We start from the raw sequence: 57,671 nt of genomic DNA on the forward strand, positions 1-57,671 counted from the left end.
GCAGGGTTAACTAATCTTTCAAGTCTTCTTTCTGAAATATTAGCTAATTCTGAAATACCTATTTTTAGGTAGTCAAATATTTGAGCCATTGGTTCTCCGTGGAAGTTTCCACCTGAGATAACTCTATCTTCTTCTACTAATATAATAGGGTTGTCTGTTACAGCATTCATTTCAAGTTCAACTTTTTCTTTTACATAACTCATATTGTCATGACATGCTCCATGAACTTGAGGTGCACATCTAAGTGAGTATGCGTCTTGAACTCTAATTTCGCCTTGTCTTGTAGTCATTTCGCTACCTTCAAGGATTTTTAGAACAAATTCAGCAGTCTTAATTTGACCATTTTGTCTTCTAATGATATGAGTCATAGGCTCAAAAGCATCTGTAATACCATTAAGTGCTTCCATGGTTAAACCAAGGGAAATATTGGCAGTTTTATACAGGTTGATTGCATCGTAAAGTGCATGTGCTCCAACTGAAGTCATAACCTGAGTACCATTTATAAGAGCAAGGCCTTCTTTGGAAGTAAGATGGATAGGTTCCATTCCTGCTGCTTTAAGAGCGTCTAATCCACTCATTCTCTCACCTTTATAAATTGCCTCACCTTCACCCAGCATTACTAGAACCATGTGTGCCAATGGAGCTAAGTCTCCACTTGAACCGAGAGATCCTTTTTCAGGTATAATTGGATGTATGCCATTGTTCAACATATTAATCAGCTGCTGAATGGTTGACATCCTGATTCCGGAATACCCTCTTGATAGTGCATTAATACGTAGAAGCATAACTCCTCTTACTACGTCTTCAGGTAGTGGATTACCTACACCACATGCATGGCTTACTATTAGATTTGTCTGAAGATCTACAGCATCATCTTTAGAGATAATGACCTTGCTAAACTCTCCAAAACCTGTAGTAATTCCATACTCTACCTTATCTTGCGCTACATACCTGTCAACCAGCTCTCTAGCCTTGTTGACCCTTTCAACTGCTTCCTCAGTAAGTTCAACCTCACCATATCCTCTGGTAATTTTAATAAAATCTTCTAATACCAGACCTTCGCCATTTAATTTGAACTTTGGCATACTTCCAACCTCCTAATTTAGTTTAATCTTTCGTATATAATTTTTAGAAGAGCTTCTCTCTTTTCATACATTTTCTTAATTAGGGCATCCATCTCTTCTTTTGTTTTGTCGATATATTCTTGGTCTTTCATAGCTTGTAGGTTTATCAATACATTATAAACAGCACCTTCAAGCCCTGAGCTAGCCATTAAAATACCAACACCTATGTCACTAACTGCACCTTTTGTACCATATTTTGCAAATGCTTCTTGTAATTCAATTACTTCCATACAAGCATCTGCACATCTCTTAGGTACTTCCAATGCAATTTTATAACCTTCTTGTACCGCTGCCATTCTTGCTTCTTTTTGTTCTTCGGTATCTTTCGGCATTGCAAAAGCTTCCATTACCTTATCAAAAGCATTCGCATCCTTATCAACGATCTCTTCCAATTCTTTCTTTAAAGCTTCCAGTTTCTCAGAATTTTCTTTTAATAGATTCTGAGTTTCTTCAGGTAGTTCTTTAAAAGCTTTCTTGTTAAAAGTTAAGCTTCCTACCATTCTTGATAGAGCTGCACCTATAGTTCCTGCAAGTGCTGAGACAGATCCTCCGCCCGGTACAGGTTCATTACTGTCTACAATCTCCACAAAGTCATGCACCGTTTTCTTAATTAACATCAAATCTCCTCCTTTAATTTATATCAAAAGCAAGAGTTTTGTCATAGACTAATTCTCCCGCCTTGATTACCTTCTCAACCAGATTAACCGCAATAGTATATGAAAGATGTTTATAGCTTGGAGCATTTAGTATTATTACATCACCTATTTTCCCTATTTCTAAACTTCCTCTGTCACTCGTCATATCAAGAGCAGCCGCACCGTTTAAAGTCAGGGCAGTGATAGTTTCCTCAACGCTCATTTTCATGTATATTGTAGCTAGTGCAATCATTAACGGAATCGAATTTGTATGGCAACTTCCAGGATTAAAATCAGATCCGAGTGCCACTGCCGCTCCATTGTCAATCATAAACCTAGCCCTAGCATAAGGTTCTTTTAAACTGAAAGCAGTTGATGGTAATAATGTCATTACAGTTCCAGCTTCAATCATATCTTTAATTCCCTGATCAGAAGCCTTCAACAAGTGATCTGCACTAACCGTTTTAAGTTCTGCAGCCAGTTCACTTCCACCTAATTGAACTATCTCATCAGCATGCATTTTAAGCTTAAATCCTTTTTCCTTAGCAGCTAATAGTAGTCTTCTGGAGTCCTCGATTTCAAAAACATTTTTCTCAGTGAAAATATCACAGAATACCGCTTTACCAACAGCAGTATCGAGTCCTTTTTCTATAATGAAGTCTACAAACTCACTAGTCCTGCCTTTATACTCTTCGGGAATATCATGTGCAGCCATATAAGTCTTTACTATATCTATAGGATGCTCTTTGTTTAAATCCTCCATTACATCTAACTGTTTAAGTTCAGTTTCTATATCGAGTCCATAACCCGACTTACCTTCAACAGTAGTAACTCCGAATGAAAGCATGGAATTAAGTCTCTGTCTACCGGTATTCATAAGTTGGTCATGGCTTTCTTCATGAGTTGCCTTAACGGTACTCTTAATACCTCCACCGGCATTCATAATTTCCATATAACTTACGCCCATAAGCCTTTTGTTAAATTCATCATCTCTATAACCGCCGAACACAAAATGAGTATGAGAATCCACAAAACCCGGCATTATGGTCTTTCCTGTTGCATCTATTACTTCGTAATTAACCTCATCGACGCCATTTAATACATCAGAAGTCTTTCCGACCTTAACAATCTTGCCATCCTCGATAATAAGAGCAGCATCTTCGATGACTAAAAGCTCAGACATCTCACTTCCGCATCTTTTAGAATCTCCAACAGGTGTTGCCAATTGTGTAGCATTCTTAATAATTATATTACTCAAAGTTCCACCTCTCTATCTATAAAATCGTATTGAAAAATTTATAACTCTCTTCGATCTTCCAGTGCTTTATATAAAGTCTCAGAATCAAAATACTCAATATTTCCACCTATTGGGATTCCACTTGCAATTCTGGTTACTTTTACATTTTTATCCTTCAGTAATTCCGCCAGAAATAGTGTAGTCATCTCACCTTCAATAGTTGGACTTATCGCCAATATAACCTCTTCAAATTCGCCACTATCCACTCTTTCAAGTAAACTATCGAGATTTATATTGTCTGCTTGAACATCATTCAATGGTGAAATAAGGCCATTTAAAACATGATATACACCCCTATACTCTTTTGATTTCTCTATGGCTATCAGATTAGGTGTATCTTCAACCACGCATACAATCCTGTTATTTCTCCTGTCATTAGAGCATATATCACAAATTTCCTTATCGGTTAAATTACCGCATTTATTACATTTGTGTACCTTTGTCTTAATATCGGATAGAGCTTGTCTTAACTCTTCTATCTCTTCGAGATCGCTAGAAACTAATTTTAAAGCCAATCTTTCTGCGGATCTTCTTCCTATGGAAGGAAGCTTAGACAGTTTTCCTATAAGCCTTTCTATTGGCTCGGGATATAAGTCCATAATCTATTTAGAATCCTGGAATATTAAGACCACCGGTGAACTTGCTCATCTCTTTTTCTGATATCTCGGTAATCTCTCTAAGTGCTTCATTTACAGCTGCAACAATCATATCTTCAACCATCTCAGCATCTTCAGGATCTAGTATTTCCGGATTTATTTTAATGCTCACAAGTTCTTTCTTCCCATTTACAGTAGCCTCTACCATACCGCCACCTGAGCTGGCAGAAATTTCTTTCTCCTCCAGCATCTTTTGAGTTTCTTCCAATTGTTTTTGCATCTTTTGCATTTGTTTCATCATATTGCCCATATTTCCTCCACCACGTGGAAATCCGCCTCTTGCCATAATATCCTCCTTTAATTTTGTCTTTTTCTTTAAATTTTTTCTACATTGTCTTTACCGAATAAATCTACAATCAGTTGAAAAGTCTCGTCTATTTCCTCTTCAGACTTGTCTTCTAAATTCGATTCGGTAGTTATAATAATTTCATAATTTTTATTGTAATACTTATTAAGCCCTTCTTTTAATTCATCCTTTAAGGATTCAGCCTTTTTATAAGCTATCGTTTGATCCTTTGGTAGATAAAGCGTTAATTTATTTTTAGAAACATCTATAGGTTTAAGATCATTTATCCAAAACTCCCAAAATGGATTTGCCTTTGTTACTGTAGATACGAAACTATTCCAACCTTCGATTACTGTTTCGAGTTCTTCGCTGGTTGGGTTTAAAGCTTCAGCCTTCGTCTCGGGCTTTTCTCCATCTTCCTTTAATTCAGGAATCACTATAGCTTCCGGTTTTTCTACTGCGCTCGGTTCAGTTGGTTTGGTTTCGGCCTTAGAATCTGAATCAGTTTTAGCTTCTTTTATAGTCTCAGGCTTAGGCTCAGTTTTAGCTTCTGTTTTGGTCTCCTGCTCTATAAGCTCTTTCTTCAGTTCAGTCAAAGTAGCCTTATTCTCCGATTTACTAGGTACGGTAGGCTTATTTTCTCCTGCATCTGAACTTACATAAGTTATTCGTCCACCTTTTTTCAGTTCAGAAATCTCCTTTTCAAGCTTTTCAATTCTTGAAAGCAAATTCTTGCGATCAACTTGTTCAATTAGTTTTACTATAGTTATTTGCGAAATAATTTTAGTAAGCTCGCTTTTTCTCATTTGTGAAGATGCATCTAAAATAATTTCTATAGAATCTACAATTCTGGACAATTCTATTTTTTTAGATTGCTGAGAGTATTTATTTATAGACTCATCATCATATCCGGTAAGTCTACCTGGAACAGTTTTTGATAGTAAAAGATTCCTATAATGCTCTAAAAGCGACGAGATAAACTCACCCGAATCTATGCCCGAATCAAAAATTAATTCCAAAGTCGAAAGTGACTCAATTTCATTCTCGTTTATTATATTTTCAACAAGTTCAAAAACAGTATCCGACTTGACAGTTCCGATAATGGAAGATACCAAATCCGAACTGATATGGTCTTCAGATGATGCGAGCACCTGATCCAAAATACTATGAGCATCTCTCATGGCTCCATCTGCAGACCTTGCAATCATTTCAATCGCTTCGTCATCTATTTTTATATTTAAATCTTCAGTTATAAGCTTGATACTCTTTGAAATACCTGCTCTGTCAATCCTGTTGAAGTCAAACCTCTGACATCTTGAAAGAATAGTTTGAGGTACCTTCTCCAGCTCAGTTGTTGCGAGTATAAAAATCAGATGTGAAGGTGGTTCTTCCATGATTTTCAGGAGTGCATTAAAACCCTCATTGGTAATCATATGCGCCTCATCTATTATATACACTTTGTACTTTAAAAGTGCAGGCGGATATATTACTTTATCTCTTAAATCTCTAATATCATCGATTCTTCTATTTGATGCAGCATCCATCTCCACTACATCCATCGTAGTCTCGTTTAAAATGGATTTACAATTCGCACATTCATTGCAAGGGTTTCCGTCTTTGGGATTCAAACAATTCACTGCTCTGGCTAAGATTTTAGCACAGCTGGTTTTACCAGTTCCTCTTGTTCCGGAAAAAATATAAGCGTGTCCAAGTTGCTTATTCATAACTTGATTCTTTAAAACACCGACTATCTCCGACTGACTAATGACTTCATCAAAAGTCTTAGGTCTATATTTTCTATAAATAGCTTGATACAACTTAGCACCTCCCTCATCCTTTATAAGTATATCATATTAGAAATTAAATATGAACAACATCTCTCTATCATGGTAGAGAGGTCTATGAAATCGTTATCAGCATTCGGTAATGATGTTTCTGTAATTCAGTTATTATCTAATTTAATATGTTTTAACAATACAATTATTTGTATTATTATTTAGTATTGTTCATTGAAAAACTTATTTCTTAAAATACAAAATGTTTGATTATGTCTAATTCATCGCATTTGTATTTTAAGCTGTCGATTTTATTTAATATTCTTTATACTTTTTTACCTTATTTAAAAAACTTAAATTCTTTGTGGAATTTTTTGTAATCTTATGATAGAATAAAGAAAACGTATCCACATACGTTAAAATTTAAGGAGGTTATTATATGTTAACTAATCCAGTAGTTGTTTCCGTAGTAGTTATGACAGTACTTGCATTATTAAAAGTAAACATCTTGATTGCAATATTTATAGCAGCAATCGTAGCAGGTTTAACAGCGGGAATGCCTATATTTACAACTATGTCCACACTAATAGGTGGAATGGGCGGAAACTCAGAAACGGCACTTTCATACATAATGCTTGGTGCCTTGGCAACGGCAATAAGCCATACGGGAATTGCAGATTTCTTAATCAAGGGAATGAGTAATGCGTTTGCAGATAGAAAGAAATTATTCGTATTGATAATCGCAGCTATCGCATCTCTATCACAAAACTTATTACCTGTACACATTGCATTTATTCCAATTCTTATCCCACCTCTTCTAGGTCTTATGAATAAGATGAAAGTTGACAGAAGAGCGGTGGCTTGTGCGCTAACATTTGGTCTTAAGTTCCCATATGTTGTTCTATCCGTTGGATTTGGAGCCATCTTCCACAAAATCATAATAGCTGGTTTGGTCGATAATGGTGTTGAAGCAAACATATCACAGGTTATGCCTGCAATGATAATTCCGGGTTTAGGTATGGTTGTCGGTCTGATAATCGCAATATTCTTCACTTATAGAAAAGACAGAACATATGCTGATAAACCTGTTGGTGGCGTGGATGCAGTTCCTGAAACACATTCTACCAAATTTACAATGGCACATTGGGGTGCATTGGCAGGAGCAGTAGTTGCATTTGCAATTCAAATCATATTCGTTAAAATGGACTGGGGCGGAGGACTTCCTCTTGGAGCACTTGCAGCACTAATCGTAATGATGTTATTCAGATCATTCACTTTCAAAGATATGGATGATATGATGAACGGTGGTATTAAACTGATGGGCTTTATAGCATTTGTAATGCTTATAGCAGCAGGATATGGAGCTGTACTTAGAGAAACAGGCGCTGTAAAAGAGCTAGTTGAAGCATCTGCAAGTATTTTAGGTGGTAGTAAATTAATATCAGCATTCGTAATGCTATTAATTGGATTGCTTGTAACTATGGGTATCGGATCTTCATTCAGTACAATTCCAATTATCGCAACACTATTTGTTCCACTTGGTGTTGAACTGGGATTCTCACCTGCAGCAATTATCGCACTTGTAGGAACAGCAGGAGCACTTGGAGATGCAGGATCACCGGCATCTGACTCTACACTTGGACCTACATCAGGACTTAATGCAGATGGACAACACGATCATATTTGGGATACATGTGTACCGACATTCATACACTTCAATATTCCACTTATAATCTTCGGTGTTATAGCCGCATTGATATTGTAATAAAAATAATCCGGTTGCATATCGCAACCGGATTTTTATTTTCTTAAGATTCAAGCTTCATATCTCCAAATGCTATCATCCCTTTTTTCCTCATATATTCAGATACTATAAACGATATAACAGCAGGTCCAATAAAATGAAGCACTGCAATTTTTATTATTACATCAGGTGAACTTCCCATTGTATCGACCATTGCAAACTGTCCAACAAGTCCACTTGTACCCATCCCTGCTCCTATACTGATGGACTCCATCTTAAATACAACCGTTGAAACCGGTCCGAGAACTGCCGATGAAATAATTGCCGGTAGCCAGATAATCGGTTTTTTTATGATATTGGGAACCTGAAGCATACTCGTACCGATTCCTTGAGCCAATAATCCTCCAAACTTATTCTCTCTATAAGAAGCTATTGCAAAACCTATCATATTTGCACAGCATCCCACCGTAGCAGCACCAGCTGCCAAACCACTCAGATTTAGAGATATTGCAATTGCTGCCGAAGAAATCGGTAGTGTCAATATCATCCCCATCAATACAGAAACTGCAATCCCCATTGGAATCGGCTTAAGTTCTGTTGCCTTATTGATTATTTGTCCCAAACCATTCATAACCTCACTCATAATAGGTGAAATGAAATAACCTGCCAAGCCTCCGACAATAATCGTTGCAAATGGTACTAAAACTATATCGACTTTAGTTTTTCCGGAAATAAATTTACCTACTTCTGCAGCTATAAGCGCAGCTATAAATGCACCTACGGGCTCACCAATACCTGCCATAAATGCTCCTTCAGCAGTTACACTGACAGTTCCAGCTCCTATCGCACCTACGGCAGCTGAACTCATTACGACAAGTGGTTGAGCTCCTATTATGTACGCAACACCTACACCAATTGCAGGTCCCATCATTCGCTGAGCCACATTCCCTATAGTTATTAATAACTCAAAATCTAAAAGAACACCTACTTGTTTGATAATCAAACCGATTAATAGCGACGAGAACAGTCCCCATGCCATACCGTTTAAAACTTTTGTAATATAACTTCTTACTCTCATTTTACTCCCTCCCAACTTTACATAACTCATATTGTAACACAGATTATACAATAGATAAATTATATTTTTGATTTTTTTGTCATTAAATTGGAATTTCCTTTCAATTTACCATACTAATTCAAGAAATTTTATTGATTCCCATTAAAAACCTTAAATTTAAACATTTATTATAAGTTTTATACTATGTCATCCTCCACAATTATATAGCTATTTTAAAATAAAATCCATGATATTTAATCGAATAGTAAAAAGTATCTCGTAACTAAATTTTTTATAATTTATATAAATCCCATTCCCTATTTTTAGTCATTCTCAATACTGACATCGATTCTCCAGCTTGACAGTATGAGCTATTTCTACTATAATAATATTTCGTAAACCTTTTATGGAGAGTTGGCCGAGTGGTCGAAGGCGCACGACTGGAAATCGTGTAAACGTTCAAAGCGTTTCGAGGGTTCAAATCCCTTGCTCTCCGCCATCCGTACTAGATGGGGAACTAGCGGTGCCCTGTAACCTGCAATCCGCTACAGCAGGATCGATGCCCGGTCTCGACTAATAAGCGTTTCGGTCTGCCCTGGGAAAGTGGTGTTGACGAATGGGTCTTACGCAACAGGAATCTATGAACCTCGTCAGGTCCGGGAGGAAGCAGCGATAAGTAGACACTCTTGTGTGCCGTGAGGTCGCCTGTTTCGAGCTAACTCCCCAGGTTACGCGGGGTTCTTATTTGGCAAAACCGGGTGTACGGTACATATTAAATAACAAGACAAAACCGAGAAATATACATTTCTCGGTTTTGTCTTTCCCCAGTATTCCAACGTTAAAACGGGGTCAGGCTTCTATTTCTACTATTTTTTGTATGAATATACCATCATTTACAACGTCTGTTTTAATCGTGATCTATATTATAGCCATTATGCCTATTATATATTATACACGCATAGGTATATGTATGCAAAAAATAAAATAATAAAGGCCTGACCCCCTTTTTTTAGAGTAAAATGCTTATATTTAAGTTTGGTATATTTTTATGTTATAAATTAATTAAACCAAAAAAGGGCCTATCATCAAGACAGGTCCTTTTGGATTTAAGGAGCTATTTTGCGATAGTCCCTTTAATTTCTTATTTTATTTTTAAGTCGAGAGCATTGTAAATAGATGCTGAAATCGAATTATTTCCACCTAGTACAATTATATTAGATGGTTTCACAGAATTCAAATACGCATCAACTGCCGGAGATAGTGATTTAGAATCGGATAATAGTATGGTTCCACCGTATTTAGCTGCAAGTGGTGCACCTACTAGTGAATCAGGGAAATCATATCCATAAGCTACTATAAATACCTTATTATTAGGGAATAATTTTTTAGAAACTTCAATTCCCGTATCTATTCTGTCACGTCCACTAATTCTTGAAACAGTAACTCCGTTTTGTCTAAGTTTATCTCCTATGGGGCCGCTAACTGAATTGGAGCCACCTATTATTATTACTTCAGAAGCAGAATTTAATCTCTTTTCAGTTTTAGCATCCAAAGTCTTTCCGTCTGTCAACATTATCGGAATCTTGGTCAGTGCAGAATAAGCTGAAACTGATAGAGCATCAGCAAACACATTTCCATTGGCAAGTATGAATCGATTCTTGTTTCCGGTTCTGTCAGCAATCAAATTGGCAGTCTCGTATCTATTCTGACCGGCAATCCTAACTGCACTAATTTTGCCAACACCGTCACCACCTAGTGCAATGATTTCATTCATAACATTTTGAGAAATAACACCGGCTCCACCAATTATATAAACGCTATTTGCTTTCAATCTAAGTATCTCTGTTTTGACTTCAGGATTTAGTGCATCTCTACCATTTAACAGTATCGGAATGTATGAATCCCCTCTCCTACTAAATGATGCTGCAACCAACGCATCTGCAAAATTTGTAGACGAAGCAATGATTACCTCATTTGACTTGTCTACCAGTTCCTTGCTTACCCTGGTAGCAGTTGTAATTCTATTAGTACCAAAAAGTCTTTGAATAGTTCTTGGAACAGGCGGATATACAGGTGCTTCCGGTTTTGTAGGGTCTTTTGGTTCAACCGGTTTCGGCAAATCAGGCTTTAAAAGCTCTTTTGGAATTTCCGGCTTAACATTTGGTCCAGGTATTGGATCTACACCATCAACTAGTGCAGTTGTTAGATCATACATCATGATGGCCGTTTCCCAACCATATGTCTTGCTCGGAGCCCATTTTGCTCCTAAATCTTCAACATATGGAGCTTTCCCGTATATTGACGGAAAATGTCTTGGGTCCGGAGTCTTATCTGCATCATAAGGAAAATCAGGATGTCCGGCATAAAGAGCTAGATGATGAACTTGAGCAGTAATGCCCTCGTTCCAATCCTTAAACTTTTTATGAGCTTGTTTATCAGTATCTGATCCTCCAACAGTTATCTTCAGTCCACAAGGATTAAAGTGATCCTTAGATACTACTCCTGTAAACTTAAAAAAGTTAGTTTCCTTAGCAGACTGAGCATAAGTTACAGCAGGATCAATTCCATACTTTACGGATATATCATAGAATGTCTTAGCTTCCTTGATAAAATCAAGATCAGCCTTCTTAGCTTTAGCCCATGCTTCCCATCTGTTTTACAGTTGTAGTAGGTTTGCCAATAATAGGAGTTTTAGCCTCGTCTGCCATAACCGGAACTGCTCCCAGTAATAGCATCAACGCAAGCATTATACTAAAAATTCTCTTCAAATTATCACCTCATTTAGATTGTCCCACACTTCCACATCCTCCCAAACGAAAAACTGTGGGAATTTTCATCTGCCGGCGAATAAACCGGCTGTATCATGCAAAATCCAAGTTTCAATTTCACATAAGATTGTGAAAATCATCAAATAGATAATGTTTATTTGATAATTTTCTCTAGTCTTCCCTATATTATATCTAAATTGCACTTATGTGGCAAACCTAGTTCAGCTTAATAGAGCTTAACTGTTTTGAACAAAACACTTGTAAAAATATTTTTACAAACAAAGCAAATCTTTTTGCTATAGCAAAATATTTTTACATTAATTAGACTTTTCTAAAAATTGCTTCCTAAAGGATAAATCTGCATTTTTAGCCATTCAAGTGTTAATTTATTTTTGGCACCCTAATTGCTTTATACTAAGACAAGAAAAATTTGAAAGGAGATATTGATATGGTACAACAAGTTTCTGATCTTGAAAGAATTAAATATTTGGAAAATGGAGAAAAGGCAAAACCAGTATTTTCCAAGGAGGAAATGGGTAATAGAGTTGATAAATTAAGAGCATATATGGCCGAAAAAGATATAGATGCAATATTATTTAACTCTTATCAAAATATCTGTTATTACAGTGAGTATCTATATACAGCTTTCGGTAGACATTATGGTTTAGTTGTAACCCAGGATAAACACGTAACTGTCTCCGCTAATATTGACGGAGGTATGCCTTGGAGAAGAAGTTATCAAGATAATATAGTTTATACCGACTGGAAGAGAGATAATTACTACTATGCAGTTAAAACTATCCTCGATGAAGCCGGAATAAAAAAAGGTCGCTTGGGAATTGAATTTGACGAAGTGAGTCTGGAGTTTAGAGACCTTATACAAGCTGCATTTCCTGATTTTGAACTAGTAAATGTAGCGTATGATGTAATGAAATTCAGGATGATAAAGTCTCAGGAAGAAATCGATTTTATAAAAGCCGGTGCACATGTCTGTGATATTGGTGGCTATGCTGTAGTAGATGCAATAGTTGAAGGTGTACCTGAGTACGAAGTGGCTTTGGCAGGTACTCAAGCTATGACTAGAAAAATCGCAGAACTATATCCTCAAGTAGATCTAAGGGATACTTGGATTTGGTTCCAATCAGGTGTCAATACAGATGGTGCACATAACTGGGCAACTACTAAAAAAGTACAAAAAGGCGAAATCTTAAGTCATAACTCCTTCTCGATGATAGCAGGGTATTATACAGCACTGGAAAGAACTATGTTCCTAGACCATGTCGACGATGCCTCTCTTAAACTTTGGGAAATAAACGTAGAAGTCCATGAAAGAGGACTTGAGCTTATAAAACCGGGAGTTCGTTGTATGGATATATGTGCAGAACTAAATGATATATTTAGAAAATACGGACTTTTGGCAAACAGATCGTTTGGTTATGGACATTCTTTCGGTGTTCTATCACATTATTACGGAAGAGAAGCCGGACTTGAATTAAGAGAAGATATAGAAACAGTATTAGAACCGGGAATGGTCATTTCTATGGAACCAATGATTATGATACCGGAAGGACAACCGGGAGCAGGAGGATATAGGGAGCATGACATCCTTGTAATTAACTACGACGGTACTGTTGAAAATATTACGAAGTTCCCTTATGGTCCAAAACACAATATTATCAAAAAGTAGTTATATTGATTAATAGCCGGATAGGTATATGAAGGATCTCTCTTCAAAAGAATAAACTGTGGATAATGAATATCGATTAAAAACACTATCCGGCTTTTCCTTATTAGGAGGTAAGGTATGAAGACTTGGGTTATTATGATGGGCTTACAGGCACTTACTACCATTATTTCATTAGTGGCAATTCTTATCTATATGCGAAAGCCCGAAGAGGAAGGTGATAGTTAATGGACTTGAGAATTTGGTCAATTATTATGTTTGTAAGCTTTCTACTTATTATGGGTGTTTTAGCTATTCGATCTGGAAAAGTTAATTTAGAAGGCGATGGAAATCTGGATGAGGAGTATTACCTTGGTGGTAGAGGAACAGGTCCGATATTATTAGCATTTTCTTATGTTACCGGATCGGTTTCAGCAGCTGCTTTTATGGGTGAACCGGGTATGATGAGTCAAATTGGATGGCCATACTACTGGATTGTAATATCAATAATCCCTGGAATGATCTTCCCGGCAATACTACTAATGAAAAAACTTAGAAAACACTCAGAAGAATTAGGCTCACTAACAATTCCACAATATTTAGGACAGTCCTATGATTCAGACGCTTTGAGGGTTATCATAGCTTTGTTTATAAGTATTTTCTATATTTTCCCATTAGTTGCTCAGTTTAAAGGAGCAGCAATACTACTAGAACAATTTACAAATATCCCATTCGTTTGGGGAGTACTTATCTTCACAGGATTAATTGCGATATACTGTGCAACAGGTGGTTTAAGATCAGCAATTTGGACATCTGTTATACAAGGTGTTCCGATGTTTTTTATAGCGATAGCTCTCGTGTGGTTGTCATTAAAAGTTGTAGGTGGTTTTAATGGAATTGAAGCGAGTTTAGCAGAAATAAATCCCAGCATGCTCAATATAGTTCAGGAAAGAGCACCCGGAGCGATGTTTCCAATAGAGGGTGTCATCGGAGTCTTTGCTTACTGGTTAATAATGTTTGTCGCTCAGCCATATCTATGTTCGAGGTTCATGAGCATAAAGGATACAAAACCAAAAACCATTGGTATTTTCCTAATAACTACCTTGATATTGACAATAGTATATAATACATTGTATTTATCCGGTCTTGCAGGACGAATTATCTATCCTAACATAGAAGGTGACTATATCACATCTCAGCTTGCAATAGACTATCTACCTACCTTTTTTGCAGCTTTTATGATGATTGGTATCTTTGGAGCAATGATGTCTACGACTCAATCAATGATACTTGTAATCGCACAAGCCATTGCAAATGACATCTACCTTAAGACGATTAATCCAAAAGCAAGCGATAAAACCGTTGTAAACCTGACTAGACTCGCAATATTTGCTGTATCAGGTGTTTGCTTCATACTTACCGTTGTTAGGACACCTAAGTTCTTGTCGGTATTTTTCTACTTAGGATTAAGTGGTATTGGAGCCTGTATTGCCGTACCGTTAATTGCGGTGATTCTATGGAGTAAAGCTAAAAAACAAGGAGCTCTTGCAGCAGCAATAGTGGGACCGATTGCATATACAATTTTCAATCAATTTATGCATATTAATTTATGGTTCTCCTCTTTTCTCGCAGTAATTATATCCGGTATACTGTTAATTAGTATATCTCTATATATAAACGCAAAAGAAAACAATGTAAAAACTGCAGAACTATTAGAATAACAAAAGAGTATAGATAAAAAAACCTGAATGCCAGATTTTATTACATTCAGGTTTTAAATATTCAGTTTTCTTATTCTATAAGTCAAAGTTTGCCTACTTAAACCCAATTCCTTAGCAGTCTTTGCAACATTTCCGTTATTGGAGTTCAATTTTTCTATAATTATTTTTCTTTCTATATCACCTAAATAATCATCTATTTTAATCGTATCAGGAACTTTAATTTCACTCTTAGAGAGTATACTATTGACTCCATCTGAGACCTTTTCTGTTAAAAAATGAGGTAAATCGCTATATCTGATCATTCTATTATCGTTGGCCATTATGCAGCTATGTTCTACGGCATGTTCTAACTCCCTTACATTACCCGGCCAATTATAGGCTTTAAAAACCTCTATAACCTCGTTCTCAAATCCTGGAATCTTTTTGTGGTATTTTTCATTATGAACATTAATAAAGTTGTCCAATAATACCAGTATATCTTCTCTTCTTTCTCTAAGTGGAGGGATGATTACTGAAACAACTCCCAATCTATAGTATAAATCTCTCCTTAAGAGGTTTTTTTCAATCGCTTCCATAGGATGGATATTCAAAGCTGAAAGTATTCTAAATGTAATCTTTTCTTCTTTTGTTTCACCGACTCTTCTGATTTTTCCGGTTTCTACTGCTCTTAAAATCTTCGCTTGTAAATCTAAACTCATCGAGTTTAATTCATCCAAAAACAAAGTCCCATCCTTTGCTTCCTCAAATAGACCCGTCGTATTCTCAGCCCCTGTAAAAGCCCCTTTTGATGTTCCGAATAAAAGAGATTCAAGTAAATTATCGGGGATTGCAGCACAATTAATTGGTACAAACCTCCCCTTTGCTCCACTTGCATTATGTATACTTTGAGCAAATAATTCTTTGCCTGTTCCTGTTTCACCGTATATCAATACATTTGATTTGGTTTCTGCTGCAGTTTTTGCATTGTTAATTGCATTTAAAAAATTTTCATCATTTCCTATCAAATCTTCGAAATGGAATACCGGTTTTTCTTTTATCTCTTCAATCGCTTTAGGTTCATGTCTGTGAAAGACATCCATAATCTTATAAAACTTGGAAATATCTTTAGTAATAGTGATAACTCCAACCATATGATCTTCTTGTATTAAAGGATAGGATGAGGATATGGTAAGAACATTCTTGCCGAAAATTGTCGTATAATTTTGGACCATATTTTCTACAGCTCGACCACTTTTTAAACATTCCATCGTAGCACTATTGTATCTCTCAGAAACATAGACATGATCAATTGTCTTGCCAATCACGTCCTCACGTTTTACACCATCAAGTATTTCAGATGCTTCATTAAATAGGAGAATCCTTTTGTCCATATCTACAACTAGGATGCAATCATCTATAAGGTCAAACATCTGGACATAAGCATCCGCAAACTCCATATTAACTACATTTATATAATTCATATTCATACCTCTTCTGTCGTTAAAACAATCCTATAACTCAGGATGGATAGATAAAATCCACACATATTTCCAACAAATACTATACTGATTGATTATTCCCTACTATAATATCTTTAATGCTTCAAATTCTGAATATCCTAGTTCGAGCAATCCTACATTTTATTATATCATATTAATTTAATCAGTTATATTTATTTGTTTCAAAAAATAGAACATAGTAGCGACATAGAAATGTCGCTTTTTTCTTTTAAAGGCTCCATTTGACGACGGAGCTGTCAACTGGCTTGACTGAGGGAGAGATATACAAAGAAGCATTTGGAAAATTCAACTTTTATATTTTAAACTCACTACGAATTCTACACCACTACATAACTCCTCAATTAAGACCATGAAAGAGGTAGAAGAAGTGCCATCACTTCCACGTTTGTTTCCATGACTAATTTAATTATATACATTTTTAACCGGAGGTATTTCAATGTGGCTAAGGTAATTGCAGCCTAGGCTTTTCTCTCCCTCCGAATTTGTTTCACAAATCCACCTCCCTCGTCAGAGGGAGGCTCTCAAAGAGTTCACAATTATACCATGAAAAGGTAGAGGCAAAAATGGAGCTAGAGGCAGCTCCTCTACCTTTAAGTAAAAGTAATTGCTACCTAAGTTTTCTGTCGCTCAGAGTCGTTTTCGCGACCCACCTCGTCAGATGGAGGCTCTCAAAGAGCTCAATATTAACAGTGGTAAGTGATTAATTTCAAGTATTGTAATTTACTTTGCTAACAGTTAAAGAGCCGTCGCCGGCTCTTTTTTACTGGTTTTCTTCCATTGATTTGTATTTCTTATATCTTTTTACTGCGCATTCTCTTCCCTTTCTAAATAGTTCTTCGGCGTTTTCGGGGAAGGTACGTCTTAGTGAAGCGTATCTGGTTTCTCCGCTTAGGAACTCTTCGAAGTCCAAGGTCGGTTCTTTTGAGTCTATCTTAAGTGGTTTCTCCTCTTCAGGATTATATCTGTAAAGAATCCAGTAGCCGGAGTCCACCGCTCTTTTCATTTCAGTTTGGACTTTGTCCATACCTAGTCTAAGTCCATGAGCAATACATGGAGCATATGCGATAATGACAGAGGGTCCTTTGTAATTCACAGCTTCTTTCATAGCTTTTAGTAATTGATTGTAATCTGCTCCCATGGAAACTTGCGCAATGTATGCATTGCCATAAGTCATAAGCATTGCCGCAAGATCCTTCTTAGGACTTTCCTTACCGGAGGACGCAAATTGAGCAACGGCTCCGATTGGAGTGGCTTTTGAACTCTGACCACCGGTATTAGAATAGACTTCAGTGTCCACGATTAGAACATTGATATCTACACCGCTTGCCACTACATGATCAAGTCCTCCAAAGCCTATATCGTAAGCCCATCCGTCTCCACCAAACATCCAAAAGCTTTTCTTTGCTAATTGATCTTTGTATTTTAAAATATTCAGTGCGTCTTCTGAACCGTTCTTTTCGAGTGCATGTATTAATTCGTCGCTTAGTCTTCTCGAATTGTCAAAATCTTCATAAGCTTCAATCCAAGCACCTCCTGCTGCTTTTAGTTCTAAATCCTCTGTACTCTCTGTGAGTTTTTCAACTCTAATCTTCTGTGCCTCTCTCTGTTTTCCTACTGATAAGAGCATTCCTAAACTGAACTCGGCATTGTTTTCAAAGAGCGAGTTAGACCATGCAGGTCCATGTCCTCTTTCATTTGTAGTATATGGAATTCCGGGCATCGCCGATCCCCAAGCTTGACTGCATCCCGTTGCATTCGCCCAGTAAATTCTGTCTCCAAATAACTGAGTTAATAATTTTGCATATGGAGTCTCCCCACATCCGGCACATGCTGCCGAGAATTCCAATAGAGGCTGCCTAAACTGTGAACCCTTGATACTATATGGATTAAATAAATCCCCTTTATTCTTAACAGTTTGAACATAGTTCCAAGGAATTAACTTCTCTTCATTCAAGTCGGCCGGAACCATTTCAAGTGCTTTTTCTTTTGCAGGACATGAATGTGCACAAGAGCCGCATCCCGTACAATCATATGCTGATACTTGTAATGTATAATTAAGCCCCTTTGCGCTGGACCCTACCGCCGGAATATATTCAATAGAAGCTGGTGCATTGGAACTTTCTTCATCGTCTAATAAATACGGTCTTATTGCTGCATGAGGACATACCATAGAGCATCTATTACACTGGATGCAATTCTCCGGTATCCATTTAGGTATATGAGTTGCAATACCACGTTTTTCATAAGCGGTTAAACCCATTTCGAACCTTCCATCCTCATAGCCTTTAAATGCACTAACAGGCATATCGTCTCCTTTTTGTCTATTTAAAGGTATGAGCATTTTATCTACTATCTCGGGGTTGTGGCTTGGTGACTCACTTGCTTCTATATTTTTAATATCATTTTCAGAAAATTCTATCTTTACAATTTCAGAAATTCCTGCATCTACAGCAGCACAGTTTTTATTAACAACTTCATCTCCCTTGCTGAAATAGGTCTTTTTAATTGCATCTTTTATCTCTTTGGTTGCAAGCTCTATGGGAATTATCTCCATTAGAGCAAAGAAAGCAGCTTGTAGGACAGTATTTATAAACCCGCCAAGACCAAGCTTTTCCGCTATCTCAACCGCATTGATGGAATAAACAGAAATTTCTTTATCTATAATCCTTCTTTTTTCCTCTTCGGAGAGTTTTGATTTCAATTCTTCAGGACTCATGCCGGTATTAAATAGAAGAGTTCCACCATCCTTTACATCATCGACAATATCGTATTGTCCTATATAGGATTGATTATGACAAGCGACAAAGTCGGCACTCTTTACATAGTATGATCCTCTGATTTTATTCTTACTGAATTTAAGATGTGACTTTGTGACTCCATAGGATTTCTTTGCATCAAATTCAAAATAAGCTTGTGCATATAAATCCGTGGTCTCGTTTATTATTTGAACGGTATTTTTATTTGCTCCGACCGTTCCATCACCGCCAAGCCCCCAAAACTTACAACTTACCATATCTGGATCCAGTGCAGCTTTAAGCTCAACTGATTCCAGTGATTTATTGCTTACATCGTCAATTATTCCAATTGTAAAGTCTCTTTTGGGATTATCCTCCATAAGATTTTTATAAGCCGCGATTATCTGTCCGGGGTCAGTGTCTTTTGAGCTAAGACCGTATCTGCCCCCGATTATATACATGTCTTTTTCAAGATTGTTAAAAGCTGTACATACATCACTGTAAAGGGATTCTCCTCCTGCTCCCATCTCTTTGTATCTGTCCAGTACCGCAATTCTCTTTACGGTCTTAGGTATGGCATCTATAAGATGTTTTGCAGAAAAAGGTCTAAATAGATGTACCTGAACAAATCCCACCTTTTGTCCAAGATTATTGAGATAATCGACCGCCTCTTCTATGGCTCCGGAAGCTGACCCCATGGCTATAAGTATATATTCAGCATCCTCACTTCCATAATAGTTAAACAATTTATATTCTCTACCGGTAATTTTAAAAATCCTGTCCATATAGGACTGAACTATATCCGGTAAATCATCGTAAAAGGCATTATTCGCCTCTCTGATTTGAAAATAGATATCAGGATTTTGAACTGTCGCTCTAATCTTTGGTCTTTCAGGATTTAAGCTTGAATTTCTAAATTCTTCGAGTGCTTCCCAGTCCAACATTTCCCTAAGTTCAGAATCTTCCATCAATTCAATTTTTGCAAGCTCATGAGATGTCCTAAATCCATCAAAAAAATGCATAAAGGGAATCCGTCCGCTTAAACTGGATAGATGTGCGATTGCCGCCATATCAGCAGCTTCTTGTACCGAGCCGCTTGATAGCATTGCATATCCGGTCTGTTTACAATTCATGACATCCGAGTGATCCCCGAAAATACTCAAGGCATGAGTACCTACAGTTCTGGACGCAATATGGATGACTCCGGGTAGTCTCTCCCCTGATATCCTGTGCATTACAGGAATCATTAGTAGTAGTCCTTGGCTCGAAGTATATGTCGTTGCAAGAGCTCCCGTTTGCAGTGCACCATGTACGGTTGCAATTGCTCCGGCTTCAGACTGCATCTCAACCAAGCTCACTTCTTGACCAAATAAGTTTTTCCTTCCTCTTGCAGACCAGCTGTCTGTATGCCCCGCCATCGGGGATGAAGGTGTGATCGGGTAAATCGCAGCAACTTCCGTAAATCTATACGCTATTTCCGCTGCTGCTTCGTTCCCATCCATAGTTACTGTTTTTCTCACCATCTCTAATCTCCTAACTCTCCGTTTAAATATGCTTCGGCATTTTCTCTCATCTTGTACTTCATAATCTTACCAGCTGCATTCATAGGGAATGACTTTAAGAATACCACATGTTTCGGTACTTTATGCCTGGACATATTGCCTTTGATATATTCCTTCATTTCTCTCTCATTCATCTCTTCACCGTCTTTTAGTATGACGCAGGCCATGATTTCTTCACCGTATTTTTTGTTCGGCACTCCTATGACTTGAACATCCTTTATCTTAGGATGTGTATAAATGAATTCCTCTATCTCCTTAGGGTAGATATTTTCTCCACCTCTTATTATCATATCTTTTAATCTGCCTGTAATATTAAAGTTTCCTTCCTCATTCATACATGCCAGATCTCCCGAATGAAGCCATCCTTCAGAATCCACTGCATCATGTGTTTCCTCCGGCATTTTATAGTATCCCTTCATCGTATTATATCCTCTTGAACAAAACTCGCCATTGACTCCCGGCCCTACCTCTTCTCCGGTTTCAGGATCTATAATCTTGCATTCCACATGAGGTAGCGGATGACCTACCGTTTCTACCCTTGCATCCAGTGGATCGTCCCAATTAGACATGGTAGATCCCGGCGAAGATTCCGTCTGTCCATAGACACTTACGATTCCTCTCATATTCATACCATCCGGTTGCGCAACCTTTCTCATAAGGTCAGCCGGACAGCCGGCTCCTGCCATTATCCCCGTACGTACATTCGAAAAATCTGTCTTTGCATAGTCCTCATGGTTGAACATCGCTATAAACATAGTCGGGACTCCATGGAAAACTGTGATTCTCTCCAAATTGATACAAGCAAGTGAGGCTTTTGCAGAGAAATACGGCAGTGGACATATTGTAGCTCCATGAGTCATGGCTGCAGTCATTGCAAGCACCATCCCGAAACAATGGAACATCGGAACTTGAATCATAAGCCTGTCTGCTGTCGACAAATCCATCCTGTCGCCTATAGACTTTCCATTATTTATTATATTGTAATGAGTAAGCATTACCCCTTTAGGAAAACCTGTAGTCCCGGAAGTATACTGCATATTACATACATCATCAGGCTTAACTGCTGCCGCTCTCCTATGCACCTCTTCAACTGGTACTTCTGTAGCTTTATTCATAGCTTCTCTGAACTCTAAACATCCCGGCATTTCAAACCCAACTGTTATGATATTTCTCAAGAACGGAAGTTTCTTGGAATGCAGTCTTCTACCCTTGGTCGTACCTTTCAGTTCCGGACAAAGTTCCATCATTATTTCCTTATAATTGGAATCCAAACAGGATTCTATCATAATAAGTGTATGGGTATCCGATTGTCTAAGAAGGTATTCCGCTTCTCTTATCTTGTACGCAGTGTTTACCGTTACCAACACTGCTCCTATTTTTGTAGTAGCCCAAAAAGCTATAAACCACTCCGGGACATTTGTAGCCCAAGCGGCAACTTTACTGCCCGGTTGTACTCCCATAGCGATTAGAGACCTTGCAAAAGTATCGACATCATCCCTGAACTCACTATAAGTCCTCGTATAATCCAGAGTTGTGTATTTAACTGCATACTGATCCGGAAACTCATCTACTACTCGGTCAAGCACTTCAGAAAAAGTCTCTTCAATCAATACATCTTTTTCCCAAATATATTGACCCTCGTGATTATAATTATAGTATAACTCTTTCTTTCTGATTCTCGGACTGCTGAATCGATGCATATAGTTTACATAATGTGGAAAGATGACTTCCATATCTTGCAAATCCGGCATCCACTCAGGTTCCCATTCAATCGATATAAATCCGTCATAATTTATTGAAGTTATGGCTTCCATCATCTCTCTAATTGGAAGGGAACCTTCGCCTATAATATTGTAATTGTCCTTGTCATCAGAGTCTTTTATATGGACATGCTTCACATATGCTCCAAGGTTTTTAATCGTATCAGATGCAGATTCTCCCGCATATCGGAACGGATGATGCATATCCCAAAGAACAGCTATTTCATCTGAAGCAAAAGTATTTAGCAAGTCTCTAAGTTTAAATGTATCTGCATAAATCCCCTTGGTTTTAATTAGTATCATAACCTTGTTTTCTCTGGCTATTGGCGTCAGTCTGCTTAAGGTTCTATGAACCGTCTCTTCATCAGAATTCCTAGCCAGTACGCTTATATACGGCACCCTACTGTTAGATGCAATCTTAATCAGTTTTACAATATCCTCAAAAGTATCTTCACTTCCATCAGATAAATCAAAGGAGCTGTCAAAGCAGGCTATCTTTAATCCGACTTCATATAGTTTTCTAACTGTTGCAGCGGTATTTATTTCATTGAAAGGACCGCTTTTATCTAAAAGCTCTGGCCTTTCGTTTATATTATGGATCTCGATCCCATTAAACTTCATATCAAGAGCAGTTTGAACGAATTGTTCAAAGCTCAAATCCCATCCTCTTGTAGAAAAACTTAAATTCATGCTTCCAACTCCTCATAAGCTATTTTATTCAAAGCATTTATATAAGCTCTAATGCTTGCACCTACAATATCGGTAGATATCCCGTGTCCGGAATAAACCCTACCATTCGACCTGAGTTTAACTACTGTTTCACCCATGGCCTCCCTGCCTTGTGTAACTGCCTGAATTTGAAAATCATCAAGCTCATAATGAGTACCGATAATATTTTCTATGGCCAAAAATGCTGCATCTATAGGACCATCTCCAATACTGATACCTTCCAGCACTTCTTCACCTTTAGTTAATTTCAAATGAGCCATTGCAGTAATGATATTTCCAGTATTGATTACATAAGAGTGCACTGTATAAGTCGGAGGAACCTGCATCGCAACAGATGCAACTATCGAATCCAGTTCCTTTCTACCTACTGTTCCTTTTTTATTCGCAATCCTTTGAAATGCCTCATATACTTTCACTTCATCATCTTCAGACAGTTCATAACCCATGGTCTTGGCAACTTTGGCTACCGCAGATTGACTGTCATGAGCACTTAGAATAAACGACTCTTCTCCATGATCTTGTACTCCCATATCAAATGGAGAATGAACGCTTCTATTAGTCTCACAAATCCATTTAATCTGATTTAAAACTCTATTTATTTCAGTGTATCTTATATCTGAAACTACCCCAAGAACATGCCCCTTGCTCGAAATAACTTTTGCAACATTTTCAAGAGAAATACTGTTCACATTATACGTGGACGCTTTTATCTCTCTAACTCCGGCTTTGATAGCTGCAATTGCGGAAGAGTCAGCCATCGCAATCTCGTTGGCGCATGCAACTCCTATTCTTACCCCACCAATTCCAGTAACCACTTTTTTAATCTTATTAATAAATACTTCAAACTCATCAGGAAGCATCGTTCCTGCAGTATCACATATGGTAATGATATTAGCCCCTGCATCTATAGCCGTCTCGATTGCCTGCTTTAAAAATGCAAGATCACTCCTGCTCGCATCGTCTGCAATAAATTCAACTTCATTGCAATAGCTGCGGCATTTTTTTACAGAATTTTCTATGCACTCTAAAATCTCTTCCGGTTTCATTTGTGTTAAATACTCCATCTGAACTATGCTAACCGGTGCAGGTACTTGCAGTCTAGGAAATCTCGCTCCTTTAAGAACCTCCCAAGTCGAATCTATCTTCTCTCCAACTAAATCCACGGGAACTGCCACTACACTGTTTCTAACAGCTGAAGCAATTGATTTTACGAGCAAGCTATCTACTTTCTTATTCCTTAATTCATCCAGTTCAATAACGGAAACATCCAGTTTATCCAGTAGTTTTGAAAGCTCAATTTTCTCCTTGAAACTAAGGCTAAAATCTCTCGAAATACTTGCCTCTTTAATTGTCACATCACTTATGTACACTCTTTCCATCATAAACCCTCCATTTTTGTAATAAAAAAATCCCTAGAGCAAAATGCTCAGGGACGAAATTATCGCGGTACCACCCTTATTATTCAATTCTCACGAAATTGAATCACTCTCGAACTCTAACAAGTTCACAGCCGATTACGGGGCGACCGGGTTAAACTCAAAGCCTTCGTAAAACCAACTCCGGAATTAGACTGATGATTATTTTCGGTATCGACTCACACCAAATGCCGACTCTCTGAAACTCTCCAATAATATCATAGCTCCTTCAAAGTATTTTAATATTGAATTATGAGAATTTTACCATATATTAAAATAATATGCAAGCACTTTAATGTGATTAGAGATAAAAGCTTTGAAGTGTAATTTTAGTAAACCTAAAAAAACATCATATAGCTTCATCCATACCAAATTATCGTACAGGTTTATAGGCGTATTGCCTTGATATCCTGCGCTCAGGTTCGATATCAAATAGATAAAGAACTACTAAAAACAACCATTCTAAAGGTTTCATCAAAAGATAAACAGTATCGGCTCTCCAAGGTGAATTAATATGTCTTGATATAGGATAGCCGTATTTATCGTAAAAATCCCTTATAGCTTTATGAAACTTTGGCAGCTTTTCTTCCAATAATTGTTCAAAGGCATTGGCAATACACAATTGTCGATTCACAAGTATTGTCTCCCCACCTCTTGTGCCCGGCCTAAGTGGTTTGACTAGTCTAGGATGACCGGCAACTGCGACAGTGCATAGATAATGTTGATCGAACATTTCATTAGGTGGTGCTATTTTTTGAGATAAATTCCAATCTGCTGTCTCGGTCCAAACTCTATAAAAACTGTCCGGTCTTTGTCCGATTATTATTGAAATCATAATTACGATTCCCAGTAATGGCAGTGTAAAAATAAAAGCAATCAGAGGCCAGTTTAAAGAATTTTTTAGTAATGCATTAACTTTTCCCTTCCATGTATTTGGATTCTCCATCACTTCCACTTCAGATTTATCCAATGGCTCTTCCATTTTTTCTTGGTCATTCCATTCAATAATAACCTCTTTGATCACTTTAATTAAGATTAAAACAAAATTAAATGGCGCAAGTGCAAGTAATGGATCGGATGTAACGGTTCCAAAAACTTGAAGTATCCACATTACACATATTCCGATTCCCAAGTAAAGACTTGAAATACAAATCACAGCAAAAAGTGGAGGTGTCTCTTTTATGGACTTGATTCTAAGGTAAATATAAGCTCCCAAAGCCATGACCACCGGAATTATAAATCCAGGCAAATATTCTATGGATAGCATAAAATGCTTTTCATTATTTTTGAGCACTGTGTCCCAAGGTACAAATCTAATATCCATTAAACTCATGTATAGGCCGGTAAACACAGTTCCAAGTATTATAGTTACTACATCTATCTTTTTCCCCGCCAGCTTTATCCTTTTATCGTTAGTTCTCATAAATAAAAAGACTATATTCAGCAAAGTAAGAATTCCCGGATATACAAAAAACCCCAAAATTAGAGCTCCAAAAAATATCCCCTGAGGCATCTCTTTAATCGTTCCACTTCCATCGGCTATAAAAATATATGTTGCAAATAATAGCATCAGGATTATGCTAATTCCCAGCGAGTAGAGAATCGGTAGTTTATATAATCTATCAATATATTTTTTGAATTTATCCTTCATTTCACTTACCTTCCAGTTTTAATATTAGAATTATACTACTTTTCATTGCTCTCCAATGCAATATCACACATCCCATTTAGTGAGCGATCATCGATTCTTATGATTTTGCGAATGTAGGATATTGTTCAACTATTTTAATTGCAACTTCTCTATCCATATTTGGGGTTAATAAAACAAATTCTATGATTTCATCTTTCGACAGGTTTCCAATATAATAATTTTCAATGCCTTTTTAACTTCTTCCACAGATATTAGTGTTTTAACGATATTTTCACTCCATTTTTTATTATTGCCAAATTATATTATCTTTCTCCGTTTAGCCTCTTCTATCAATTTTGGCTGAATCAATGGATATGTCCAATTTTCTACAAGATTGGTAGTTATGATTATTTTTTCAATTTCACTGCGTAGTTCTTCCTCAAACTCAATAATATCTGCAGTATAAAGCATCCCATATGTTTCTTGCCCATTGAAATTATTTGCAGAAGTAACTGAGTAGACACAAACTGGCTTTATGCTATATTCAATAGCACCCGTTTCTTCATATAATTCTCGTTTTGCCGTGTCTATTATTTGCTCTCCACTTTCTCGGTGTCCACCGGGAATTTCATACGTGTTTCGTTCTTTGTGTTTGCAAAAAACCCATTGATTGTTTTTTTTTGCTATGATAACAGCAAATTTCAATAAACTATCATCAATTGCATCATAAAATTTGACTTCTGTCACTTTCAACATCCACCTTCCAAATAAGAATAACTTGAAATTCTTGATCTTGATTTTCCTTTATAATAACTGATTTACACCATTAGTAGACTTTATCGACTAGTTTTAATCCTTTAAAATATTTTTTTCCATTCTATAACAAATAAGTATCATTCCTAAAATTGAAGGTATTAAAATAATAAAAATACCAGTAAAATAGTTATATAGATTAAAAACTTCTCCTAATATCATTGTAATCAACGTAATAATTATTCCTATAATTCCTAACTTAATACCGGATTTATTCCAATAGATATTTCCATTGGTCCAATTAGATTCACTTTTAACAAGTCTTGGAAGAGCATAATGAGACAAACCTCTATACTTATAAGAAGAGAATCTTTCTCTTCCTCTTTTAAATTCTTCTCTAATTTTCTTAGGTGGATATGGTTTTGGATTATTTAAACTATTATAATTAACGAAAATGATTAAAATATATATACCTAGAAATACTAAATATAAATTCTTACTCATAAAACGCCTCCTATTTATATAGATATTTGTGATTAAACAATACTTGATTATGATACAACCACTTATTTTCAAAACAACTTCGCAAACGGGGTCAGGCCTGACTTAATTGACTTTTCGTATTTTTATCCACTTTCCCCTAGTATCTTATCGGTTTCCATATTTTAATTATTCTATTGTTTCTACATTTATTAATTATGTATTATAGTCTTGTTACTTTTTTATCTAACAATTTCATTACTGATATCTCTATTAGCTTCTATATTCATTTATTATACACCCTCTATGAATTCCTTAAAACTACCCTCATTTAAAAGAAATGAAAAAGAGGCTTTGAGCCTCTCTACATACTAACTACTTCGTAGTCTTCCTGTATGTACTTTTTCATTCCCGCATGTCCGTTCATATCAGATAGTTCGGGAATTCCTGCTTTAACACAATCCTCATAGACTTCCATTACCTTTGAGCATGCTACGCAAAAACCAGCGATAAGTCCTGCATTTTTTGCTTTGTTGTAGATTGGATTGTTTTCACTTTCAAAAACCGGAATCAGCTTTACAGAAGCTCCTTCAAAGATAATCTTAGCTTCCATCCCCGACTCATTCATGTCCAGTGCATTTAAGAGTATATGATTAAAGCACATTTTTTCACCCGTCATTCCGTAAAACAATACTTTTTTCATTCAATCATCTCCCTTTTATTATGTTTCTACGATATTTATATACCCATTATATCGATTCCCTATCAGAAGCAATTTAAACTTGGCTATAATCCTAATTTTAAAACGAAATAATAAGCACATTCTAAATCTTATCTTGCAAAATAAAAGCGAGACCATTAAAGATCCCGCTTTTATAGTATGAACAATTACATCTTATTAATTACTCCTGCAAATAGCACATCTCCTCTATCTGAGGTAATCAGATAAATAAATGGTCTATCTAGATTCAGTACCAACTCTTCTTCTGAGTCCGGTGCTGAAGTAACGCCTACACCTCCACTTACAGCTGCTGCTTTAGCACCTTCTTCGTTCATTATAACCTTGGCTTTTTGTAAAACCTTCCCTATCGAAAATGCTTGCTCATCGTTTTTAAAAGCTTTCGAGTAATCGGCATTGGCTCCAAGGATATCCGTCAATTCCAAGTCTTCCATGAGATTTTTAAAACCACTTTCAACCTCCAGTTTAGGCAGATTAATAGTAAGTTTCCCTGCAATAAACTCAATCTTTAGATAATCCGAAATAAAGTTTTCATCTTCCAAAAGTTTCTTTGGAGTTGTCTCACCCTTCGGTAATATGAAGTAAACACTTCCATTTTCCATTCGCATTAAAGCCGAGTCGTATTCATCACCTTTAAAGAAAATTCCCTTGTCCTGTATTTGGGTCATAAATTCCGTTTCGGATTCACTACCGTCTAAATTGTGGAATTTTTCTTTAAAGTTGTTTTCTTCTTCAAACTTCTCTTGCCACTTGGATTCAAAGTAAACGGCATTGAGTAATACTGAAACTACATCATCTCCGCCAAACATTTCTTTTGAATCGTATTCAATCATATTATTCGTAGTTTTTAATGCCCAATTATCTATGTCACTATATGCTCCATCACTCGTAAAATCAGTAGCAAATGCATAGGCATAAAACTTCTCTTTCAATAGATTCAAATACTCCGGATTTGCATTTTCTTTGTATTTATTGTCTATCCAATAAGAATTGTTCACAAATAGTCCATCGTTCATTTTTTCTGTACGTGTGAATTTTTTAAGCGAATCCGCTAAATCAAAATCTTTAACATTTAGAAACTCATTTATTTTTTCTAACGTCTCACCATCTGTCATCTCTCTAATCATAGAGAGTGCATAATATAATGATATAGGTGAGTATATCTCATTTTCTTCAGAATCTTTTAGTAGTTTGGATACAGATTTAGATGAAAATTCGTTAATCGCCTTGGTTAATTCATATGGATATGGATCATCCTCACCTTTGATTTCATCTGGCTTAACCAGAGCCTCAGAAGCTTCCGGAGTAAATTCACCATCCCCGATATCAGGTTTGTTTTCGTCTGTTTTTTCTTTATTCTTATCTTCTATATCAGGTGTTTCAGTTTTTGGCTTCTCTTGGTTTTCATCTGTCTTAGGTTCTTCCTGACTCTCATCGGTTTTCGGTTTTTCTTGGTCTTGCATCGGTGTACAAGCTGCAAACAACATCGCTCCGGCAATAATAAATGCCAAGAGTTTGAAACCTTTTTTATTACTCATATTCTTCTCCTTTTTTGCTTTTAATACATATATTAAGAGTATTGTTAGCCGTCTTTTGCCATTTGTATTAGCAGATCCTTCATTTATTTTTTTACCCATTCATAAAGAACTGGAATCAATTAATGGCAATCATCAACTTTAGAGTCAATCTGCTTCTGTTCATAAAAAAAGCAGATACTATTATCTACTCTATTAATAAAACGTATGTATAATGATTTTGTGACAGATCTTTATAATTATCGTGTAAAGCGTTCGTAATGATAATAAGAAGATTCAATTTTAAATAACGTAACGATTGAAAGAAAATGAATTCAAACTTATAACAAATAAAAAAACTGCCCTAAAACTAAGAAATTAGCTAAGAACAGTTTTTGGTATTTGTTTTATATATACAAAAATCTAGTTTTTACCATTTAGTGATATATAAGCCTGGTATGTGTTTTCAGTAATATATGAAATTGTTGTCTTTTCATATCCTCTATATAGGCTTACAAACTCATCATTAAATGGATTCAACCACTTTTCGTCTATGCCTTCAAATCCATGTATAACTCCATACAGAGTACCAATCTGACCAGCATTACAATCTACATCCTGTCCACACATTGAAATTATATTCATGCATTTATTGAAGTCTTCTTCTGCATAATATAATGCTATAACTTCAGCTGCCGCATTTGGGTATGCGTGTATCCAGTTATATCTACGATATTTTTCTTCACATTCTCTCCATGCAGGCTCCCATTCATTGTATTCAAGGCATTTATCATAAGCAAACTTAACCACTGAGTAGTATTCACTGTCTGTTGGCAATAAATCGATTGATTTCTTGAGGATACTTCTTATACTTGTATCTGTCCATGATAAAGAGACCAGTATCGCATTGAATACTTCCCCAATAATACCATTATTAATGTGTGATATTGAACCATCCATCCATGCCAAATATGCTGCATATTCAGGATTACCGGGAGCTACTAGTCCGCATACAGCCCCTCTCATTTGCGCTCCAATCCATTCATTCCATGGGTTATTCAGTCTTGCACTTTCCGGAGGAAATATCCCCCTTTTTAAATTCAGCATTGCAATTTCTTCAGCTGACCAAGTATATGCAATATTAGCAATCCATTCTAGTGCTATATCATCGGCAGTTAAATTTTTACCTTTCTTAATTGCAGCATCTATAAATGCTAGTTCAAACAAAATATCGTCATTATGTGTAGATGGTTGTCTCAAGTATTCAGTGACCTCACCAAATCTTTCCCTAATGTTATCTGTCGTATAACCTTCTAACATAGTTCCAATTGCTCCCCCGGCAATTTGTGCACTCCATGCAGCATGAAGCTTTGAAATCAGACGGTCTTTGCTCATTTCAATTAATTGTGGTGCAGGAAATTCTACATTTTCTTTATATTGCTCAAAGTCATGATATTGAGTGTAATTCCAATAGTCAGACTTTAAGTTTTTTGGTGCTTCTGAAAGTAATTTAAAGATTAAAGCATAATTCTTTAAAAAAGTAGCATTATCATTTGTTTCATATGCAATTTGTGTTGGTACTATAAGTTTCTCCGCCTCATCTACATTATATCCTTTATTTTCAGTAGCTTGAATAGCACCTATAAGAACATGATCAGGCGCCATAGATCCAGGTACTTCTGCAAACCACCTTTGTCTTAAATGGTTAATTTCAACATCTCCTAGATTTACATATCCTTGAACCCATTCTGCTTCTTCTTCACTCTGCAATCTAGGCTTTGAGGAGTTAATCATTTCTATTGCAATTTGACGAGCTGTTTTATCCTTGAATAATTCTGACTTTTTTGTCATTTATTTGATCTCCTTTATTTTCTTGTTTTTCATATCAATATATGAGTATATAGTTATAACTATTATTGTCATAATATAAGGTATCGCTTGGACTAATCTGGCTGGTAAATTCATCCCCTGTAATCTAATGGCGAAAGAGTCAACGGCACCAAACAAAAGAGAAGACAGTAAAACCCCTAGTGGATTGCCTCTCCCCATTCCTTCTGCTGCCATCCCGATAAAACCTCTACCTGCTACCATGTCTCTTGTAAAGTTTGAAATATATGACATGGACATAAATACGCCACCAAGCCCAGCTATAGAACCGGCTATACAAGCTGAGATGTACTTTGTTTTAATAACATTTATTCCTACTGAACTGGCTGCACCGGGATTCTTTCCAACTGCCCTTATTCGCAACCCCAAAGGCGTCTTGTATAGAAACACATAAGTCAACAAGACCATTAATAATCCAATATATGTTAACAAGCTATGACCTGATAGTATTTCACCTATTAATGGTATGTCCTTTATCAACGGAATATTTATAATCGGCACAGTTGGACTAGGTAAATTTTGTGAAGAACCTTTTTCTCCTGCTAAAAGATACAACAGAAATACAGTAGATCCACTTGCAAATGTATTTACAGATATCCCTGCAAGGATATCATTGGCTTTCATTTTGTTTGTTAAAAACACATATAACGCGCTGAAGAATGCTCCACAAAGCATCCCGGCTAGAATTCCTCCAATAAAACTTTTCGTATAATGCGCACCAATAACTCCAATTAGAGATGACATAAGCATCAAACCTTCTGTTCCAATTGCATCAACACCACCTTTATAGAACATTAAGCAAGCAAACGAAGCAAAAAGTATAGGAGTTGTTACTCTTATGGCGGTGAAAATATAATCCGTACTAAGTAGTATATTAAAAATTTTTTCCATAACCTATACCTCCTTTTCCATCCTCTGAATCTCTTGCATCATTACTCTCTTTCTATAACCACTTAGTAATGCTTGTGCAGAAATAAATATTATCATTATAGCTTGAATAATTTGAACTATCTCAAATGGGATATCGCTTTGTCTCGCCATAATGTCAGCTCCTATTTTTAAATAGGCAAAGAATAAAGCAGCAAAAGGTACGTTTTTAGGATTATTAACAGCAATAATAGCTATGGGAATCCCATCCCATCCATACCCTGTAAGCCCTCCAAACTGGAATCTATTATACATTCCGAACAACTCAACAGAACCGCCTAGTCCGGCGATAAATCCTCCTATTAATTGTGTAGCTAATATAATCTTCGAACTATTAATACCTACATATTCCGACATTTTTTTATTTGATCCAACAAGATTTGTACTTATACCGAATGGTGTTTTTTTAAGGACAATCCACGCTAAGAGAATTGCTAGAATCGCAATAATAAGTCCGAAGTGAATTCTCGTCCCAGATATTATTTTCGGTAAAGAAACACCATTTTGAAATTTATACGTATACGGCGAATTCACATTTGGATCTAGAAAAAATTCATGAATGAAAAACAACCCAATATTTAAACAAACAAAATTTAACATTAAAGAAGTAACTATTTCATTTGCATTAAATTTCACCTTCAAGAATCCAGGTATAACCGTAATTATCGCACCAATAATCCCAGCCAATAAAAATGATATTAAAATAGATATTATTGGTGGAGTTTTTAACGTAATACCTAGCATCGCAGCAATTACTGCTCCAGAAAATATAGCACCTTCTGCAGACAAGTTAAATAGTCCTGTCTTAAATAAAAATATTATCGATAATCCGGAAAACATTAATGGTATCATCAGTTCTATGATGTTTCCTAATCGTCTAACAGATGAAAGAGGACCCAATATAAAACTGCTAATTGCAACACTAGGATTATCACTAACCACTAATATTATCAAAAATACAATACTCAGTGATATTCCGATGGCAAACAACATTCTCATTAATTCCATATGTTTAACTTTACTCTTCATACATATCACTCTCCAAATGCTGTTTCTTTACTCCTAACATATAAAGTCCTAATTCTTCTTCACTCAACCTAATCGAATTATCAAGTATGGCTACAATTTTCCCTTTAAGCATTACTAAAACAGTATCACTCAATGCTAATAATTCATTTAAGTCTGCGGATATTAGAAGCACAGACTTTCCTTTATCTCGGAAATCTATTAGTTCATTCCAAATAAATTCCTGTGCTCCAACATCTATACCACGAGTTGGTTGGTTTGCAATTAGTATTTTAGGATCAGAAGATAATTCTCTTGCAACTACTACTTTTTGCATATTTCCACCTGAAAGCATGCGAAATTCTTGATCTTGATTTAATGATGTAATATTATACTTATCTATCAAAGCATCAGAATCTTTTCTAATTTTCTCAAAATCTAAAAATGAAGATTTTTTATAAATCTTTTTCTTGATTTTATCAGCTATTAAATTCTCCCAAATTGATTGAGATGCTGCAGAACCAGTTTTTATCCTATCTTCAGGTATATATCCAAGTCCTAGACCTCTTCTTTCCTTTATCGATAAGTTTTGAATTTCAGTCTGTCCCAATTTTATACTGCCATTATTAGCTTTAATTAAACCAAATATAGTATCTGCCAACTCTGATTGTCCATTTCCTTCAACACCGGCTATTCCAAGTATTTCATTATCTCTAATACTAAACGAAACTGAATCTACAACTTTAGCTCCTTGCTCATCATATACGCTCACATCTTCCAAATTCATAGTAACATCACCAAATTCCTTGGATTTCTTATCTATATTCAAGAAGACATCACGCCCTACCATCATTTTTGAAATACTTTCAGGAGTAGCACCTTCAACTTCTATTGTTCCAATTTCTCTTCCTTTTCTTAAAACAGTAATTCTATCACATATCTTCATAACTTCTTGAATTTTATGAGTAATAAATATTATAGTATAACCATTTTCCTTTAATAACTTTAATTGTTGAAATAGCTCCTCAGTTTCTTGTGGTGTTAGTACTGCAGTTGGCTCGTCAAGAATAACTAATTCTGATCCTCTTGTAAGAACTTTTAATATCTCTACCTTTTGCTTTTGACTTACAGATAAATCTCCAACAGTATCTAAAGGATTCACTCCAAGATTAAATTGTTTAGCATATTTGTTAACCAATTCTATTGCCGACTCTTGGTCTATAAAAACTCCTGATTTCGGTTCCATACCCAAAATTACATTTTCAAACACAGTCAAATCATCAACCAACATAAAATGCTGATTAACCATTCCAATTCCTAAATTAATGGCCTGAGCAGGCCCATTAATGACAACTTCTTTATCTTTGAATATAATTTTTCCTTCATCAGGTAATTCTAACCCAAAAAGAATTTTCATTAATGTACTCTTGCCTGCTCCATTTTCTCCCATTAAAGCATGAATCTCGCCTTTTTCGATTATTAAACTTATATTTTTATTAGCATATACACCATTTGAGTATATTTTTGAAATTCCTGTCATTTCTAAAATATTTGTCATATATACCTCCATAATAATGGTTACTTGGTATTATGGTTTTACTGAGTTAACTATTTTGTCTACTTCACTCTGTTCTACTCCCAAAGCTGTTGAAACCTTTATCTTTCCATTAATAATATCATCACTTGCTTCAGATACTTTGTCTCTAATTTCTTGAGGTACATTTTTTTCATAATAATTATTTACAACTATACCTGTAGACTTTTCTTTAACACCTAATACTTCAGTAGTTCCATATTTATCTTCACCTTTACCAACTTTTTCAGCATATCTAAATAAGGATTCCCCAACTTCTTTGATAACTGAGGTTAAAATTACATTGGCTTTCTTTTCATCAGTTTCACCTAATAATGTTGCTTGATCAGAGTCTACTCCAATTATATATTTGTTTTGTTCAGCTGCAGCTTCTACAACTCCTAGACCAGCGGTCATAGCAGCAGGAAATATAATGTCGACCCCTTGATTAAACTGAGCATTTGCTAACTCTTTAGCTTTTGCTGTATCAACCCAACTACCAACATAAGAAACATATACCTTTATGTCAGGCACTACAGATTTTGCCCCTTCAATATATCCAACTAAAAAATCACTTATAATTGGTCCACTATCCCCACCTATAAAACCTATTTTTTTATCCGGATTCGCATATTCCATATCAGAAGTAGTGACTAATGCAGCAAGCACTCCTCCTAAATATGAGCCTTCATTTTGTTTGTATGCAATAGCATATACATTGTCAAATGATCCTTCCTCTATAGAGGCATCAAACAAAACATACTTCTGATTTGGATATCGTCCGGCTAACTCCTCTACAATTTCTTGAGTTCCAGAACCATTTAAAAATATTGCTGTATACTCTCCACTTTCTGATAAATCTAGAATGGTAGGTTCCCATTTAGTTTGATCTCTACCTATTTCCATAATTTTCGTTTTATATCCAAGCTCTTCAGCAATTCTTTTTGTTCCTTCAGCAGCTGAATCGTTAAATGACTTATCGCCAAGTTGATCGGTTACTACAAAAACAAAGCTAGGTGTTTTTTTATCTGACGAATCTGCACCATTGTCATCTTTTTTTCCATTGTTATTGTTCCCAGTACATGCACTGAACAACATAACTAAAACCATAATTATTGATATTGCTAATATACTTCTTCTTTTCATTTTACCCTCCTATTAAAACGTTTTAATATAATAACTCACTAATCTTATTTAACTTCATTTTTAAATGGCAATGAATCTATTGCTCCTTCTCTAGTTACAGTTATTGCTGCCACTTTAGTTGCAAACTTCATAGCTTCTTCTATTCTGTATCCATTAGCTAGACTGGATACTAATCCACCAATATAAGAATCTCCTGCTGCAGTAGTGTCTATAGCTTCTACTTCTTCGCTTTCAACCTTTATTTCTACTGAACCATTTACTAATAATGACCCTTCTTTCCCAAGTGTTATCAATACATTTTTACAACCTTTTTGGAGTAATTTACTTGCTAACAAACTCATATTTGATTCACTTAATTCTTCCCCCGTTAAAAGTGATAATTCTGTCTCATTTGGAATTAGATAATCAATCAAATTTAAGTACTTATCATCGAAATCAATGTTTGCAGGTGCCGGATTTAAAACTGTAATAATATTTTTTTCTTTGCAAATCTCTAGAGTTTTATAAACAACCTCGAGAGGTGTTTCAAGCTGCATTACACAGTATCTTATATTTTCAAACATCTCTAAATTTCTCTTGATATCATTAGGTCTTATCGCGAAATTAGCTCCGGGATAAACTACAATACTATTATTACCTTTGGAATCCAAGTATATTGATGCCATTCCCGTAGGTGAATCAGTTATTATGATTCCATTTACGTCTACTCCTTCGCTTTCCAATCCTTTTAAAATATCACATCCTTTCTCATCCTTCCCTACAGCTCCAATCATCCTAACTGTACTGCCAAGCCTAGACATTGCTACTGCTTGATTCTGACCTTTTCCTCCCCTACTAGTTTTTAACATATCTGCTAGTATTGTTTCCCCAGGTTGCGGGAGATGATCAACAGATAATGTAGTATCCATATTTAGACTTCCAACAACTAATATGCTCAGTATCATCACCTCTTTCTAAGCTAACCAATCTTTCCTGTCGTTTCCCTTAAAACTAATTTAGGTTTAACTAATACTTTTCTCTCATTTACCTTCCTTCCTTTTATTAAATCTAACAAGATATTAGTTGCACTTATTCCTATTTGCTTTGAGAATTGATCTATAGTGGTTAATGATGGATCAGTGAAAGCTGTCATAAGCAAATTATCGTATCCAATAATAGAGTAGTCTTTTAATAGACTTTTACCACCTTCTTTCAATGCTCTTATTGCTCCATAAGCCGACAAATCATTAAATGCAAATATTCCTGTTATATCTTCATTTGCTAAAACTTTTCCACATTCGTAACCGCCATCAAAAGAATAGTTTCCAAATAAAATATACTTTGTATCCAAATAGATGTCGTTTTCCATACATGCTTTTAAAAACCCTGATAATCTACGACTAGAATTGGGCGTCTCTTCAGGACCTGCAATACATGCAAGTTTTTTATGTCCAAGTGATATTAAATGCTTCCCTGCTATATATCCACCTTCTTTACTATCGCCGGTTACAATATAGGCATCTTTATCTTCAGAAAATCCAGGTTCATCTAGATATACTATTTTAATGTTCCTAGACCTTTTATATGCATCAGTAATAGTAGATTCACGAGAAATTATTAAAGCTCCTTCAATTAGTCCATTTTCTAATACTTCTAACCAACTGCTATTTTTCGTAGTCTCGTTGTTTGTATTAATTAAAAAAAGGTTAAATCCTCTGCTTTCTGCTACTTCACTTACCGCTTTAGCTATCTCGGGATAAAAAGGGTTAGTTATATCAGGCACAATTAATGCTATTGAGTTTGATTGCCTCATCACTAAGTTTCTAGCTATCCTATTTGGAACATAATTCAATCTCTTTGCGGTTTCAAATACCTTATTTTTTGTTTTATCACTAATGGGATAATCCGATTCATTAAGCACCATAGAAACAGTTGTAATTGAAACTCCTGCTTCTCTTGCTACATCTTTTATAGTAATAGCCATATTATCCCCCCGTAATTAAAACGTTTTAATTAATGAAATTATATCCTATCAGCCTTAGTGTGTCAATTAATATCGTTATTTTTACATAAATCTATGCTACTGAAAATAAACACTTTAATATAATAATTCTATGATTAGTCATTATGTTTTAATAAACTCAATGAGTTTTCTGATATTCTATATTATAAAAATAAATTAAGCGCTTATAGTTAAAAGTTTGTATTCTTTATATTTATAACTATTGCAGTTATTTACAGTATCACTTTATCCTAATAATTTTAACAGTTTTGATAGATGAAATATTCTAGATATAGAAAAAAGAGACATATATTCACTACAGTATTATTTGCCACCAATTTAGAATTCACTTAGCATATAAATGGTCTTTAATCTTAAAATCCAATTAAAAAGCAAAAGATAATTCTCTAAGACAAACATCATCTTTTGCTTTTAGTATTTTCTAAATATATACCTTAATTCGGTTATCTTTCAAGCATCTCCATAACCCTATTCCTCTGCTCCATAGTCCAACCCATAAGACCTCCTGTATGGATAAATAGGATATTTTTGGCAGTTCTTAAATCTCCCTCTTTTATCTCATTATAACAGCCCTTAAAGGCTTTTCCGGTATAGCATGGGTCGAAGATAATTCCTTCGCTTTGGGCGACCTCTACGAGGAATTTTAGTTCTTCATCGGTGCTCTTTGCGTATCCTTCTCCGATGTATTTATCATTGATTACAATATTTTTGCCTAGATAATCATCATCTGCATCCATACCATCCATATTTTTAAGGATGTCTGTAATCTGCTCCTTAAATTCCTCTGAAGAGTCACTTACCGATATTCCGTAGACAAGTTTTTCCGATTTATTTAAATAGTTCCCAAGCCATAGACCTGCATATGTTCCTCCAGAACCAACGCTTAGGACAATTGCATCGAAGATGATGCCCAGTTCTTTTTCCTGGTTGAGGATTTCTTCAAAGCACTCGAGATAACCAAGTGAACCGACTGCATTTGAAGCTCCAACCGGTATTAAATAGGCTTTTCCGCCTGTGCTTTCTATCCTCTCACTTATCTCGTTCATTTTATCTTCTCTCGAGTCTTCCGGCTTTATTAGATTGACATTCGCACCGAGTACATAATCCAAGAAAAGATTCCCCTCGATTTGTTCAGGTTCTTCACCTCGGATGACTAGTTCACATTTTAGTCCGTATTTGGCACATGCTGCAGCAGTTGCTCTACAGTGATTGGACTGGGTCGCACCGGCCGTTATAATAGTGTCACATCCTGTTTTTACGGCTTCAGCCAAAGCGTATTCAAGCTTCCTGATTTTATTTCCCGAGTACTCTGTCCCTGTAAAATCATCTCTTTTTACATATAGATTTGTGTCCAGTTCATTCGAAATCTTCTCAAGTTTTTCTATTCTGGTCGGTAAGTTTGCTATTTTAAGTTTTTCCATTACACCACCTCATTAAAATCCTATATTTATTTTATCAAATGATGAGATATTTAGCTAATATACTGAAAATGCTACTCATTCTATGATATACTCCTGAGTTTATCACTTTTAAAATACAACGAAGGCTAGAAACTTGTAATTTCCAAGCTTCTAGCCATGTTTTTATCTCCAATCCTTTGTTGTACACCAACCTCTCCCGAATTGTTTCAACTTCTCTAACTTCACAATCTGTTGCTTCCAATCTATCTTTAGTTTTTCTAGTATTTTAAGCCAATCTTCATTACCATATACTTTCATGTATCCTTGACCCAATTCATCTGTCAGCGCACTTTTTAATGAATCAACTATTCTTGATACACTCCATTCTCCATCTAATAAATATTGTACGATTCGAAGGAGCACCAATGCGATAAAGCAAGTTAGAAAGTGTGCTTCAATATGATTTTTTTCTGTTACATACACCGGTCGGGTTTTAAGTTCTGTCTTTGTGATTCTAAAGCACTCTTCTATTTTGTAGAGCTGACGGTAGTTCGCCATCATTTCCTCATCACTCATCTTTAACTCGCTGGTTACCAGAACGTTGATTCCATCAAATTGTGCATCAAAATCAACCAATTCATAATCTATTCCTATGAAAGGATGCAATACTTGTCGCTCTCCAGTTTGTTTATCTACTACATATTGCTCAAGATACTTCTTTCCGCCTTTTTTACAAGTCATACGATATCTTTCTGGATCTCGTAGAGAAGCTGCATAAGCAAGTGCTCCATCTCTTCGGATTTTCTCTCGTTTAGCATAGGCTTCACTCCAAGTAACTAGAACTTTCTCCTTCACTACAACTCCATTTCCAAGGTTTCTTTCTCGAATAGTACTCTTTTTTGCGAAGGTTTGTCGATTGTTGTATTCCCAACCTTCTGGTTTTAGTATGAACTCCTGTATATCTTTAGGTGCACCTCGCTTGCCTCGATGTTTTTGGGAGAACAGCCAACCATCTCCTCGTTCGTAAATCGCCAATACGTTTTTCTTACTGTTCATTGCCTTATCCGCTACGCTGACTAATCTTTCAATCCCAAACTGTTTTTTCACTCGTTCTGCTGAAGGTAGATAGGTAATCGGATTGGTATGGTTTCCAGGGAACAGTTCATATGAAATAGGGATGGAGTTTTGATCCATGAACAGTCCCATTTGAACAATAGGATTTGGTCTTCGTTCTTTACTTGGACCACGCTTACGCATTCCTACTTCCTGTATCTCTCCATCTTCATCCAGTACATCTGGATCATCAAGATCTGTTTCATAGTAGTAGTTGGTGACATCGTAGTATACAAGCGTAGCAGTACGTCCTATGGTTTGAGTAATCTGTTGATGCATGGTAAGGAGCAGCTCATCTTTACACATGGCAAATACATCTAAAGCTCTATCCATATCATTCGAAGATATTTTCCAATCCCCAAAAAGTTCATCTTGGTTCATACGTGCTTTGGTTTTACTTCCAGGATCTAAAATACGCTGGTAAACCAGAAGTTTCAAGATTTTGGTTGGATCAAACTTGAACCTTCGACCTTGACAGCCAACTCTTAGAGTTTCTTCGACTTTCAAAAGACGAAGAAGATCATCTAAAAACATCCATCCATAATTTTTGAGAGAATTCGAAATGGGAGAATCTAATTGAAATGGGATATTTATTACTTTTTCAATTTTCTCTGAAAGAAGTCCCTCTTTCGCTTGACGTCTTAATCTTTCAAATGCACCAGGCTCATTACGCTCCAACACCTCCAGTTGACCATAGCTTTTGAGCGTTCTTTGACGAACTTTATCCTTGTCCCGGTATCCTTCTACGAGATAGACGTATTCTTTTCCTTCTCTATTTTTTCGTTTAATAATATATGCCATAATATAATTATACCACAAACAACCGTATACAACAAGCATAAAAATAGAAAAACCGTGATAAATCGCTTTAATTTAGCGAATCACGGTTATTATTTTCTAAGAGAAGTGATAAACTCGGGTGTAAAATCATCTCTTTTTACATATAGATTTGTGTCCAGTTCATTCGAAATCTTCTCAAGTTTTTCTATTCTGGTCGGTAAGTTTGCTATTTTAAGTTTTTCCATTACACCACCTCATTAAAATCCTATATTTATTTTATCAAATGATGAGATATTTAGCTAATATACTGAAAATGCTACTCATTCTATGATATACTAACAGAAAACATAGTAAAACGGAGGTATTTATGAAACTGTTTATTTCTGTCGACATGGAAGGTATTGCAGGAATTGTAAGTAATTATGAGGAGTTCAACGAGAGGGATTTATACAGGGATTCTATAATGTTCCAGTTAAAATCCATAGTTAATGGCATTCAAGCATCTGAACTCAATAATGAGATAGAAGAAATAACTATTTGTGATTCACATTTCGAAGGGAAATCTATAGTCTATAGGGATGTATCCAAGCTCGATGACAGGATTAGATTAATCTCCGGATCTCCGAGAAAAACCTTTATGGTTTCTACCATTGACAATAGCTATGCCGGGGTTATCTTTGTTGGATATCATGCTGGAGCCGGGACTTTACATGGAAATATGGAGCATAGTTTTTACGGAAAAGTTGTACATCACATATATGTAAACGAAATTCCTGTGAATGAATCCATGGTCAATGCAATACATAGTAAAGACAATGGCGTACCCGTTATTCTTATAGCCGGTGACGATAAACTTAAAGAACAGCTCGACAATCTTGGCTTTTTAATCGATGTACCTTATATCATTACAAAAGAATCTATTTCAAGATTTGCAGCCAAATACAAAGCAAGAAAAGCGTTGAAAAAGGAGAGCATAGAAAAGTCCAAATGGGCAGTGGAGAATATTTCCGAAATAAATCTCATCGACATAAATGCGCCATACAATTTGAGAATTGAGTTTAATAAAACTATCATGGCGGACTATGTGGAATTAATTCCGGGTGTCGAGAGAATAGATGCTTACAATATTGGATTTGAGTGTTCTAATTCTATGGACTTAATATGTGCGATTTCCGCATTTACACGATTGGCGGGAACAGCAGAATAAGCGGTGATTGATGTGCGTGAAACAAATGATTATATAAGAGGAATAAAAGACGGCATTCCAATATTTCTGGGTTATCTTGCCGTGTCCTTCAGCTTTGGTATTCAAGCTAGAAAAATGGGCTTAAACCTTGCACAGTCGGGTATACTATCTGCCAGCAATGTCACTTCAGCAGGACAGTTTGCTGGACTGAAGATGATGTTTTCAGGAGCAACTCTACTCGAGCTTGCAATTGCTCAGCTCATAATTAACTCGAGATACATCCTGATGTCAGGAGCATTATCCCAAAAAATATCTACCGATGAAAGCATGCTTAACAGGCTAGTAATGGCTCATGGAATTACCGATGAAATCTTTGCACTTTCAATAGCAGAAGTCGGTGTCCTTAAACCCGTGTATTTTTATGGACTTATGACCTCAGCAATACCGGGATGGATACTGGGAACGATCCTTGGAGTTATTTCAGGAAATCTTCTCCCTGAGCCGATGCTAGATGCACTGGGGATTGCTCTATATGGGATGCTCATAGCGATAATCATCCCTCCTGCAAAGCAAAACCGCACAATAGCTGCGCTTGTTATAATATCTATGGTATCTTCCTATTTATTTACCAAGCTGCCGGTATTAAACACATTATCGCCTGCTATGATTATCATTATCTTAACTATTGTAATAACTTCCATAGCAGCATACTTCTTCCCTATCCCGGAGGCAGACCATGAGTAATCCATATATGAATATTGCGGTAATGGCCATTGTAACCTATGTAATAAGAGCGCTTCCGCTTACCTTGATCAGAAAACAAATAGACAGTAGCTTTGTAAAATCATTTTTATACTATGTACCATTTGTAACTTTGAGTTTACTTGTGTTTCCATCAATACTCTATTCAACCAGTTCGATTTACTCAGCTATTGCAGGCTTCGCCGTAGCAGTGATTCTCGCTTATCGTGAGAAGAAATTGATCGTAGTCTCCATGGTGGCTGTCTTGGTTGTATATATTGTCGGGATATTAATCTAATACTATTTTAAATTAATGAGGAGCTGTAATTATACAGCTCCTTTACTATGTTTTAGATTTTCAGAGATGTTGGAGGTAGCGACGAAAAGATGTCGCTTTTTGTACATCTCTCCCTCAGTCAGCAGAGCTGACAGCTCCCTCGTCAGATGGAGCCAATAAAAGCCAAATACTTAAACCATAAAACTATGGTTAGTTGAACAATAATTGCCGAGAGATTAGTTTTTGAGAGCCTCCATCTGACGAGGGAGGTGGGTCGCCAAAGCGACTCGGAGGGAGAGATACAAAGAAAGGAATTCGAAGAATTCTACTTCTATATTCCAAATCCACAACCACACCCAACTTATAAATCCACCACATTCCCTACAAATACAATCTCTTGCGTATTAAGTGTAATTAAAAATAAAAATGGTCTATTTAAATTCAGTGTCATTTTATCTTCACTCGGTTTTTCCTCGGCTTTATCCGAAATTTCAGTTACGGCAGCAGCTTTTGCACCTTCTTCATTTACTATTATTTTTGCTTTTTGGGCAATTTTACTTATAAAACCGTCCATATTTGTAGTAAAAGCATGGCTTAAATCTGCACCCTGTCCTAGAGTCTCTGTTAAATCCAAATCTCTTAAAAGCTCGTCATAAGAACTTTCAATCTCAAATTTTGGAAGATTAATTGTTAATTCCCCAGATTTCATAACTACATTTATATAATCGGTCAAGAAATCCTCATTGGACAAAAGTTCCTGGGGTGAGCTTCCCTCACTTGGTAAGATAAAGTGTATGCTTCCGTTTTTCATTAACAGTTGAGCTGCTTTATAACTATCACCCTCATAAAAGTAACCGTCTTCCGTAGTCTGAGTCATGAATTCTGTATCCGGATTGTCTTTGCTTACTCCATAAAAAGTATCTATATAATTGTTACTTTCTTCAAATTTTTCAATCCAGGTAGATTCATAATATACTGCATTAAGTAGAACGGATTTAAGATCGATATCTTTTAATGTTTCTTTTGAATTGAGTTTTATCATCCCTTTTGTGGTCTTAAGCGCCCAATTATCAATGTCCTCATAGGAATCATCGTCATTAAAGTCCGTGGCAAATACATGTGCATAAAAATTATCGTTTAAGATTTTTAGATACTCAGGATTTAAATCATCCTTGAACACACCATCTACCCAATAAGAATTGGTAACCACAAGACCGTCTTTTGCATGCTCATTCTCTACCAGATTTTTTATAGCATTCGCCAGATTGATATCTCCTACATTTAAGAATTCATCAAGCTTTAACTTAGTTTCGCCATCCGCCATTTCTCTTAGCATAGATAATGCAATGTATAGAGAAATTGGAGAGTATACGCTGTTTTTCTTAGAATCCTTCAATAAGATGGAGCTGGTCTGAGAAGAAAATCCATTGACAATTTCTGTGAGTTCATGTGTGGGGAAAATCCTCACGTTTTCTAATCTCAACAGGTTCTGTTAAAAGTTCTGAAGCTTTTAGTTTTTCATCCATTAATTCTTCAGACTCCTCGTCTTGCTTATCTTCTCTGACAGAGACTTCTGATTCTTGTTTTTTATCTTCCATCTTCTCTCCAGCAGGTACACATGCTGTTAAAAGCATTGTAAATGCAAGAACAATCGTTATGATTTTCAATGCAATATCTTTCATTTAAATCTCCCTCATACTATTTAAACCTACTACTTAAAACTTGACGACCTTTCCTGTGAAGATTATTTCTCCTCCGTTTAAAGTTATAAGAAAAATAAAAGGTTTATCAAATTTTATTTCGAGTTCGTCGCCTATAGGCATGGACTCTTCTACTACTTCAGCTGTAACGGCTGCAGCTTTGGCACCTTCTTCATAAACTTCCACTTTGGCTACTTGTATAATGCCACTGACTGCAAATCCTTCTCCCCCGGTTTTAAAGGCTCTGCTAAGGTTAGGAGCAGCAGCCTCCCCGACTATATCTGAAAGCCCTAAAAGGTCCAATAAATTTTTCAGCTCACTTTCAACCTCGTACTTTGGAATAGAAATATTAAGTACTCCATTAGTCCTTTCGGCTGACATATACTCATTGAAGAAATTTTCATTTTCCAATAATTGATCCACTGTTTTATCGTTTTTAGGTAAAATAAAATGCATTGATCCATTTTTCATACTAAGCGTAGCTGCATCATAATCCTCGCCTACCGTAAATTCACCTTTTTCTATCATTTGGAACATATACTCTATTTCACTTACCTGTCCATCAATCCCGTAAAACTTGTCTTTATAGTTATTATCCTTATTAAATTGATTTTCCCAATTAGACTGGAAGAAAACAGCATTTAATAGTACGGAAACTATATTTGGACTTTGAAATAAGTCTTTTGAATTATAATCGATCATATCATTGGTCGCAATTTTAGCCCAATTATCGATATCATTATAAGCACCTTCATTCGTAAAATCAGTTGCAAATGCATATGCATAAAAATGCTCTTTAAGTACATTTAGAAAATTAGGACTTGTATTATCTGCATGATTTAAGGATACCCAGTACGAGTTATTTATCTGTAGTCCATTTAGTGCTTTTTCATTTTCCATTATTTTTTGAAGTTCTGCTGCAAGTTCAATATTTTCTGCTCCCATATATTGACTTAGTTTAGTAAGAGTTTCTCCATCTGCCATCTCTCTTAACATTGCAGTTGCATAATACACGGATATTGGTGAATATACCATATTTTTATTATCACTTTTCAAGACAATCGACGAAGTCTTGGAAGAAAAAGTATTCAGTATATTTTTAATATCTTCCGAAGTATCATTTTTTACCGATTTTACATCATTTGGCTTTGCCAGTACTTTTGAGATCTCAAGCTTTAAATCTGAAGTCTCCCCTTTGGATTCATTCTCTACCTTACCCGGCATACATGCTGTAAGCATTAAAATCGCAATCAGCATAATCGACACAATCTTAATTATTTTCTTGGTTTTCATGGCTCTCTCCTTTGTATTATTAAATATACCGCAATTTCTCTCCAAAAAGCATGAACACTTCATACAACCATGCCTTTAGTTATATAACGGACTAAGTCAGATTTTGTGACAATTTCATATAATCTAATTACATTCAGAATTCATCAAACTTATGATATTATAAGTATATGATTTTTACGAAAGGGGATTTTGCAATGCCAATAATAGATTTACATGTAGACACTTTACTACTACTCCAAAGAAGAGATAATTCAGGAGATTTATATACCAACCAAAATACATCTTTAGATATTGAAAAAATGAAGACCGGAAATTATATGGCTCAGTTTTTTGCCATGTACTTAGAACCTGAAGCTGAAATGGAAAAGGACAATATAGAAAGAGTTTCAAGACATCAACTCTTGGAAAATATGATGGACAGTTTTTATGAAAATCTTGATGCTAATTCATCTCATATAGCATATGCAGGAAGTTATTCCGATTTGATTAAAAACAATGAAAAGGGACTCATCTCCGCATTTTTGACGCTTGAAGACGGTGCGATAATCGGCGGTAGTATGGATAAGATTAAATATTATTATGATAAAGGTGTGAGACTGATTACTCTCACTTGGAATTTCGAAAACTGTTTCGGTTATCCAAACTCCACTGACAGAAATATAATGGAAAGAGGTCTAAAACCATTTGGAAAAGAAGCAATTGAGTACATGAATGAGCTAGGCATCATAATAGATGTTTCTCATCTATCTGACGGAGGATTTTACGATGTTTTGGAGATTTCTAAAAAACCTTTTACGGCATCCCATTCAAATGCCCGCGCAATTACGCCTCATCAGAGAAATCTAACCGATGATATGATAAAGAAGCTAGCGAATGCAGGTGGAGTCACCGGACTAAACTTCTGTAATTCATTTTTGTCTGAGCGAGATGAAACGCATTCGTATATTTCAGACATGGTTTTACATCTTAATCATCTTAAAAATAAGGGTGGAGAAGATTTTGTTTCACTTGGCTCCGACTACGACGGGATTTCAAATACAGTTGAGGTATCCGGTCCACATGAAATGGAAAAACTCTTTGATGCCCTATCTAAAGCAAAATGGACGGCAAGACAAATAGATAAACTAAGTCATTTAAATGCATTAAGATTTATAAAGGACAGCCTATAAAAAAGTGGATTGGCTTTAAAGCCGATCCACTTTTCCATATTTTTCTATTAAATAATCCATAGCCAAGACATATCCTTCAAAGCCCAAACCTTCAATGGTTTTCTCGCAGTAGAGTCCGGGATATGATACCTGCCTAAAATCTTCTCTATAAGATACCTTGGAAAGATGAACCTCTACAGCAGGTAGCCCGACCGCCTTTAATGCATCTAAAATTGCTATAGATGTATGAGTATACGCCGCAGGATTTATGATTATTGCATCATCGCTATTATAGGCATCTTGGATTATATCTACAATCTCGCCCTCGTGATTTGACTGAAAAATCGTAAGATTCACATCATTCTCACGTGCATGGTTTTCAACATATTTTATTAAATCCTCATAAGTTTTATTTCCATATATACCCGGTTCTCTGATTCCCAGCATATTTATATTCGGTCCGTTAATCAGCAATATTCTCATAAAAATCCTCCAATATAGATTCCGCAGTCTCATTTATCACCGTATTGTTTACGCTTTTATCTGAAAAAAATTCATATAAATCTTTTCTGTTTTCCCATAAACTATTTACAGCATCCATATCCTTGGATAGCGGTCTTCCGCCTGTAGAGAGCTTCTGCAGATCTCTTTCTATAAAATAAACTCTGCCGTTTTGAATAAGAGGCTCATAGTTTTCCATCCTGGTTACAACTCCGCCACCTGTAGAGATGACGCATCCCGTCTTCTTTCCTGCCTCTCTTACCGCATCTATTTCCAATTTTCTAAAATGTTCTTCCCCGTATTTTTCAAAAATAAGCGGAATTACCATCCCTGACTTTTGCTCAATCAGTTCATCGGTGTCGATAAAGACCTTACCCGATTTTTCAGCAATCAATCTACCTATCGTACTTTTTCCTGAGCCGGGCATCCCTACCAATACTATATTGCCCGTTTCCCTTCTAAGGTCTGTGATTATTTCTTCAATTAAATTATTAGATATATTTTTATTTTGAAATATTTCCGTAGCTGCTACAGCTTGGACGACGAGCATGGGCAGTCCATCCGAATTAACTATTCCAAGCTTTCTTGCATCCAGTATCAATTTGGTTCTCATAGGATTGTACACGACGTCAAGTACGGCAGTGAGCTTAGAAAATCTCTTGAGATCAACCAAACTCTCCAGATTGTTCGGATACATGCCAACAGGTGTTGTATTTACAATTATGTCTGCATCAGCATAATCATAGATATCTTTAAGGCTTGGACTTGTACTCCTCCCAAGTTTAACCACTTTAGCATTCCTGTCTTTTAAGACAGCAGCTACGGTTTTAGAGGTTGCTCCATTTCCTAAAATCAATACTGTCTTATTCTCGGTTTCAATACTATTTCTATCCAGGATATACTCAAATCCGGCATAATCGGTATTGTCTCCAATAATCTTACCACTATCCGTTTTAAAGATTGTGTTTACGCAGCCAATCGAGCTCGCCCTTTCTCTTATCTCATCGCAGTATTTCATAACCTCTTCTTTATAGGGGATGGTTACATTTAGTCCGTGTATATCACTTCTTTTAATTAAATCCTCTATCTCGCCAGGCTCACGCTCAAAGAGTTCGTAGCTATAATCTCCAAGCTTTTTATGAATCACAGGTGAGTATGAATGCCCTAATTTTCTACCTAAAAGTCCGAATTTCATCTTAATACTCCTGATAATTACCTAAAAAAGCAAATCTATCTGAACTTCTATGAAATTCATCTATAAGCTCGAGCACTCCTTCCGACTCAATGCTCCCTTCGAAATCAAAATAAAACATAAATTCAAAATCAGTTCCAGAAATAGGTCTGGATTCAAGTTTTGTTATATTCAGTCCCAGTGCAGCAAATTTAGCCATAATATGATATAGTCCGCCCGGTTCATGCGGAGCAGTAAGCATTAGTGAAACTTTGCTGGATCCGGGATATAAAAGCATATCTTTAGCAATACAAATAAATCTGGTGTAATTATTTTCGCTATTTTGAATATTTTCCTTTACGACATTTAATCCATAGAGCTCAGCACAGTATTTTGAAGAGATTGCAGCGATATCATCTCTGTCACTTTCAGCAATATACTTGGCAGCAGCTGCCGTATTTGAAAAGTAAGTCGTCTTTATATTCGGGTATTCCTTTAAAAACTCGCTACATTGCTCAAGAGCCTGCGGATGAGAAACTATCTCTGTAATATTTCCCATTGCCGTACCCTCTTTTGCAAGTAGAACATGCTTTATAAATAATTTATAAGATCTTACGATATAGAAGTTTTTCTCGAGCATGAGGTCATAAACCTCTTTAACTGAACCATTTGAACTATTTTCAATTGGAAGAATTCCAAAATCACAAAGCCCCTTGTTTACAGCATCGAAAACATGTCCGAATGTTTTAAAATACATTATATCTCCCATTGGAAATATCTTATCGCATGCTTGTTGAGAATATGCCCCTTCAGTTCCTTGTACCGCAATTATCCCGCTGTTTGGAAATACTCTGGGACTGTTATTTACAGCTTCTGCAAGTTTTTTTCTATAATCACTTTCACCATAGAGCTTACTTCTTTGGTAACTCTTACTAACTGAAAATAATGTATTATAAAGCATTCGCGTATAAGTTTTTAATTCTTCAGATTTAGAAGACATTCTCGAAAGAATCTCTCTTTCTCTGCTTTTATTGACAAGCGCAAGTTTGTTTTCCTTCTTTTGCTCTGCTACTTCAGCGCTTAGTTTCATCCTCTGTTCATAGAGTTCGAAGATTTTATCGTCAATATCATCTATTTCCATTCTAATTTTATCTAAGTCCATTATTAACCTCCCACAAATCTAGTATTACCAGTGCACATACAGCCTCGATAACCGGAACTGCTCTTATTGCTATGCATGGATCATGTCTTCCCTCAACGACAAGCTCAGTCTCAACACCCTCAGTTATAGAAAATGAGTTTTGCGGTTTTGAAATAGATGAAGCCGGTTTCATTCCAACCTTAAATATCACGGGCATGCCATTTGTGATGCCTCCTACAACTCCTCCGCAGTGATTCGTCTTCGTTCTAACATTTCCATCCACTATCTCATATTCGTCATTATGCATAGAACCTTTCATGGTCGTTGCTCCGAATCCCGTACCGAAAGAAATCCCTCTAATTCCCGGAACACTGAAGATTCCTCTAGCCATCATGGATTCAAAACTACTGTAATTCGGTTCCCCCAAACCCACTGGAAGTCCTAACGCCATACAGGTGATCTCACCACCTATGGAATCTCCCTCTTCTCTAGTCTTAAGTATCAATTCCTTCATCTTATCTCCTGCAGTCTCCGAGATTACAGGAAAGTCTTTCACAGATACACTCTCTAAATCTTCCTTTTTAGGACTCACAGTATCCCAAGACTCATCCTCTATTCCGCCGACATTTGAGAGATGAGCTGCGATTGTAACTCCCCTTCTCTTTAAAATTTGAAGGGCTATCCCGCCGGCAATACATAGAGGTGCAGTAATCCTACCTGAAAAAGGTCCACTCCCTCTCATGTCCATATGTCCACCGTATTTTATATGTGATACAAAATCAGCATGTGAAGGTCTTGGTACATCCCTTAGATTATTGTAATCGACAGATCTGGCATCATTATTTCGGATTATGGCACTCACAGGACTTCCGACGATGGTATTGTTTATAATCCCTGATAAAAATTCCGGTCTGTCCTCTTCACGTCTTTTGGTAGTGTATTCACTCTTCCCGGGAGCACGTCTGTTTAAAAACTCCATCAATTCATCCATATCTATAACTTCACCGGGAGGAAGTCCGTCGATTACCACACCGATACCCTTACCATGTGATTCTCCAAATACAGTTGTTATTACCTTAGAACCTAAACTCGCCGTCAATAATCTCACCTCCAAGTGATTTAAAATCTTCGAAAAATTTCGGATATGATTTGGTGACTGCACGCGGATTTTCAATGATTACATCCTCTTTGCATATCATGGAAGCTATGCTTGTCGCCATTACCAGCCTATGATCTCCCTCTGAAGAAGTCGTACCGCCTGTTAAGCCAGCAGTGCCGTACACCAATAATTCGTCTTCTTTTTCTTCTACTCTACCGCCCAAATCCCTAATCATCTTAGCAACAGAACTAAGTCTGTCACTTTCTTTAAGTCTCAATCTCTTACCATTATAAAATCTGGAAACACCTGATTTTGCTGGAAGCGGCAATAACTGCAAGTATCGGTAGTGTATCCGGTATCTCCTTTAAATCCACCTCAGATGCTCTGATTTCAGAATTCATGACTACTACTTTATCTTCCGTTAAATATATATTGATATTAAAAGACTTCAAAACATCTATTATCTGCCTGTCGCCTTGAACCGAATTTATATTAAGTCCCGTAATCGTAATACCTTCTCCAAAAGCACCGGCAGCTAAAAAGAAAGCTGCATTTGACCAGTCACCTTCTACTTTATAATCAGTAGCCAAGTATTTTTGGCTCTCTATATGGTAGGAGTTTTCCCCTTGTTCAACCTCTATCCCGAATTCAGTAAGTACCTCTATGGTCATATCTACATATGGCTTAGATTCAAGTTCAGATTCAAGTACGATGTCGGAACTGAAACTGTGAAGTGGAGATGATAAAAGAAGTCCTGAAACATACTGAGAACTGACATCACCCGGTAGAGTATATCTTCCGGCATGTAGTCTCCCGCTTGTGGTAAATGGAAGTTTATCTGAATCAAAACTGACTCCGGCATTCTTCATAACATTTATTAAATCTATAATAGGTCTGTTAGGCAGTCTACCTCTTCCTATAAAACTGCATTTTTCATATATCGAAGATGCAACAGGAAGCAAAAACCTAAAAGTCGATCCGCTTTCCCATACATCCACAACCGGTGTTTCAGTTCGCTTTACTATGGGGTTTACGACTATATACCCAGGCTCCGGTCTTGTGATTTCAGAACCGAGTTCTCTTAAACAGTTTATCGTCACTTCAATATCATCGGATGTTCCGTTAAAGATTATCTTAGCCGGTTTATCGCTTAAAGCAGCAGCGATTATCGCTCTATGTGCGTATGATTTGGATGGAATTGAAGCAATCTCACCGTGAAGTTTTTTACCGTTTACGCGAATCAACTCATCACCCCCTGCTTAAGCATTATATATAGTTCATCATAATTCATTTTAATGATGACTGGTTTTTCAATATCTCTAAACATGATTACATTTATGCTTTCCAGATGTCCCTTTTTGTCTCCTTTGCAATACTCTAAAAGCTCTTCAATAGGATATAGTGTATTAGTTGGAAGCTTGTTTACATTTAAAAGTTCCAAAACTTCATCTGCAACACCTTCCTCAATTATTCCTTGCGCCAAACCCGCTCTGGTTATAATTGCAATACCTATGGCGACAGCATAGCCATGTCTCATTTTGTATCCGCTTGCCTTTTCGATTGCATGCCCCACAGTATGACCTAAATTTAATAATTGCCTCTTGCCCGCTTCAAATTCATCTTGCTTTACAATCTCGGCTTTATGACTTACACACTTACTTATTACTTCGCTTAAATCAGGACTTTGGGAATCCAGTTTTGAGAACAATCTCTTAAAAAGCTCACCGTCAAATAAAACTGCATACTTTATAATTTCAGCAACTCCGCTTCTAAAATCATCCATTGGCAGCGTTTCTAAGAGGTCGGGATCACAGAGGACAAATTTGGGCTGTTTAAATACTCCTACGAGATTCTTGCCCGAGCTTAAATTTACTGCGGTTTTACCACCGACTGATGAATCTACAGCTGCCAGAAGCGTTGTCGGAATCTGAATATAATCTATCCCTCTTTGATAAATACCTGCTGCAAATCCACCTAAATCGCCTACCACGCCGCCACCAAATGCAATTAATCCGTCAGACCTGTTAAAGTGGTTTTCAGCCATAAAGGTTAAAAGCTCTTCCAGTATAGACATGGATTTTGACTCTTCACCTGCAGGAACCACATATTTAACTATTTTAATCTGTCTGTTTTTAAAAATCTTCTCAATTCTTTCGCCATATATCCTATCTACATTCTCATCGGTTAAAAGTAAATACTTTACATAGCCATTTGACCGGATATATTCTCCTAATCTATCGATTATTCCTCTGTCGATATATACCGAATATGGCTTTGAACTGCTTACTTTTACAATATTCATCTCTATCCCATCCTCTAAGAGTACATCTTACTCTTGCTCTCGACACCTTCAACCAATAATCTTTTCAGTTCATCTTCATCATCTGAATCTATCGCATCTTTATATTTTTCAAGCTCTTCAATAAGATAGTCTACTTCCCTACTCAAATTCTCTTTATTTCCTAAAAATAATTCTGTCCACATATCCGCATCAAGAGTAGCTACTCTGGTTAAATCTTTCAAGCTATCTGCAGATAATCCTTCATGCTCCATTGATGTTTTTGATTTTACCAAAGCATTGGAGACAATATGTGCTAATTGAGATGTGTATGCAATAACCCTATCATGATCCGAATCTGTCGTGGTTTTTATAAGATTAAATTTCAATCCTAAAAAATAATTGTATAGCCATATAGGTATATTGCCTTCATGAGGCACGAGTACCATAGATGCACCTTCAAACATATCCGCTGAAGAATTATCATAACCACCTAATTGACTGCCTGCCATAGGGTGTCCACCAATATAAGTGAATCCCCTAAGTTTAGATATAGGGAGGATACTGTCAGAAACGACTTGTTTAATACCACATAGATCTATTAAAATCCCCTTAATATTAGGATTTTCTTTTACAAATTTGATTGCCACGCTTGGATTGACAGCTAGGAGAAGCAAATCCATCTCCGGTATAGAGTCTATATCTAATTCCCTATCTATAGTACCTTCTGAAACGGCTTTTTCCATCGTCTTTTCATCTATATCATATCCAAAAACTGTATTATGAGTATAAGCCTTTGTGGCTTTTGCTATAGAAGCTCCAATTAAACCTAAACCAACAATACCAATCTTATAATTCATTTCTACACCTCACTTAATATTTCTCTAATCTTAAATATAGCCTTAGCTGTATCATCAAATTTTTCAGGTTTTAGTGATTGTGGCCCGTCACAAAGAGCTCTTTCAGGATCGTTGTGAACTTCAATCAATAGTCCGTCTACTCCGGCAGCAGTTGCCGCTAGAGAAAGTGGTTTAACCATTTTATGCATACCGGCTGCATGACTTGGATCCGCTATTATAGGAAGATGAGTTACCGATTTGAGGTAAGGTATGGCAGTTACGTCGAAGGTGTTTCTGGTCGCCTTCTCGAAAGTTCTGATTCCCCTCTCGCATAACATTACTTCCGAATTTCCACCCGCCATAATGTATTCAGCAGACATAAGCAGCTCCTCATAAGTGGCTGACAGTCCTCTCTTTAATAGAATCGGCTTATCGACTGCTCCAAGTACTTTCAATAATTCGAAGTTCTGCATATTTCTTGCACCAACTTGAATTATATCCACATGTTCAAAGTAGATAATCTGCTTTGGCTCCATTATCTCGGTAACAATAGGAAGTCCCGTAACTTCCTTTGCCTTAAGAAGTATCTCGATTCCCTTCGCTCCCAAACCTTGGAAAGAATAAGGTGATGATCTCGGTTTAAAAGCTCCGCCCCTTAGCACATTTGCACCTGATGCTTTGACATGCTTGGCTGTTTCTATTACCTGCTCTTCAGTCTCAACCGAGCAAGGTCCTGCCATTATTACAAAATTGCCTCCACCGATTTTGGTGCCGTTTTCAAGCGTTATTACAGTATCTTCCGGATGGAATTTTCTGTTAACTTTTTTGTACGGTTCCTGTATCCTCACTACATTCTCTACGATTTCGAGTGCATTGATAAGACTCTCATCAACTTGTGATGTATCCCCAATCAATCCGAGGATGCTATTATGTTCTCCCTCGGAGAAATATATCGATAATCCTTGGCTTTTTATCCAGTTTTTTAATTGTTCAATCTGAACTTCCGACGCTTCATGTTTAATCTTAATAATCATAGTTTCATCCTCCTAAAAAATAATAAAAAAACTCCCCGGCTTTCGGGGAGTCGAATTCAAAATACTCAAATTTCCTTAAGAATACTCTGCATTAGTCACACAACCCAAAAAAGCCTTACTGTTAAATCCAGTAAAGTAAAAATAAAAGTAAAAAGATTGTGCAAATTTTTGAGTCAACATAGTAATTCTCCTAAATCATTTCCACTATCATACCACTATTTGTTAGACTTGTAAAGATAAATTTCATTAAATTTATTTGTTAATAATATTATTATCTATTTAACCTCTATATTCCACTGCATTATTTAAGTAATATTTTACAAATATTTAATTTGGGTATAATATTAACACCTATAAAAGATTTTATTTTAGTTGCATTTTCAAAATACTGGAGGACATTAAGATGAAAAAGTTATTATTGTTAATCGCTATAATGCTTGGAATCTCAGGATGTGCGGCAGATGAAAAAGTTGAACCCAAGCCTGCTGACAATAAACAGACTGAAGATAAACAAGTTATCGATAGTGTGGAAGATGAAGCTGAAGATAAAGATGAGGTTAAAAATATCGAAAAGATAGAAAAAAGCAGCGAAGAACTCGAAAAAGAAGAACTTAAAGAAAAACAAAAAGAAGTTGAGGATAAAAAAATAGAAGAATCTGCTAAATCCAATCAAGACGAGGTTCCGGATGAATACAAAGCTGCTCTTGCAAAAGCTGAAGAATATGCAAACTCAAAATACATGTCTAAAATGGCCATTTACGGTTGGTTGACCTCCAAGGACATGGACAACTACTCCCATGAAGCGGCACAATACGCCATAGATCATCTTGAAGCAGACTGGAACAGAAATGCCCTTGAAACAGCCAAAGCCTATGTTGAAAAACTATTTCTTTCCAAGAAAAGCGTATACCATCATCTAACTTGGGAATTCGGAGGCTACTTTACCGAAGAGCAGGCAGATTACGCCATGGAGCACTTGGTGATAGATTGGAAGGAAAACGCCTTAAATAGAGCAAAAGAGCTAAAAATAGACATGGAATTCACCGATGAAGAACTTAGAGACTGGCTAATCTCCGATGAAGGAGAGCAGTTCACAGTAGAGGAAGCAGATTATGCAATTGAGAATTTAGATAATGATTAAATTGAGATTCTAGAACCTTCAATAAGTTTTAAAGGTGAAATATGGAAATCAAAAAACTGCAACGAATGCTCGTTTGCAGTTTTTTATTTAGAATATTTTTTCTAATATTTGTGTTTTTAGGTTCCATGTGATCAAGGAGCTGTCTGCAATTGTAGACTTAGGGAGAGATACAAAAAGAGGAATTCGAAGAATTCTACTGCTATATTTTAAACTCAAGACTAACTACTGTCAGACTCACAACTATCCCCACACTTCCACGTTTGTTTCCAAACAAATTTAATCATATACCTTTCAATTGGAGGTACTACAATGCGGCTTATGTAATTGCTGCCCAAAGTTTTCTCTCCCTCCGAATTTGCTTCGCAAATCCACCTCCCTTAAAAACCTAACCAATTGAGATGCATTTCGAAATCCTGGTAGGTTTCATGCAAAGAATTCCTAAGAACTAAGTGATTGGCATGAATTCGACTGCCAAAAGATGGAGGCTCTCAAAAGCAAATCTCACACCACTAATTTTTCTACTTACCGTAGTTTTATGGTTTAATTTTTTGGTTTTTATTGGCTCCATCTGACGAGGGAGCTGTCAGCTCGGCTGACTGAGGGAGAGATACTAAAAGAGGAATTCGCAGAATTCTACTGCTTTATTTTGAATTCTTTTCGATTGGTATACTGACAGTATTAAATGATATCCTTGATGAATACTCAAATACTGCACCAAAGGCTATGGAATTACTAGATGCTGGTTTT

Annotated in this window: 49 protein-coding genes, 1 tRNA gene, 1 other RNA gene and 1 other annotated feature (2 of these 52 only partly in view); of the genes, 11 read left to right on the forward strand and 40 right to left on the reverse strand. The window is 36.3% G+C overall.

Annotated features, from left to right (window positions below):
* The 6 genes in view from hutH to dnaX are tightly spaced (at most 38 nt apart) and all read right to left on the reverse strand, a layout consistent with a single transcriptional unit that may run on beyond the window.
* Nucleotides 1-1,085, reverse strand: the 5' portion of a protein-coding gene (gene hutH / locus VZL98_10125; GenBank protein ID WVH63045.1) for a histidine ammonia-lyase. The gene continues 445 nt to the left of window position 1, outside the view; only the first 1,085 of its 1,530 coding nucleotides appear in the window; its start codon is at nt 1,083-1,085; its stop codon lies beyond the left edge, outside the window.
* Between the two features lie 17 nt (nt 1,086-1,102).
* Entirely contained in the window at nt 1,103-1,741 is a 639-nt protein-coding gene (locus VZL98_10130) for a cyclodeaminase/cyclohydrolase family protein (protein ID WVH63046.1), read from the reverse strand.
* A gap of 13 nt (nt 1,742-1,754) precedes the next feature.
* Nucleotides 1,755-3,017, reverse strand: a complete 1,263-nt coding sequence (gene hutI, locus VZL98_10135) for an imidazolonepropionase (GenBank protein ID WVH63047.1) — start codon at nt 3,015-3,017, stop codon at nt 1,755-1,757.
* A gap of 38 nt (nt 3,018-3,055) precedes the next feature.
* Entirely contained in the window at nt 3,056-3,655 is a 600-nt protein-coding gene (recR, locus tag VZL98_10140) for a recombination mediator RecR (protein ID WVH63048.1), read from the reverse strand.
* Between the two features lie 7 nt (nt 3,656-3,662).
* Complete coding sequence (locus tag VZL98_10145) at nt 3,663-3,998, reverse strand: YbaB/EbfC family nucleoid-associated protein (protein ID WVH63049.1); 336 nt, start codon at nt 3,996-3,998, stop codon at nt 3,663-3,665.
* A gap of 29 nt (nt 3,999-4,027) precedes the next feature.
* The gene (gene dnaX, locus VZL98_10150; GenBank protein WVH63050.1) at nt 4,028-5,815 is read right to left on the reverse strand and encodes a DNA polymerase III subunit gamma/tau; all 1,788 of its coding nucleotides are present in this window, start codon (nt 5,813-5,815) and stop codon (nt 4,028-4,030) included.
* Nucleotides 5,816-6,212: 397 nt separating this feature from the next.
* Here dnaX and VZL98_10155 point away from each other — a divergent pair, with 397 nt between their 5' ends.
* The gene (locus tag VZL98_10155) at nt 6,213-7,538 is read left to right on the forward strand and encodes a Na+/H+ antiporter NhaC family protein (protein WVH63051.1); all 1,326 of its coding nucleotides are present in this window, start codon (nt 6,213-6,215) and stop codon (nt 7,536-7,538) included.
* Between the two features lie 43 nt (nt 7,539-7,581).
* Here the strand turns inward: VZL98_10155 and VZL98_10160 are convergent, their stop codons facing one another.
* Entirely contained in the window at nt 7,582-8,595 is a 1,014-nt protein-coding gene (locus VZL98_10160) for a PTS sugar transporter subunit IIC (GenBank protein ID WVH63052.1), read from the reverse strand.
* Between the two features lie 387 nt (nt 8,596-8,982).
* On the opposite strand from VZL98_10160, the gene VZL98_10165 reads away from it, so the two are divergent.
* Both VZL98_10165 and ffs read left to right on the forward strand, forming a co-directional pair.
* Nucleotides 8,983-9,073: transfer RNA gene (locus VZL98_10165), tRNA-Ser, on the forward strand.
* Between the two features lies 1 nt (nt 9,074).
* Nucleotides 9,075-9,340: signal recognition particle sRNA large type (gene ffs / locus VZL98_10170), an RNA gene on the forward strand.
* A gap of 375 nt (nt 9,341-9,715) precedes the next feature.
* Here the strand turns inward: ffs and VZL98_10175 are convergent.
* Entirely contained in the window at nt 9,716-10,789 is a 1,074-nt protein-coding gene (locus tag VZL98_10175) for a cell wall-binding repeat-containing protein (GenBank protein WVH63053.1), read from the reverse strand.
* A gap of 418 nt (nt 10,790-11,207) precedes the next feature.
* Nucleotides 11,208-11,342 carry a hypothetical protein gene (locus VZL98_10180; protein ID WVH63054.1) on the reverse strand — a complete coding sequence of 45 codons (135 nt, stop codon included), beginning with the start codon at nt 11,340-11,342 and terminating at the stop codon, nt 11,208-11,210.
* A gap of 448 nt (nt 11,343-11,790) precedes the next feature.
* Between VZL98_10180 and VZL98_10185 the strand changes: the two genes are divergently transcribed.
* Entirely contained in the window at nt 11,791-13,029 is a 1,239-nt protein-coding gene (locus VZL98_10185) for a M24 family metallopeptidase (GenBank protein ID WVH63055.1), read from the forward strand.
* A 224-nt stretch (nt 13,030-13,253) separates the two neighbouring features.
* Nucleotides 13,254-14,726, forward strand: a complete 1,473-nt coding sequence (locus VZL98_10190; protein ID WVH63056.1) for a hypothetical protein — start codon at nt 13,254-13,256, stop codon at nt 14,724-14,726.
* A 53-nt stretch (nt 14,727-14,779) separates the two neighbouring features.
* On the opposite strand, the gene VZL98_10195 is transcribed toward VZL98_10190, so the two are convergent.
* The 19 genes from VZL98_10195 to VZL98_10285 form a co-directional block, all read right to left on the reverse strand.
* A complete protein-coding gene (locus VZL98_10195) occupies nt 14,780-16,186 on the reverse strand; it encodes a sigma 54-interacting transcriptional regulator (GenBank protein ID WVH63057.1) in 1,407 nt (468 codons plus the stop codon).
* 799 nt (nt 16,187-16,985) lie between these two features.
* Nucleotides 16,986-20,483, reverse strand: coding sequence for a pyruvate:ferredoxin (flavodoxin) oxidoreductase (nifJ, locus tag VZL98_10200; protein ID WVH63058.1), 3,498 nt, complete (start codon nt 20,481-20,483; stop codon nt 16,986-16,988).
* 2 nt (nt 20,484-20,485) lie between these two features.
* The gene (locus VZL98_10205) at nt 20,486-22,972 is read right to left on the reverse strand and encodes an AMP-binding protein (GenBank protein ID WVH63059.1); all 2,487 of its coding nucleotides are present in this window, start codon (nt 22,970-22,972) and stop codon (nt 20,486-20,488) included.
* On the reverse strand, nt 22,969-24,390 hold the full coding sequence (locus VZL98_10210) for an alpha-isopropylmalate synthase regulatory domain-containing protein (GenBank protein WVH63060.1): 1,422 nt from the start codon (nt 24,388-24,390) through the stop codon (nt 22,969-22,971). Before VZL98_10210 ends, VZL98_10205 begins: the two co-directional genes overlap by 4 nt.
* 46 nt (nt 24,391-24,436) lie before the next feature.
* Nucleotides 24,437-24,668 (reverse strand) — a binding site (T-box leader).
* Between the two features lie 131 nt (nt 24,669-24,799).
* Nucleotides 24,800-26,077 (reverse strand): DUF6688 family protein, encoded by a 1,278-nt coding sequence (locus tag VZL98_10215; protein ID WVH63061.1) that lies wholly within the window; start codon nt 26,075-26,077, stop codon nt 24,800-24,802.
* 297 nt (nt 26,078-26,374) lie between these two features.
* The gene (locus VZL98_10220; GenBank protein WVH63062.1) at nt 26,375-26,803 is read right to left on the reverse strand and encodes an NUDIX domain-containing protein; all 429 of its coding nucleotides are present in this window, start codon (nt 26,801-26,803) and stop codon (nt 26,375-26,377) included.
* 102 nt (nt 26,804-26,905) lie between these two features.
* A complete protein-coding gene (locus tag VZL98_10225) occupies nt 26,906-27,313 on the reverse strand; it encodes a hypothetical protein (protein WVH63063.1) in 408 nt (135 codons plus the stop codon).
* A 340-nt stretch (nt 27,314-27,653) separates the two neighbouring features.
* A complete protein-coding gene (locus VZL98_10230; protein ID WVH63064.1) occupies nt 27,654-27,992 on the reverse strand; it encodes a hypothetical protein in 339 nt (112 codons plus the stop codon).
* A gap of 185 nt (nt 27,993-28,177) precedes the next feature.
* On the reverse strand, nt 28,178-29,566 hold the full coding sequence (locus tag VZL98_10235) for a serpin family protein (protein ID WVH63065.1): 1,389 nt from the start codon (nt 29,564-29,566) through the stop codon (nt 28,178-28,180).
* 399 nt (nt 29,567-29,965) lie between these two features.
* Complete coding sequence (locus VZL98_10240; GenBank protein ID WVH63066.1) at nt 29,966-31,393, reverse strand: ADP-ribosylglycohydrolase family protein; 1,428 nt, start codon at nt 31,391-31,393, stop codon at nt 29,966-29,968.
* Nucleotides 31,394-32,320 (reverse strand): ABC transporter permease, encoded by a 927-nt coding sequence (locus tag VZL98_10245; GenBank protein ID WVH63067.1) that lies wholly within the window; start codon nt 32,318-32,320, stop codon nt 31,394-31,396.
* Nucleotides 32,321-32,323: 3 nt separating this feature from the next.
* Complete coding sequence (locus tag VZL98_10250; protein ID WVH63068.1) at nt 32,324-33,385, reverse strand: ABC transporter permease; 1,062 nt, start codon at nt 33,383-33,385, stop codon at nt 32,324-32,326.
* Complete coding sequence (locus VZL98_10255) at nt 33,375-34,919, reverse strand: ABC transporter ATP-binding protein (GenBank protein WVH63069.1); 1,545 nt, start codon at nt 34,917-34,919, stop codon at nt 33,375-33,377. The genes VZL98_10250 and VZL98_10255 overlap by 11 nt, the downstream gene beginning before the upstream one ends.
* Nucleotides 34,920-34,949: 30 nt before the next feature.
* On the reverse strand, nt 34,950-36,080 hold the full coding sequence (locus tag VZL98_10260; GenBank protein WVH63070.1) for a BMP family ABC transporter substrate-binding protein: 1,131 nt from the start codon (nt 36,078-36,080) through the stop codon (nt 34,950-34,952).
* 44 nt (nt 36,081-36,124) lie between these two features.
* On the reverse strand, nt 36,125-37,024 hold the full coding sequence (gene rbsK / locus VZL98_10265) for a ribokinase (protein WVH63071.1): 900 nt from the start codon (nt 37,022-37,024) through the stop codon (nt 36,125-36,127).
* A 14-nt stretch (nt 37,025-37,038) separates the two neighbouring features.
* Nucleotides 37,039-38,043 (reverse strand): LacI family DNA-binding transcriptional regulator, encoded by a 1,005-nt coding sequence (locus tag VZL98_10270; GenBank protein ID WVH63072.1) that lies wholly within the window; start codon nt 38,041-38,043, stop codon nt 37,039-37,041.
* Nucleotides 38,044-38,525: 482 nt separating this feature from the next.
* On the reverse strand, nt 38,526-39,503 hold the full coding sequence (locus tag VZL98_10275; protein WVH63073.1) for a D-cysteine desulfhydrase family protein: 978 nt from the start codon (nt 39,501-39,503) through the stop codon (nt 38,526-38,528).
* 162 nt (nt 39,504-39,665) lie between these two features.
* The gene (locus tag VZL98_10280; GenBank protein WVH63074.1) at nt 39,666-41,396 is read right to left on the reverse strand and encodes an IS1634 family transposase; all 1,731 of its coding nucleotides are present in this window, start codon (nt 41,394-41,396) and stop codon (nt 39,666-39,668) included.
* An 89-nt stretch (nt 41,397-41,485) separates the two neighbouring features.
* Entirely contained in the window at nt 41,486-41,620 is a 135-nt protein-coding gene (locus VZL98_10285; protein ID WVH63075.1) for a hypothetical protein, read from the reverse strand.
* Nucleotides 41,621-41,742: 122 nt separating this feature from the next.
* Between VZL98_10285 and VZL98_10290 the strand changes: the two genes are divergently transcribed.
* Genes VZL98_10290 through VZL98_10300 form a run of 3 tightly spaced genes read left to right on the forward strand, consistent with a single transcriptional unit; the run spans nt 41,743 to nt 43,600 of the window.
* Nucleotides 41,743-42,582, forward strand: a complete 840-nt coding sequence (locus tag VZL98_10290) for a M55 family metallopeptidase (GenBank protein ID WVH63076.1) — start codon at nt 41,743-41,745, stop codon at nt 42,580-42,582.
* Between the two features lie 12 nt (nt 42,583-42,594).
* Nucleotides 42,595-43,305: an AzlC family ABC transporter permease gene (locus VZL98_10295; protein ID WVH63077.1), complete on the forward strand. Its 711-nt coding sequence runs from the start codon at nt 42,595-42,597 to the stop codon at nt 43,303-43,305.
* The gene (locus VZL98_10300; GenBank protein ID WVH63078.1) at nt 43,298-43,600 is read left to right on the forward strand and encodes an AzlD domain-containing protein; all 303 of its coding nucleotides are present in this window, start codon (nt 43,298-43,300) and stop codon (nt 43,598-43,600) included. The genes VZL98_10295 and VZL98_10300 overlap by 8 nt, the downstream gene beginning before the upstream one ends.
* Nucleotides 43,601-43,940: 340 nt before the next feature.
* Here the strand turns inward: VZL98_10300 and VZL98_10305 are convergent, their stop codons facing one another.
* Genes VZL98_10305 through VZL98_10315 form a run of 3 tightly spaced genes read right to left on the reverse strand, consistent with a single transcriptional unit; the run spans nt 43,941 to nt 46,572 of the window.
* Nucleotides 43,941-45,047 carry a serpin family protein gene (locus VZL98_10305; protein WVH64562.1) on the reverse strand — a complete coding sequence of 369 codons (1,107 nt, stop codon included), beginning with the start codon at nt 45,045-45,047 and terminating at the stop codon, nt 43,941-43,943.
* On the reverse strand, nt 45,025-45,261 hold the full coding sequence (locus VZL98_10310) for a hypothetical protein (GenBank protein WVH63079.1): 237 nt from the start codon (nt 45,259-45,261) through the stop codon (nt 45,025-45,027). The genes VZL98_10305 and VZL98_10310 overlap by 23 nt, the downstream gene beginning before the upstream one ends.
* A gap of 33 nt (nt 45,262-45,294) precedes the next feature.
* A complete protein-coding gene (locus tag VZL98_10315) occupies nt 45,295-46,572 on the reverse strand; it encodes a serpin family protein (GenBank protein ID WVH63080.1) in 1,278 nt (425 codons plus the stop codon).
* A gap of 194 nt (nt 46,573-46,766) precedes the next feature.
* Here VZL98_10315 and VZL98_10320 point away from each other — a divergent pair, with 194 nt between their 5' ends.
* Complete coding sequence (locus VZL98_10320) at nt 46,767-47,741, forward strand: dipeptidase (GenBank protein ID WVH63081.1); 975 nt, start codon at nt 46,767-46,769, stop codon at nt 47,739-47,741.
* A gap of 15 nt (nt 47,742-47,756) precedes the next feature.
* On the opposite strand, the gene aroQ is transcribed toward VZL98_10320, so the two are convergent.
* The 9 genes from aroQ to aroF are packed head-to-tail and all read right to left on the reverse strand — an operon-like array spanning nt 47,757 to nt 55,783.
* On the reverse strand, nt 47,757-48,203 hold the full coding sequence (gene aroQ, locus VZL98_10325) for a type II 3-dehydroquinate dehydratase (protein ID WVH63082.1): 447 nt from the start codon (nt 48,201-48,203) through the stop codon (nt 47,757-47,759).
* On the reverse strand, nt 48,184-49,416 hold the full coding sequence (locus VZL98_10330) for a shikimate kinase (protein WVH63083.1): 1,233 nt from the start codon (nt 49,414-49,416) through the stop codon (nt 48,184-48,186). Before VZL98_10330 ends, aroQ begins: the two co-directional genes overlap by 20 nt.
* Nucleotide 49,417: 1 nt before the next feature.
* On the reverse strand, nt 49,418-50,554 hold the full coding sequence (locus tag VZL98_10335) for a bifunctional chorismate mutase/prephenate dehydratase (protein WVH63084.1): 1,137 nt from the start codon (nt 50,552-50,554) through the stop codon (nt 49,418-49,420).
* Complete coding sequence (gene aroC, locus VZL98_10340) at nt 50,541-51,641, reverse strand: chorismate synthase (GenBank protein WVH63085.1); 1,101 nt, start codon at nt 51,639-51,641, stop codon at nt 50,541-50,543. Before aroC ends, VZL98_10335 begins: the two co-directional genes overlap by 14 nt.
* On the reverse strand, nt 51,610-51,960 hold the full coding sequence (locus VZL98_10345; protein ID WVH63086.1) for a hypothetical protein: 351 nt from the start codon (nt 51,958-51,960) through the stop codon (nt 51,610-51,612). Before VZL98_10345 ends, aroC begins: the two co-directional genes overlap by 32 nt.
* Nucleotides 51,920-52,876 carry a 3-phosphoshikimate 1-carboxyvinyltransferase gene (locus tag VZL98_10350; protein ID WVH63087.1) on the reverse strand — a complete coding sequence of 319 codons (957 nt, stop codon included), beginning with the start codon at nt 52,874-52,876 and terminating at the stop codon, nt 51,920-51,922. Before VZL98_10350 ends, VZL98_10345 begins: the two co-directional genes overlap by 41 nt.
* Nucleotides 52,873-53,934 carry a 3-dehydroquinate synthase gene (gene aroB / locus VZL98_10355; protein ID WVH63088.1) on the reverse strand — a complete coding sequence of 354 codons (1,062 nt, stop codon included), beginning with the start codon at nt 53,932-53,934 and terminating at the stop codon, nt 52,873-52,875. The genes VZL98_10350 and aroB overlap by 4 nt, the downstream gene beginning before the upstream one ends.
* A 14-nt stretch (nt 53,935-53,948) precedes the next feature.
* Nucleotides 53,949-54,770: a prephenate dehydrogenase gene (locus VZL98_10360; GenBank protein ID WVH63089.1), complete on the reverse strand. Its 822-nt coding sequence runs from the start codon at nt 54,768-54,770 to the stop codon at nt 53,949-53,951.
* 2 nt (nt 54,771-54,772) lie between these two features.
* Entirely contained in the window at nt 54,773-55,783 is a 1,011-nt protein-coding gene (gene aroF, locus VZL98_10365; protein WVH63090.1) for a 3-deoxy-7-phosphoheptulonate synthase, read from the reverse strand.
* Between the two features lie 403 nt (nt 55,784-56,186).
* Here aroF and VZL98_10370 point away from each other — a divergent pair, with 403 nt between their 5' ends.
* Nucleotides 56,187-56,924: an Ltp family lipoprotein gene (locus VZL98_10370; protein WVH63091.1), complete on the forward strand. Its 738-nt coding sequence runs from the start codon at nt 56,187-56,189 to the stop codon at nt 56,922-56,924.
* 687 nt (nt 56,925-57,611) lie between these two features.
* Nucleotides 57,612-57,671: the beginning of a transposase gene (locus VZL98_10375; protein ID WVH64563.1), read on the forward strand. The gene runs 282 nt beyond the window's last position; 60 of the gene's 342 nt are visible here — the first part of the coding sequence; the start codon lies at nt 57,612-57,614; the stop codon falls past the right edge of the window.

It is taken from the genome of Peptoniphilaceae bacterium AMB_02 (genome assembly GCA_036321625.1).
GTDB classification, from domain to species: Bacteria; Bacillota; Clostridia; order Tissierellales; family Peptoniphilaceae; genus Microaceticoccus; species Microaceticoccus formicicus.

What these genes read in the sequence shown, in the direction of transcription:
- VZL98_10280 (WVH63074.1), bottom strand. Translation starts at nt 41,396, where the DNA reads ATGGCATATATTATTAAACGAAAAAATAGAGAAGGAAAAGAATACGTC.
- VZL98_10240 (WVH63066.1), bottom strand. Translation starts at nt 31,393, where the DNA reads ATGACAAAAAAGTCAGAATTATTCAAGGATAAAACAGCTCGTCAAATT.
- VZL98_10360 (WVH63089.1), bottom strand. Translation starts at nt 54,770, where the DNA reads ATGAATTATAAGATTGGTATTGTTGGTTTAGGTTTAATTGGAGCTTCT.
- VZL98_10185 (WVH63055.1), top strand. Translation starts at nt 11,791, where the DNA reads ATGGTACAACAAGTTTCTGATCTTGAAAGAATTAAATATTTGGAAAAT.
- VZL98_10215 (WVH63061.1), bottom strand. Translation starts at nt 26,077, where the DNA reads ATGAAGGATAAATTCAAAAAATATATTGATAGATTATATAAACTACCG.
- VZL98_10300 (WVH63078.1), top strand. Translation starts at nt 43,298, where the DNA reads ATGAGTAATCCATATATGAATATTGCGGTAATGGCCATTGTAACCTAT.
- VZL98_10225 (WVH63063.1), bottom strand. Translation starts at nt 27,313, where the DNA reads ATGAGTAAGAATTTATATTTAGTATTTCTAGGTATATATATTTTAATC.
- VZL98_10320 (WVH63081.1), top strand. Translation starts at nt 46,767, where the DNA reads ATGCCAATAATAGATTTACATGTAGACACTTTACTACTACTCCAAAGA.
- VZL98_10250 (WVH63068.1), bottom strand. Translation starts at nt 33,385, where the DNA reads ATGAAGAGTAAAGTTAAACATATGGAATTAATGAGAATGTTGTTTGCC.
- recR (WVH63048.1), bottom strand. Translation starts at nt 3,655, where the DNA reads ATGGACTTATATCCCGAGCCAATAGAAAGGCTTATAGGAAAACTGTCT.
- VZL98_10290 (WVH63076.1), top strand. Translation starts at nt 41,743, where the DNA reads ATGAAACTGTTTATTTCTGTCGACATGGAAGGTATTGCAGGAATTGTA.
- VZL98_10155 (WVH63051.1), top strand. Translation starts at nt 6,213, where the DNA reads ATGTTAACTAATCCAGTAGTTGTTTCCGTAGTAGTTATGACAGTACTT.
- VZL98_10270 (WVH63072.1), bottom strand. Translation starts at nt 38,043, where the DNA reads ATGGCTATTACTATAAAAGATGTAGCAAGAGAAGCAGGAGTTTCAATT.
- VZL98_10235 (WVH63065.1), bottom strand. Translation starts at nt 29,566, where the DNA reads ATGAGTAATAAAAAAGGTTTCAAACTCTTGGCATTTATTATTGCCGGA.
- VZL98_10315 (WVH63080.1), bottom strand. Translation starts at nt 46,572, where the DNA reads ATGAAAACCAAGAAAATAATTAAGATTGTGTCGATTATGCTGATTGCG.
- VZL98_10160 (WVH63052.1), bottom strand. Translation starts at nt 8,595, where the DNA reads ATGAGAGTAAGAAGTTATATTACAAAAGTTTTAAACGGTATGGCATGG.
- VZL98_10145 (WVH63049.1), bottom strand. Translation starts at nt 3,998, where the DNA reads ATGGCAAGAGGCGGATTTCCACGTGGTGGAGGAAATATGGGCAATATG.
- nifJ (WVH63058.1), bottom strand. Translation starts at nt 20,483, where the DNA reads ATGGTGAGAAAAACAGTAACTATGGATGGGAACGAAGCAGCAGCGGAA.
- aroF (WVH63090.1), bottom strand. Translation starts at nt 55,783, where the DNA reads ATGATTATTAAGATTAAACATGAAGCGTCGGAAGTTCAGATTGAACAA.
- VZL98_10210 (WVH63060.1), bottom strand. Translation starts at nt 24,390, where the DNA reads ATGGAAAGAGTGTACATAAGTGATGTGACAATTAAAGAGGCAAGTATT.
- VZL98_10285 (WVH63075.1), bottom strand. Translation starts at nt 41,620, where the DNA reads ATGGAAAAACTTAAAATAGCAAACTTACCGACCAGAATAGAAAAACTT.
- VZL98_10175 (WVH63053.1), bottom strand. Translation starts at nt 10,789, where the DNA reads ATGTATGATCTAACAACTGCACTAGTTGATGGTGTAGATCCAATACCT.
- VZL98_10335 (WVH63084.1), bottom strand. Translation starts at nt 50,554, where the DNA reads ATGGACTTAGATAAAATTAGAATGGAAATAGATGATATTGACGATAAA.
- VZL98_10330 (WVH63083.1), bottom strand. Translation starts at nt 49,416, where the DNA reads ATGAAATTCGGACTTTTAGGTAGAAAATTAGGGCATTCATACTCACCT.
- VZL98_10260 (WVH63070.1), bottom strand. Translation starts at nt 36,080, where the DNA reads ATGAAAAGAAGAAGTATATTAGCAATATCAATAATTATGGTTTTAGTT.
- VZL98_10370 (WVH63091.1), top strand. Translation starts at nt 56,187, where the DNA reads ATGAAAAAGTTATTATTGTTAATCGCTATAATGCTTGGAATCTCAGGA.
- VZL98_10195 (WVH63057.1), bottom strand. Translation starts at nt 16,186, where the DNA reads ATGAATTATATAAATGTAGTTAATATGGAGTTTGCGGATGCTTATGTC.
- VZL98_10205 (WVH63059.1), bottom strand. Translation starts at nt 22,972, where the DNA reads ATGAATTTAAGTTTTTCTACAAGAGGATGGGATTTGAGCTTTGAACAA.
- VZL98_10275 (WVH63073.1), bottom strand. Translation starts at nt 39,503, where the DNA reads ATGGAAAAACTTAAAATAGCAAACTTACCGACCAGAATAGAAAAACTT.
- aroB (WVH63088.1), bottom strand. Translation starts at nt 53,934, where the DNA reads ATGAATATTGTAAAAGTAAGCAGTTCAAAGCCATATTCGGTATATATC.
- VZL98_10255 (WVH63069.1), bottom strand. Translation starts at nt 34,919, where the DNA reads ATGACAAATATTTTAGAAATGACAGGAATTTCAAAAATATACTCAAAT.
- VZL98_10130 (WVH63046.1), bottom strand. Translation starts at nt 1,741, where the DNA reads ATGTTAATTAAGAAAACGGTGCATGACTTTGTGGAGATTGTAGACAGT.
- aroQ (WVH63082.1), bottom strand. Translation starts at nt 48,203, where the DNA reads ATGAGAATATTGCTGATTAACGGACCGAATATAAATATGCTGGGAATC.
- VZL98_10230 (WVH63064.1), bottom strand. Translation starts at nt 27,992, where the DNA reads ATGAAAAAAGTATTGTTTTACGGAATGACGGGTGAAAAAATGTGCTTT.
- VZL98_10245 (WVH63067.1), bottom strand. Translation starts at nt 32,320, where the DNA reads ATGGAAAAAATTTTTAATATACTACTTAGTACGGATTATATTTTCACC.
- VZL98_10190 (WVH63056.1), top strand. Translation starts at nt 13,254, where the DNA reads ATGGACTTGAGAATTTGGTCAATTATTATGTTTGTAAGCTTTCTACTT.
- rbsK (WVH63071.1), bottom strand. Translation starts at nt 37,024, where the DNA reads ATGATACTGAGCATATTAGTTGTTGGAAGTCTAAATATGGATACTACA.
- VZL98_10310 (WVH63079.1), bottom strand. Translation starts at nt 45,261, where the DNA reads ATGAAAGATATTGCATTGAAAATCATAACGATTGTTCTTGCATTTACA.